40 protein-coding genes and 3 pseudogenes are annotated in these 47892 nt (G+C 72.1%); 15 read left to right on the top strand and 28 right to left on the bottom strand.

The annotated features are described in order from the left end of the window. Window positions 1-124: 124 nt before the first annotated feature. The 3 genes from ABTZ17_RS16855 to ABTZ17_RS16845 form a co-directional block, all read right to left on the bottom strand. Window positions 125-799: a DUF305 domain-containing protein gene (locus ABTZ17_RS16855; protein ID WP_352196384.1), complete on the bottom strand. Its 675-nt coding sequence runs from the start codon at window positions 797-799 to the stop codon at window positions 125-127. Continuing rightward, a complete protein-coding gene (locus tag ABTZ17_RS16850) occupies window positions 796-1452 on the bottom strand; it encodes a thioredoxin-like domain-containing protein (protein WP_352196383.1) in 657 nt (218 codons plus the stop codon). Before ABTZ17_RS16850 ends, ABTZ17_RS16855 begins: the two co-directional genes overlap by 4 nt. A gap of 109 nt (window positions 1453-1561) precedes the next feature. Next, window positions 1562-2014, bottom strand: coding sequence for a hypothetical protein (locus tag ABTZ17_RS16845; RefSeq protein WP_352196382.1), 453 nt, complete (start codon window positions 2012-2014; stop codon window positions 1562-1564). 163 nt (window positions 2015-2177) lie between these two features. Between ABTZ17_RS16845 and glnA2 the strand changes: the two genes are divergently transcribed. Beyond that, on the top strand, window positions 2178-3539 hold the full coding sequence (gene glnA2, locus ABTZ17_RS16840) for a gamma-glutamylpolyamine synthetase GlnA2 (RefSeq protein WP_352196381.1): 1362 nt from the start codon (window positions 2178-2180) through the stop codon (window positions 3537-3539). A gap of 75 nt (window positions 3540-3614) precedes the next feature. On the opposite strand, the gene ABTZ17_RS16835 is transcribed toward glnA2, so the two are convergent. The 14 genes and pseudogenes from ABTZ17_RS16835 to ABTZ17_RS16770 all read right to left on the bottom strand — a co-directional run bounded on the left by ABTZ17_RS16835 (window position 3615) and on the right by ABTZ17_RS16770 (window position 14122). After that, on the bottom strand, window positions 3615-4880 hold the full coding sequence (locus ABTZ17_RS16835) for a tyrosine-type recombinase/integrase (RefSeq protein WP_352196380.1): 1266 nt from the start codon (window positions 4878-4880) through the stop codon (window positions 3615-3617). A 69-nt stretch (window positions 4881-4949) separates the two neighbouring features. Further along, entirely contained in the window at window positions 4950-5186 is a 237-nt protein-coding gene (locus ABTZ17_RS16830; protein ID WP_352196379.1) for a helix-turn-helix domain-containing protein, read from the bottom strand. A 456-nt stretch (window positions 5187-5642) separates the two neighbouring features. Beyond that, window positions 5643-7118 (bottom strand): AICE element replication initiation protein, encoded by a 1476-nt coding sequence (locus ABTZ17_RS16825; protein ID WP_352196378.1) that lies wholly within the window; start codon window positions 7116-7118, stop codon window positions 5643-5645. A gap of 3 nt (window positions 7119-7121) precedes the next feature. After that, window positions 7122-8003, bottom strand: a complete 882-nt coding sequence (locus ABTZ17_RS16820) for a bifunctional DNA primase/polymerase (protein ID WP_352196377.1) — start codon at window positions 8001-8003, stop codon at window positions 7122-7124. A gap of 297 nt (window positions 8004-8300) precedes the next feature. Then, a complete protein-coding gene (locus ABTZ17_RS16815; protein ID WP_352196376.1) occupies window positions 8301-10445 on the bottom strand; it encodes an ATP-binding protein in 2145 nt (714 codons plus the stop codon). A gap of 390 nt (window positions 10446-10835) precedes the next feature. Further along, window positions 10836-11231: pseudogene (locus tag ABTZ17_RS16810) on the bottom strand (NUDIX domain-containing protein); the annotation flags it as partial. Window positions 11232-11272: 41 nt separating this feature from the next. Then, window positions 11273-11491 carry a DUF6257 family protein gene (locus ABTZ17_RS16805; RefSeq protein WP_352196375.1) on the bottom strand — a complete coding sequence of 73 codons (219 nt, stop codon included), beginning with the start codon at window positions 11489-11491 and terminating at the stop codon, window positions 11273-11275. A gap of 101 nt (window positions 11492-11592) precedes the next feature. Continuing rightward, a complete protein-coding gene (locus ABTZ17_RS16800) occupies window positions 11593-11790 on the bottom strand; it encodes a hypothetical protein (protein WP_352196374.1) in 198 nt (65 codons plus the stop codon). Between the two features lie 5 nt (window positions 11791-11795). Next, window positions 11796-12182: a DUF6251 family protein gene (locus ABTZ17_RS16795; protein WP_352196373.1), complete on the bottom strand. Its 387-nt coding sequence runs from the start codon at window positions 12180-12182 to the stop codon at window positions 11796-11798. After that, window positions 12179-12433: a hypothetical protein gene (locus ABTZ17_RS16790; RefSeq protein WP_352196372.1), complete on the bottom strand. Its 255-nt coding sequence runs from the start codon at window positions 12431-12433 to the stop codon at window positions 12179-12181. The genes ABTZ17_RS16795 and ABTZ17_RS16790 overlap by 4 nt, the downstream gene beginning before the upstream one ends. Before the next feature lie 63 nt (window positions 12434-12496). Then, window positions 12497-12826 carry an RRQRL motif-containing zinc-binding protein gene (locus ABTZ17_RS16785; RefSeq protein WP_352196371.1) on the bottom strand — a complete coding sequence of 110 codons (330 nt, stop codon included), beginning with the start codon at window positions 12824-12826 and terminating at the stop codon, window positions 12497-12499. Beyond that, complete coding sequence (locus ABTZ17_RS16780) at window positions 12823-13665, bottom strand: DUF2637 domain-containing protein (RefSeq protein WP_502994705.1); 843 nt, start codon at window positions 13663-13665, stop codon at window positions 12823-12825. Before ABTZ17_RS16780 ends, ABTZ17_RS16785 begins: the two co-directional genes overlap by 4 nt. Window positions 13666-13694: 29 nt before the next feature. Continuing rightward, window positions 13695-13871 carry a hypothetical protein gene (locus ABTZ17_RS16775; RefSeq protein ID WP_352196370.1) on the bottom strand — a complete coding sequence of 59 codons (177 nt, stop codon included), beginning with the start codon at window positions 13869-13871 and terminating at the stop codon, window positions 13695-13697. Beyond that, window positions 13868-14122, bottom strand: a complete 255-nt coding sequence (locus ABTZ17_RS16770) for a DUF6284 family protein (RefSeq protein ID WP_352196369.1) — start codon at window positions 14120-14122, stop codon at window positions 13868-13870. The genes ABTZ17_RS16775 and ABTZ17_RS16770 overlap by 4 nt, the downstream gene beginning before the upstream one ends. Window positions 14123-14545: 423 nt before the next feature. On the opposite strand from ABTZ17_RS16770, the gene ABTZ17_RS16765 reads away from it, so the two are divergent. Together ABTZ17_RS16765 and ABTZ17_RS16760 are read left to right on the top strand one after the other, a co-directional pair. Beyond that, on the top strand, window positions 14546-15388 hold the full coding sequence (locus ABTZ17_RS16765; RefSeq protein ID WP_352196368.1) for a helix-turn-helix domain-containing protein: 843 nt from the start codon (window positions 14546-14548) through the stop codon (window positions 15386-15388). A gap of 1 nt (window position 15389) precedes the next feature. Continuing rightward, window positions 15390-16208, top strand: a complete 819-nt coding sequence (locus ABTZ17_RS16760) for a hypothetical protein (RefSeq protein WP_352196367.1) — start codon at window positions 15390-15392, stop codon at window positions 16206-16208. Here ABTZ17_RS16760 and ABTZ17_RS16755 read toward each other — a convergent pair. Then, window positions 16205-16864, bottom strand: coding sequence for a hypothetical protein (locus ABTZ17_RS16755; RefSeq protein WP_352196366.1), 660 nt, complete (start codon window positions 16862-16864; stop codon window positions 16205-16207). The genes ABTZ17_RS16760 and ABTZ17_RS16755 overlap by 4 nt on opposite strands. A gap of 360 nt (window positions 16865-17224) precedes the next feature. Between ABTZ17_RS16755 and ABTZ17_RS16750 the strand changes: the two genes are divergently transcribed. The 3 genes and pseudogenes from ABTZ17_RS16750 to ABTZ17_RS16745 all read left to right on the top strand — a co-directional run bounded on the left by ABTZ17_RS16750 (window position 17225) and on the right by ABTZ17_RS16745 (window position 21220). Further along, window positions 17225-17869 carry a hypothetical protein gene (locus ABTZ17_RS16750; RefSeq protein WP_352196365.1) on the top strand — a complete coding sequence of 215 codons (645 nt, stop codon included), beginning with the start codon at window positions 17225-17227 and terminating at the stop codon, window positions 17867-17869. Between the two features lie 146 nt (window positions 17870-18015). Then, window positions 18016-18102 (top strand): annotated as a pseudogene (locus ABTZ17_RS36915) (glutamine synthetase); the annotation flags it as partial. Between the two features lie 127 nt (window positions 18103-18229). Then, entirely contained in the window at window positions 18230-21220 is a 2991-nt protein-coding gene (locus tag ABTZ17_RS16745) for a bifunctional [glutamine synthetase] adenylyltransferase/[glutamine synthetase]-adenylyl-L-tyrosine phosphorylase (RefSeq protein ID WP_352196364.1), read from the top strand. A 48-nt stretch (window positions 21221-21268) separates the two neighbouring features. Here ABTZ17_RS16745 and ABTZ17_RS16740 read toward each other — a convergent pair whose 3' ends face one another. The 3 genes and pseudogenes from ABTZ17_RS16740 to ABTZ17_RS36910 all read right to left on the bottom strand — a co-directional run. After that, window positions 21269-22159 carry a phosphatase PAP2 family protein gene (locus tag ABTZ17_RS16740; protein WP_352196363.1) on the bottom strand — a complete coding sequence of 297 codons (891 nt, stop codon included), beginning with the start codon at window positions 22157-22159 and terminating at the stop codon, window positions 21269-21271. 103 nt (window positions 22160-22262) lie between these two features. Beyond that, window positions 22263-23285, bottom strand: a complete 1023-nt coding sequence (locus ABTZ17_RS16735; RefSeq protein WP_352196362.1) for a LacI family DNA-binding transcriptional regulator — start codon at window positions 23283-23285, stop codon at window positions 22263-22265. 25 nt (window positions 23286-23310) lie between these two features. Then, window positions 23311-23970, bottom strand: a pseudogene (locus ABTZ17_RS36910) (alpha-amylase family glycosyl hydrolase); the annotation flags it as partial. Window positions 23971-24564: 594 nt separating this feature from the next. On the opposite strand from ABTZ17_RS36910, the gene ABTZ17_RS16725 reads away from it, so the two are divergent. The 7 genes from ABTZ17_RS16725 to pulA all read left to right on the top strand — a co-directional run bounded on the left by ABTZ17_RS16725 (window position 24565) and on the right by pulA (window position 38094). Next, the gene (locus tag ABTZ17_RS16725; protein WP_352196360.1) at window positions 24565-25845 is read left to right on the top strand and encodes an extracellular solute-binding protein; all 1281 of its coding nucleotides are present in this window, start codon (window positions 24565-24567) and stop codon (window positions 25843-25845) included. A 7-nt stretch (window positions 25846-25852) separates the two neighbouring features. Then, window positions 25853-26881, top strand: a complete 1029-nt coding sequence (locus ABTZ17_RS16720; protein WP_352196359.1) for a carbohydrate ABC transporter permease — start codon at window positions 25853-25855, stop codon at window positions 26879-26881. A 2-nt stretch (window positions 26882-26883) separates the two neighbouring features. Further along, the gene (locus ABTZ17_RS16715) at window positions 26884-27729 is read left to right on the top strand and encodes a sugar ABC transporter permease (protein ID WP_352196386.1); all 846 of its coding nucleotides are present in this window, start codon (window positions 26884-26886) and stop codon (window positions 27727-27729) included. A gap of 52 nt (window positions 27730-27781) precedes the next feature. Next, entirely contained in the window at window positions 27782-29440 is a 1659-nt protein-coding gene (locus tag ABTZ17_RS16710) for a glycoside hydrolase family 13 protein (protein ID WP_352196358.1), read from the top strand. Next, window positions 29437-30489: a LacI family DNA-binding transcriptional regulator gene (locus tag ABTZ17_RS16705; protein WP_352196357.1), complete on the top strand. Its 1053-nt coding sequence runs from the start codon at window positions 29437-29439 to the stop codon at window positions 30487-30489. Before ABTZ17_RS16710 ends, ABTZ17_RS16705 begins: the two co-directional genes overlap by 4 nt. 385 nt (window positions 30490-30874) lie before the next feature. Beyond that, window positions 30875-32584, top strand: coding sequence for a carbohydrate-binding module family 20 domain-containing protein (locus ABTZ17_RS16700; protein ID WP_352196356.1), 1710 nt, complete (start codon window positions 30875-30877; stop codon window positions 32582-32584). A gap of 146 nt (window positions 32585-32730) precedes the next feature. Then, entirely contained in the window at window positions 32731-38094 is a 5364-nt protein-coding gene (pulA, locus tag ABTZ17_RS16695) for a pullulanase-type alpha-1,6-glucosidase (protein WP_502994704.1), read from the top strand. Window positions 38095-38225: 131 nt separating this feature from the next. Here the strand turns inward: pulA and ABTZ17_RS16690 are convergent, their stop codons facing one another. The 7 genes from ABTZ17_RS16690 to ABTZ17_RS16660 form a co-directional block, all read right to left on the bottom strand. Further along, the gene (locus ABTZ17_RS16690) at window positions 38226-38783 is read right to left on the bottom strand and encodes a GNAT family N-acetyltransferase (RefSeq protein ID WP_352196355.1); all 558 of its coding nucleotides are present in this window, start codon (window positions 38781-38783) and stop codon (window positions 38226-38228) included. Continuing rightward, window positions 38780-39487, bottom strand: a complete 708-nt coding sequence (locus ABTZ17_RS16685) for a TetR/AcrR family transcriptional regulator (protein ID WP_352196354.1) — start codon at window positions 39485-39487, stop codon at window positions 38780-38782. Before ABTZ17_RS16685 ends, ABTZ17_RS16690 begins: the two co-directional genes overlap by 4 nt. A gap of 54 nt (window positions 39488-39541) precedes the next feature. Further along, entirely contained in the window at window positions 39542-40579 is a 1038-nt protein-coding gene (locus tag ABTZ17_RS16680; protein WP_352196353.1) for a PDR/VanB family oxidoreductase, read from the bottom strand. A gap of 1 nt (window position 40580) precedes the next feature. Beyond that, on the bottom strand, window positions 40581-41465 hold the full coding sequence (locus ABTZ17_RS16675) for a metal-dependent hydrolase (RefSeq protein WP_352196352.1): 885 nt from the start codon (window positions 41463-41465) through the stop codon (window positions 40581-40583). Between the two features lie 143 nt (window positions 41466-41608). After that, window positions 41609-43597: a hypothetical protein gene (locus tag ABTZ17_RS16670; protein ID WP_352196351.1), complete on the bottom strand. Its 1989-nt coding sequence runs from the start codon at window positions 43595-43597 to the stop codon at window positions 41609-41611. A 130-nt stretch (window positions 43598-43727) separates the two neighbouring features. Continuing rightward, the gene (locus tag ABTZ17_RS16665; protein ID WP_352196350.1) at window positions 43728-44522 is read right to left on the bottom strand and encodes a tyrosine-protein phosphatase; all 795 of its coding nucleotides are present in this window, start codon (window positions 44520-44522) and stop codon (window positions 43728-43730) included. Window positions 44523-44561: 39 nt separating this feature from the next. Further along, window positions 44562-45149, bottom strand: a complete 588-nt coding sequence (locus tag ABTZ17_RS16660; RefSeq protein ID WP_352196349.1) for a rhomboid-like protein — start codon at window positions 45147-45149, stop codon at window positions 44562-44564. Between the two features lie 88 nt (window positions 45150-45237). On the opposite strand from ABTZ17_RS16660, the gene ABTZ17_RS16655 reads away from it, so the two are divergent. Together ABTZ17_RS16655 and ABTZ17_RS16650 are read left to right on the top strand one after the other, a co-directional pair. After that, window positions 45238-46080 (top strand): hypothetical protein, encoded by an 843-nt coding sequence (locus tag ABTZ17_RS16655; protein WP_352196348.1) that lies wholly within the window; start codon window positions 45238-45240, stop codon window positions 46078-46080. A 62-nt stretch (window positions 46081-46142) separates the two neighbouring features. Next, window positions 46143-47687: a PepSY-associated TM helix domain-containing protein gene (locus ABTZ17_RS16650; RefSeq protein WP_352196347.1), complete on the top strand. Its 1545-nt coding sequence runs from the start codon at window positions 46143-46145 to the stop codon at window positions 47685-47687. The last annotated feature ends 205 nt before the right edge of the window (window positions 47688-47892 follow it).

Here is a 47892-nt window from a genome sequence, read left to right as displayed (position 1 = left end):
GGATGCTGGTCAACACGCTCCCCCTCCGCGGCGACCTGCGCGACGACCCCTCGTTCGGAGAACTCCTCCAGCGGATCCGGGCCGCCGCCCTCCCTCCCCCCACCGCTCCGGCCGCGCCCGCGGCCTACGGCGTGGGGGACGCCCCGCGCTCCTTGAGCATCCCGGCCATCAGGTCCAGCTCGGACTGCTGTCCCGCCACCATGCCGCGGGCGAGCTCCCGCTCCACCGGGGTGGTGCACAGGGTCGCGCAGCCCCAGGCCATCTGGACCCCGCCCTTGTGGTGGTCGGTCATCAGCTGCAGGTAGCGGACCTCGGCGGCCCGGCCGGAGAGCCGTCCCAACTCGGCCAGGTCGGCCTTGGTGGCCATCCCGGGCATCAGGGCGCCCGGCTTGGCCTTCGGCCCGCCCGCCCCGTGTCCGGAGTGCCCGCCGCCGTGCCCCGCACCGTCGCCCTCGCCGTCGGCCATCCAGGCCATCGGCTCCCGGCCGGCGTCCACCTTCGGCAGCTTCCACAGGTCCAGCCAGCCCAGCAGCATGCCGCGCTGGTTGGCCTGCGTGTTGGCGATGTCGTAGGCGAGTCGGCGCACCGCCTGGTCCCGGGTGCGGTCCCGGACGATGAAGGACATCTCCACCGCCTGCTGGTGGTGCACCGCCATGTCCCGGGCGAAACCGGCGTCAGCGGAGCCCGCCCCCGGCAGCGCCGGGGTCTCGGGCCCGTTCGCGGTGACCGCGGCCGCCCCGCCCGCGAAGAGCAGGGCGAGGACCACGGCCGTCACGGCGGCCCAGTGCGTGCGGGTCACTGCTCGGCCAGCCCGCCCGTGCACGCGGCGCCCGGCTCGGGGGTCTGCGGGCCCTGCACGTACTTGGTGAAGAACTGGTTCACCCGCGGGTCGGAGGCACCGTCCACGGTGACCTGCTTGCCCCAGGCGCTCAGCATGATCGCCCCGGCCTGGTCGTTCACCGGGCTCATCAGCGTGTACGGGGTCTTGCCGACCTTCTCGGCCAGCTTCTCGACCTGCGCCTTGTCGGCCTTGTCGGTGTACGTCACCCAGACCGCGCCGTGCTCCAGGGAGTGCACGGCGTTCTCGTTGGCGATCGGCTTCTTGTAGACGTCGCCGTCGCAGTTCATCCACACCGGGTTGTGGTCGCCGCCGACCGGGGGCTTCATCTCGTACGCCACCGCCTTGGTGACGTGGTTGCGGCCCAGCTTCTTCGCGTCCCAGGTCTGCTCGCCGGTGACGGGCTTCTTGGCGGCCGCGGTCTCCTGCTCCTTCTCGTCGGACTCCTTCTTCAGCACGTACCCGCCGAAGCCGACGAGCCCGGCGACGATGACGGCCGAGACGCCGATCGCGAGGAACTTGTTGCGCCGGTCGCGAGCCTGCTCGGCCCGGCGCATCTCGGCTATCCGGGCCTGGCGGGAGTTGTCGGAGCCCTTGTTGGTCTTGGTGCCCATGGCAGCTGTCGTCCTTGTCCTTCTCGGATGGGGGGGTGGGTCCTGCGGTGGTGCGAGGTCATCGTTCGAGGTCATCGTGCGGTGCCTCGAGGCGGGGCGGAAGCCCCCGCTACGTGCGCAGCACCTGAAGGACGTGCAGGTCGGGAGCGCGGGCCGGGGGCTGCACGGGGAGCGCGCGCCCCTCCGGTCGGGACCGGGGCACCAGGACGGGCAGCTCCGGGCCCGGACTGCCGGGCGGCGGCACCGTCAGGATCCCCGGCGTGCGGTGCCCCAGCCGCGAGCAGCCGGGCATCCCGTCGGGACAGCTGTACGCGGCGTGGCCGGCGGCCGGGGCGCGGTGCGCGACGGGGGCCCGGTGCGCGGGCGGGGCCGCGGCGTCCGGTCCGGTGGCGGTCCGCGCGGCGGACGCCCGTACGGCGGACGCGGCCGGCACCGTCCCGGCGGGGTGCCCGCCGGCCGGTCGGACGCACAGCATCAGGGCGGCCACCAGGGTGCCCAGCGCGCACACCAGGGCGACGGGCCGCGCGACGCGCCCGTGTCCGAAGTGATGCCTGCCCCCCATGGGCGCAGATGGTAGTGGGCGGACCGGCCGGAGGGTCAGTGCGGGGGTGTCACGACCCGTGGGGGGCCCGTAATGTGGCCGAAACCGCCGATCGCGATACTGGGTGCGCTCCCTGATGCCCCGCTGGTGGTGCACAGCCCGTCTGAACTGCGAGGATGAAGGCATGGACAAGCAGCAGGAATTCGTCCTCCGGACGCTCGAGGAGCGCGACATCCGCTTCGTGCGCCTGTGGTTCACCGATGTGCTCGGCTTCCTGAAGTCGGTCGCCGTCGCTCCCGCGGAGCTGGAGCAGGCCTTCGACGAGGGGATCGGCTTCGACGGTTCCGCGATCGAGGGCTTCGCGCGGGTGTACGAGTCCGACATGATCGCCAAGCCGGACCCGGGGACGTTCCAGATACTGCCGTGGCGCGCCGAGGCCCCGGGCACCGCCCGCATGTTCTGCGACATCCTGATGCCCGACGGCTCCCCGTCCTTCGCGGACCCGCGGTACGTCCTCAAGCGGATCCTCGCCAAGACCTCCGACCTGGGCTTCACCTTCTACACCCACCCGGAGATCGAGTTCTTCCTGCTGAAGGACAAGCCCCTCGACGGCTCCCGACCGGTGCCCGCCGACAACTCCGGCTACTTCGACCACACCCCGCAGAACGTGGGCATGGACTTCCGCCGCCAGGCCATCACCATGCTCGAATCCATGGGCATCTCGGTCGAGTTCAGCCACCACGAGGGCGCCCCCGGCCAGCAGGAGATCGACCTCCGCTACGCCGACGCCCTGTCGACCGCCGACAACATCATGACCTTCCGCTTGGTCATGAAGCAGGTGGCGCTGGAGCAGGGCGTGCAGGCCACGTTCATGCCGAAGCCGTTCTCCGAGTACCCCGGCTCCGGCATGCACACCCACCTCTCCCTCTTCGAGGGCGACCGCAACGCCTTCTACGAGTCCGGCGCCGAGTACCAGCTCTCCAAGGTCGGCCGCTCCTTCATCGCGGGCCTGCTGCGGCACGCGGCGGAGACCTCGGCCGTCACCAACCAGTGGGTCAACTCCTACAAGCGCATCTGGGGCGGCTCGGCCCGCACCGCCGGCTCCGGCGGCGAGGCCCCCTCCTACATCTGCTGGGGCCACAACAACCGCTCCGCGCTGATCCGGGTCCCGATGTACAAGCCCGGCAAGATGGGCTCCTCCCGCATCGAGGTCCGCTCCATCGACTCCGGCGCCAACCCGTACCTCACCTACGCCGTCCTCCTGGCCGCCGGCCTGAAGGGCATCGAGGAGGGCTACGAACTCCCCGCCGGCGCCGACGACGACGTCTGGGCCCTCTCCGACTCCGAACGCCGCGCCATGGGCATCGAACCCCTCCCGCAGAACCTCGGCGAGGCCATCGCCCTCATGGAACGCAGCGAACTGGTCGCGGAAACCCTCGGCGAACACGTCTTCGACTTCTTCCTCCGCAACAAGAAGCAGGAGTGGGAGGAATACCGCAGCGAGGTCACCGCCTTCGAACTCCGCAAGAACCTCCCGGTGCTGTAACCGCAGGTCAACGCCGGTTCCGGGCGCGCACGGCTCTGTGGGCCGGTGGTCATCGACCACCGGCCCACAGCCGTCTCACCCCTCCTGGGCCGTCTGTGGGCCGTCAGCCATCGGCCCGGCGGCCCCGTACAGGTCGGCCATCGCCTTGAGGGCCCGCTCGTGACTGCTGGGCATCAGGTGCGTGTAGACCCGGAGCGTGAAGCCCGGATCGCCGTGCCCGAGGTAGGTACTCAGGGCCTTGATGTTCTCTCCGGCGTCCAGGAGCACGGACGCGTAGAAGTGCCGGAGCGCGTGCATGCCGTGCTCCCGCGCCGCCTGATGGCGTTCCCCGGCCCGCGGCTCAGGGATGACACCCGCCTGCACGAGGGCGACCTTCCACACGCGCGTGTTGAAGTCGGTCCGCCGCACCGCTCCGCCGCCCGGTAGGGAGAACAGCAGCCGCTTGGTGACCAGGGGGCCATCCGGCCTGAGCCAGGGAAGCGTCACGGCCACGGGCGGGAATGCCGCTCGGTGCTCCCGCAGCACCTGCGCGACGTGCCGGGGGAGCGGCACGTCGCGCTCCTTCCCTCGCTTGGGGGGCCCGAAGACGAGCCGACCGTTCGCCACCTTGACCTGATTGACCACCCGCAGCCACTGCCCGCGGAAGTCATCAGGGTCATCGGGCAGGCCGAAGATCTCACCCTGGCGCAGCCCCAGGCCCCCGCCCGCATCGGCCACCGCCTGGTACCGGTCGGGCAGCGCCGCGCGGACCGCGAACAGCCGCTCGCGGGTCCAGGGCCGCACCCTGGGGGCCACCGAGGCGGGGGCCCTCACCGTTCGGGCCTTGCACGGGTTCCTCGCCAACAGCTCGTCATCGACTGCGGCCGCGAGCACGGCGGACACACTCGCGAAGATCACGCGTCGGTACGAGGACACTGGCAGGACCCGCTCAAGCTCGCTGAGCCAGTTCCGGATGTGCTCCGGCCGGAAGGAGTCCATCGGCCGCGTTCCGAGGTACGGAAAGGCGTGCTTGCGGATCTGCACTTCGACCGAAGACCGCGTGGTCGCGTCGGTGGTCTGAGAGGCGAGCCACTTCTCACCGTACTCACGAAACGTGATCCGACCGGCGGCCGGGTCGATGTACTGCCCCCGGGACATGTCCGCCTCGATGCCTGCCAACCATTGGTCAGCGAGCCGCTTCTGTTTGTCCGGGAAGCTCTTGCTCTTTTCGGTGCCATCGGGGCCGATGTAGCGGGCCCTGTAGCGCAGTCCGGTGCCGTACCGGTCGCTCTTGACGCGGCGGGGCTTGCCGTCGGGCCCGGGTTCGGTCTTGTACCAGCGGTCTTGGACGTGGCTCGCCACGGGTTCCTCTCGGGGATATGCGGAGGGCGGGCCCGGGTGGGCCCGCCCTCGGTGGTGTGGTGGTGCCGGTCAGGCGGCGTTGCTGATGTCGTTGCGCTTCTGTTCGGTGATCCAGTGGTGGAGGTCGGCGGGGTCGTAGCGGGTGTGCCTGCCTACGCGGAAGCCGGGCGGGCCGGTGCGCTTCTTGCGCCACTGGTAGAGGGTTTCGACGGGGACGCCGAGGAGTTCGGACACGTCCTCGGGGGTGAGGTACCGGTCGGGGAGACCACCGCGCAGGATGGCGCGAGGGTCGCTCGGGGCGGGCATGTGCTCCTCCTGCGGGCGGGAATGTGTCCGAGGTAGGGATTTCTGCGTCACCCGGGTCATCCGCGTCATCACGGGGTCTGACCTGGGGTTTTCGGTGTCGTCCGTGTTTTGGGCTGCGTCACCGTGCTGCGTCACCGTCACCGTGGTGACGCAGCACGGTGACGCGGGTGACGTGGGGGTGACGCAGGGAATGGCCGTCTGCGTCACCCGTGTTCATGCAGGCCGGGGCCGGTTTCGGGGCAGCCGGTGACGCAGGTGACGCAGAGTCTCCCTACTTAGGAAAAAGCCCGGGCGCTTGTAGTGGGGTGGGGTTGCCGTTCGGACGTGAAAGGGGGGCCGCTTCGCGGCACGTCCTTTGGGCGGCGGCGTGGCCGCCGAACGGCAAGAGGAGCACCCCCGGCCCACGGGCAGGCGTGCTCCTCTTGCTCGTGCCGGGACCGCCACGGCGGCGCGGTCTCAGAACAGCGGGGTGCGCGGCTGCGGGGGCGGGGCGGCAGGACGTGCCATTTCGACGTAGCGGGCGGTCGCGGTCCGGCCCCAGTCCACGAGAACGCCGCGGGCGGCCAGGGTGGGCTGGAGCCGCTTGAGGCGGTCGGAGAGCACCTTCCCGGTCGTCGGCCACCCCTTGGGGAGGGGGCGGAAGTCCTCGCCGTTGTAGAGCTGGGTGAGGGCGTGCAGCCACTCCGCCGAGGACATGCGGACCTCCTCCCCGGGGGCCAGGGCGGCGGCGTGCTTGAGGACCGTCTGCGCGAGCAGGTCCCCTTCGATCACGTCGTCGTTCAGGTCGTCCAGGCTGGCCCGGTAGGCGGCCAACGATCCGAACCCGGTGGCCGCGTCGAGCTGGGCGCACAGGTGGGCGAAGTCGGCCATGCGCAGGTCCGTGGGGATCGGTGCTTCGGATGCCCGGACCTTCACCGCCAGGTCGAGCAGAGAGCCGAGAACGACCGGCAGCACTTCCGCGTACTCCGTCCACAGTTCGGCTTCGGTCCGGCGGACCTTCGGCCGTTCCAGGCGGAGGGGGAGGAGGCGTTCTGCGAGGTCGGGGCGGATGACGCCCACGTCGATTCCGGTGAGGAGGAGGGGGCGGCGGTAGCCGACGCGGAAGACATCCCCGTCCGTGAAGAGGGCCCGCTTCACGTTCTCCGCCCCGGTGACGATGCAGCACATGGCGTCGGAGAGGTCGGGGGTCATGTGGGAGAGGTTGTCCAGGGCGGTGACCCACCCGGCCGCGACGGCGGCGATCAGGTTCTCTTCGTCCTTCGGCGCCCGTCGCAGGTCCCCGGTCATGCCTTCGATGATCCGGACCAGCATCCGGCCCCCGGTCGACTTCCCCGCCCCCTGCGGCCCGGTCAGGAACGGAGCGGGGACGGGCACGGACGGCTCCAGGCAGCCCAGGAGCCAGGCCAGGGCCAGGCACTCCGTCTCGGCGGTCGCGAAGTTGCACAGGCCCAAGAGTTGGTCGATGCCCTTGCCGTTGGTGTCGCGGGCCGGGATCGGCAACTCTCCCGTGAGCTGGGTGCGCTTCCAGGAGACCTCCTGCGGGTCCGGGATGGCGAGGGTCCAGCCGTTGGGGTGGATGCGGACGGATTGCCCGTCGGCGCGGCCCAGGTCCAGCCACGTCGCCCCGTCGGCCCCGGGCGCCACCCGGATGTGCACCGGCTGCACCGGCTCGTCCAGGGCGAGCGCTTCGATCAGGTCCAGCGCCTCCTTCAACGCGGACCCGTTGAACACGCCGCGGCCTGCCTTGAAGAGGCCGACCATGAGTTCCTGTCGGTGGCTGCCCGTGGTCCCCTGGGACCGCATCGGCCGTGCCACGGGGTGCCCGATTTTCTGGGCGTAGACGGCGCCGTCGGGGGTGCGGAAGTACCGGAAGTGCGCCTGCGCGTACTCCGTGATGATCTCCCGGGCCGGGTTCTTCTCCTCATCGGCCACCGGTCACAGCCCCAGGGCGGTGACGGCGTTGGCCCACGCGTCCGTGCAGTGCCGCGGGGACTCGCCCCGGGCCTGCGCGGCGGCGAACAGCCGGGCCACGTGGCCGTCGGTGAGGCAGCCGCACCGGCCGTGGGCGGAGAGCACGGCGAGGAACATGCGGAACACCGTCGCGTGCACCCCGGACGGGGCACCGGTGATGCTCTGCACCGCCATGGCGATACCCCTCTCCAGGAACGCGGGGGTCCGGTGCGGGCACGGCCCGGCCGCGCCGGACGCCGGCACCCGGGGGACGACCGCCGGGTTCCGGACGGGGACCGGGACGGGCTCCTTCACCACGAGCGCCCGCACCACGTCGGGGAGGGGCTGCATGGTGCCGGTGCCGGGGTCGATCCAGCGGACGTACTGCATGACGGATTTGATGTCGACGCCCGGCCGGACCGCGTTGGCGGACTGCATCGCGCCCCGGTAGATCCAGTGCTCACCCCGGGTCGTCACCACCATCTTCGTGACCGGCAGGCTCTGCCTGGCCCAGGCGATCGCGACCGCGTCGTCCAGGTCCACCACGGTCAGTCCGGCGCCGCCCGGGTGGTAGGCCACGGCCGCGGCCTGGGCCCACGGGCGGGCCCAGGCGGGGGAGGTGAGGACGGTCGGGTCGGTGGTGGCGGCGGCCCAGCCGTGGCACGGCCGCGCACACACGCAGGGCCCGGCCGACTTCATGGTGGGCCGGTCCCCGCACGCGGAGCGGGTGCAGTCGGGGCAGTTGCCCACGGGCCGCTTGCCCTCCCGCAAGGGGAGGACGGGCAGGCCGACTTCGGCGAGCCAGAGGGCGGTTCGTAGGGGGCCGTCGGGTCGGGGGTGTCGCGGGTTCGGGGCGTGGTGGTGCATTCTGGGGTCTCCAGTCGTTGTGAGCGTGCTGGATGAGAGCGGCCCCGGTCATTGGCGTGAAGGGGGCCGCTTTCGGCTTTCCGAGCGGGGTGAAGCGGAACCGGTCCCCCTCGGTGGTGAGGGAGGTCCGGGCACCCCCTGCGGGAGGGGGTGGGGTGGGGGTTTCGGGGGTCTGACCTGGGATGCCTCCCTGTCTCCCTGTCGGTCGATCCGCGCAGGTCAGGTGCAGGGAGGCCGGGCAGGGAGGGGTTGAGGGAGTTCTCCCTGTCTCCCTGCCCCTGCGGGGTGTCGGTCCCGCTAGTCGGCGGCGGAAGCGGAATCGGTGTCGGGTCGGTTGGCGAGGACTCGGGCGAGGCGTTCGCGGTGGATGGTCATGCGGCCGTCGGACTTGTACGGTTCGGCGCCGGTCCCTTCCAGGACTTCCTTCAGGTCCGCGAAGGACCAGTCCCCATATGCCTGCTCGTTGAGTGCGGCGAGGCGCTTGAGCACGTCGTGGGTGAGGACGCGGGGGCTGTCTCCGAGGACGGCGAGGATGTCGGCCAGGGGATCCGTGGTCGGGCCGGTGTCGGTGTGGGTGCGGGTGGTGACCCCGGCCCGGCGGGTCTTCGCCCGGTCCGCGACCGCGGCGGCCTGGTCGGTGTCGATGTAGTGGGTGCGGACGGTGATGGACGCCTGCCCGGCGGGAATCTTGATGCCGTCGGAGGCGACCACGACGGTGCCCTTGTCCAGGCCCTGCCGCAGCAGGTGCGGGGCGGCGCCGCCGTCGACCGCCTTGTCCCCCAACGCCATGCGGGCCTGTGACTCCGTGCCCAGCACCAGGGACACCCGGGTGTGGGCACCCTCCCGGACCAGCTTCGGCAGGTTCTGATCGGTCGGGTCCTGGGTGCCCTCCCACAACAGCACGTCGACCGCGCGGCCCTGGTTGTGAATCTTGCGGACGGCCATGAAGTAGCGGCTGGTGGCCTTCGACCCGCCAAATGGCCGCTTGTCCTCTCCGACGGCCGGGCACATGAACGCGACCTGGGCTTCGTCCACGATCCCGACCAGCGGCGTGAACACGGTCCCCGCGGGTGCCTGGATCCGGCGTTCCATCTCCGCCACGAGCCCTTCGACCATCAGCGTGGCTTCGATGACGTGCTCATCGGTCGGGCCCTGGATCAGGGTGGTGGCCAGGCCGTCGAACATGCCCCAGTCCCCGACACCCTTCAGGTCCGCGATCCGGAACTCCACCGTCGGGTCCAGGGCCAGGTAGAGGGCGAGGGCGCGCAGGGCGGCGGTCTTGCCCTGGTTGGACAGGCCGGTGATCAGGAGCATCCGCTGGTACAGGCTCATGACGGCTGCGTCGCCGCGCAGGTCCTGGCCCCAGGGGGCGCGGCCGGTCTTGTAGTTGGCCGTGGCCGTCTCGTCCGTGACCAGGGGGGACGGGCCGATCGGCTCGTCCAACGCGCCGGAGTCGGCGATCCACAGCCGGACGGTGCGGGCGGCGGGGGCGAGGGTGGGGAACAGCTCGTGTTCGTGGCGGCCCAGGTTCTCCGCGAGCTTGCGGCGCCGCCCCGTCACCTCCGCCGTCGACACCCCCGACGGCAAGGTCACGTCGACTTCGACGCCGCATCCGGCGATGCGGATCGGGCCCAGCATCCCGGCCCCCGCATCGCCCATCTCCTTGATGGCGTTGCGCAGCGGCGCGATGCCGAGGTCCCGCAGCGCGGTGACCACGATCGACGGGGTGATGGGGGCCCCGGCGTCGTCGCGGTGCTGGGCGGGCAGCGCCCACGCGGGTGCGGCCTGGCGTTGGCGGCCCAGGCCCCACAGCGCGGCCAGCACCGCCCACGGCCCGACCGTGACCAACGGCCCCCACACCACCGTCGCGGCCACGGTGACCCATCGGATCAGTTCCACGGCCGCGGTGAGGGGGCCGAGGATGTCGGCGGGGTCCTCGTTGGCTATGGCCAGGATGATGCCCAGCCCCAGCAGCCCGCCGATCGAGACGCCGAGGGCGTAGAGGGCGTTGCGGGCCACGTCCTGGGGGGCCTTGATGAGGTCCATGCGGCGGCGGTGCCGGTCGGCGCGGAAGCGGTGAAGGCGGTCCTCCCACTCCTTGGCCTCCTCCCAGTTCCCGGACGCTTCCGCCGCCCGGATCATCCGCTGATACCGCGACCCCGAACGCCCGTCCCACGCCCGACGAAACGCGATCCGGGCGCCGCCGAACACGTAGAGGCCGTTGCAGGCGAGCATCCGCGCCACGGACTTCGTCCGGTCTGCCGTCACGGCGGCGGCCATGGCCCGGCACGTGGACTTCAGCACCCGGATCGACCGGGCGGTCAGGGTCGGGCCGGGGGTGGGCGGGGCGAGGGTGAGCGGCGGCCCGGCGGGGTCCGGGGCCGGGATGGTGCCAGGGTCAGGGACGGGGGTCTTGAAGAGGGGGACGACGTTTTCCGTCATGCTGGGGTCTCCTGCGTGCTCGATGAGGGTGTGCAGGGCGTTGGGACCCGGGGCGGCCGCGCTTCTTTGGCGAGACGGGGCGGCCGCCCCGGGGCACAGCTAGGTGCGGTTGATGGGGCGGCGCCAGGCGTAGGGCGGCAGGGCGGCGGCAGCGGTGGTCGTGCGGGTGGTGGCGCCGTCGGAGGCGCCGGGCAGGGCGTGGATGTGGGCGTCGGTCAGGCTGGCGAGCATCCGTGCGGCGTGGTGTTCGCAGCCGTCGGCTCGGGTTCCGTGCTGGTCCACGACGGTCACGGCGGCCGGGCCGGTGCAGGGGCTGGGGTCGCTGGGGTGCGCGGCCGGGCAACGGCCGTTGTCGGTCGCCGCCGTGACCGGGCAGGCGTGGTGCTGGCGGGCGGCGTGGACGATCGCGTCGTGGTCGAACGCGAGCGGTCCGGGGGCGTTCAGCGGCAGCCAGCGCACGGCCACCGCGTCGTCCCCGGCGCGGGCGGTGGTGTGGTCGGGGACGGTGACCAGGTAGGCGGCGCTCACGTACCGGCCGCGGGGGTCGCGGTCGGGGCGGTCGAACACGCCGATCAGGGTCAACTCGTCCTCGCTCACGCGGACGCCGGTCTCTTCCAGCAGTTCGCGTACGGCCGCGGTGCGGGACGTCTCCCCGGGGTCGACGTGACCGCCCGGCAGGGCGAACATGCCCTGGTGCGGGGCCCAGCCACGCTCGATCGACAGGACGTCGCCGCCCCGCAGGCACACGACGTCGGCGGTGTAGCGGATCGTCTCGATCTCGGTCATCGGGTTCCTTCGCAGAAGTACGGGCGGGAGGCGGCGGGGAGTTACCTGCGGCGCTTGTCGGCGTCCTGGGAGGCGCGCTTCTCGCGCTCGCGGGCGCCGTCGACGATCCGGTCGAAGCGGCGCTCCAGGTCGCTCTGGTAGATGTCCGGACCTGCCAGGTGACGCTTCGCCATTCGCGCCGTCAGCCACGTGAGCCGGGCGACTTCCTTCGCGGTGAACTGCGGGTCCCGGTCCTTGCTCTTGCTGTCGTGCCTGTCCATGAGGGGGCTCCTTCCGGGGCCGGGCTGTCCGGCTCCCCTCACCACCCCGACCCCCGCACCGCCATGGCGGCGGGGCGGGCCCGGGGTGGATCGGGGAGCCGTCAGGCGGCGGCGGTCTTGCGGAGTTCGTGGCCGTGGCAGAGAACCGGCCCTATGAGCCAGCCGACCTGATCGACGGTCCACCGGCGGTCGGTGAGCGGGCCCGGAGGGGCCGCGTCCACGATGCGGCCGGTCCGCCCGACGGCCCGCGGGTCATCCGCACAGGCCACGATCAGCACCGTGTCACCAGCGGAGAACATGCCGCTCACCTGCGCTTCCGGGCTTTGGCGATGTTCTTCGCGGCGGTGGCGCCGTCGGGTCCGCCGACGGCCTTGACGACCGTGTGGACACCCCAGCCCAGGCCGACCGCGAGGAACGCGAGCATCGCCAGGTTCGCGGCGATCGCGGTGAGCGCGGCGACCAGGAGGGGGCCGAAGTAGACCCCGGCCGCCACCGCCCCCGCCCCGACACCGGAGCCGAGTGCGATCCGCTGAACGGTCCGGTCCGGCGGTGCCTGGTGGATGTGCTGATGCACCACCTGCGGACCACCGAACCCGGCGGGCAAGTGATCGCCGTAGACGTGAGTACCGTCGGGCAGTTGCACTACCCCGGCGGCGGTCGGGGGCCGGACGGGTTCGGGCAGGTGGCTCATGCCTCCACCACCGCCGTGGGGCGGGGCAGGGCCCGGCACCGCTCCGCGTGCCGCTGGGCCCAGTCCAGCAGGACCCCCGTCACGCCGTACTCGCCGGTGTGGGAGCTGTGGCAGCCCTGGCAGACCGCCTCCGCCCGCCGCTCATCCGCCGGAGGCTCCACCACATCCACCGTGGCGCCGCCGACGTTCAGGAACCGGTACTTCACATCGCGCGGCCACACGGCCGCCGCGCTGCTGGTGATGCTGTTCATGGAAGGACTCCGATCAGTGGGTTGTCAGGTGGCCGCGAACAGGGCGGCCAGGGTTGGGGCGGTTCAGATGCCGGCAGGGTCGGCGCAGGGCACGCACGTCCCGAGCGAGGTGGGGATGACGTATCCGGCGTCGCGGCGGCAGGTGGGGCAGGTGCGGCGGGCCAGCATCGCCAGCGCGAGGGCTCCCCACCGACGGGAGGTCATCGGCCGGACCGGGACCGCGAGGTCGATCCGGTAGAGGTAGGCGACCAGGGGACCCCGCCCGCGGCGGGGGCGTTCGAGCTGGGCCACCACGTCCTGCCCGCCCGGCCGTAACCCGACGGCACGAAGCTGACGACGCGTGGCCAGACCATCCGGCGCCAGACGCCACCGGTAGACGGGCAGGGTGCTCACGACGCACTCACCGCCGCCCGCTCCGCCCGCAGCGTCTCCCGCAGCAGTCGGGCCTTCGCGGGCGACGTGCGAACCGCCCGCCGGATCCCCTCCGCCGTCAACTCCTCGACCGACCAACCGGCCGTGGCCGACCGAGCCTCATCCAGAAGCTGTTCCGGGGTGCGGACCGGTCGGGGCGATCGAGCCGCTTCGGGCACCCGACCGGTCGCCCGACGCGGCGCCGACTGCTCCGCCGCCACCACAGCCACCACCCGAGCAGGCACCGACGCGACCACCGGCTCCACCGGGGCCGACGGCAGCTCCGCGGGTGCCTCTTCCACGATCGGTTCGACCACAGCAGGCGGGGCGACCGAGGCAGGTGCGGGGGCGGGTTCCTCCAGCTCAGAGGTAGACCGATTCAAGATGGTCTCAGAGGATTCATCCTGATTCGTGTCCGGGATGGGTCGGTGGTGCAGGACCATGGCCACGAGGTCGGAGCCGAAGTAGATCGAGCCGACCGGCAACGACGTGGCCAGCAGCACGAGAGCCCAGTTCGCCGGATCCCACGAGGACAGTCGACCCCAGTCGACCGCCGCCCCGTGCAGCTCCGGCACCAGACCGTGCACGTAGTTCAGCACCAGCGAAGCGACCGTGTACGTCCCCAGCACGCGGAGGGCGAACCGGCGATCGTCACCGGTCAGCGTCAGGGCCGCGACCAGGGCGAGGGCCATGAGGCCGTCGACCACGATCGGGTACAACACCGCCGCCACCGGATCCGCCCCCGTCGCCGCAGCCACGTCCCGCAACGCGTTCCACGACACCCGGAACGCCATCAGCACGACCGCGACCAAGGCAGCCACCAGGAGCACCTTCGCGGAACCCTGGGCCTTCACCGTCGACCACCCGCCCAGGCCAGCCAGCCGACCACCTGGACCGCCATGCCGACCGCTCCGAGCACCCGCCGCCGGTCCCAGCCGAACCCGTACACCGCGACCACCGCGACGACCATCAGGAGCAGTCCGAACAGGACCAGCACGGGAACGCCGCACTCACCGCGGCCGTTCACGCGGCGCCGCCCGAGGCCCGGTTCCCCGCCGCCGCACGCGCCGCGAGCAGCTTCCGGTACGCCCGCCGGACCCGCCGCCCGTCGAACTCCGACGGGTCCCGGTCCAACAGCACGATCAACGCGTCCAGTAACTCCACGTCCGCCGCGATCACCGGCATCTCCGCCTCGATCACGGCCAACTCCGCATCGGTCGGCTCCAGATCGACCGGCAGACGGGTAACACCACTCTGAAGTGCAACGATGAAAACCATCGGGTCTTGCTCCTCTCACACAGGAACGGGACCGAACAGCAGCCCCGGCGTCCTACCGCCGGGGCTGCGCTCGTTACGACTGACCTCTCGATACGCACGAGCGGCCACGGCACCCCGACACCACACGGGTGTCGGAGACCGTGAGCACTGGTGCTCACCGCGAGGCAACGGCCCCGCGGAAGTTCTGTCGTTCAGGACCCATCGACCACCCGTGTGCAGGTGGCTGGGCCAGCACTCTCTTCAGTTCTCAAGGAGCACGTGCAGGGTCGATCTGTGCAGGTCAGAGCACGCTTAGCCCTCCCAAGCGGCTATTGCTTAGGGGGTCTATGCGCCGACCTGATAGCCAAGGTAGGCAGTCCCGCCATGGCCGTCAAGCCCCTCTAGCGATATGGTTGCTAGACCCCCTAGGCGCGGAGGATGGAAGTGCACGAGGAGATGCAGCGGGTGGCCCAGGTTGCGGCCCCCGTCGAGCGTGCGAAGGCTGCGAGCGTCCTGATGACGGACTACTCGGGACGGGTGACCGAGCTAGCGCGCATCCGCCGTGAGGCGATCGAGGAAGCCGCTGCTGGTGGTATGTCGCAGTCGGAGATCGCGGCCCATCTGGGAGTCAGCCGCGGACGCGTCGGACAGCTGGCGAGCCAGGGGCCGCCGCCTGAGCGAGCCTTCTTCGGTACGGACATGGTGACCGTGTCACTCGGCGGCAAGTACGAGGCCGGTAAGGCCTCGGAGGACATGCGGGAGGTCGTCGCGCGTGAAGACCTCGACAACTTCGACCACCTCAGGAAGTTGCTGGCCACCTTGAAGCTGGATTCGAAGTACGAGGTGATCCCGCCCACGGGGATCGTGAACCTCAACAGGGACAACCACGTTGTGGTGTGCGGACCTCGGCTATCGCCGATCATCGCTCAGGTCCTTGAAGGTGACGACCACCTCCGTTTCCAGAAGGACCGCGCTTGGCACCTGATGGATCTGAAGACGCAGGAGGTGTACCGATCCCCGATGGATGAAGACGGCTCGGCCGCCGATTACGGCTACCTCGCGAGGCTGCCGCGGCTGGATGGCAAGGGCACCTTCATCTACATCGCGGGCATCCATGCGATTGGTGCCAATGGGGTCGTCCATTACCTCGAAAATAACCTGGCAGATCTCTATCGCGATGTTCGAACCCGCCGGTTCTCGACTCTGATCTCATGCCGCTATGACCCCAAGACGCTTGAGGTTATCGAGAGCGAGCGAGTTTCCCCGATCTACCGACACGAGGCATGACATGTACGTCAGCGTTGCAACCGAGCCGGGCGGGGTCGCCCCCAATGAGGACTGGGTGGCTGGAACCTCGAACCTTGCTATCGTGCTCGACGGGCTGAGTACCGCTGGTCTTGACACCGGCTGCCGTCACGGAGTCCCCTGGTACGTTGCCAAACTCGGCGGCCACCTGATTGCGGCATTGGCGGAACCTAGTCGGCCTCTTGTCGATGGGCTGGCCGATGCTCTTGAAAGAGTTGCGCAGTCGCATCGGGAATGCGACCTAAAAAATCCAGGCACGCCGTCGGCCACCGTGGCCATCCTCCGTGAGGGGATGAAGGAATTCGAGCACCTAGTTCTTGCCGACTCGCCAATTGTTTTGGAGACTCGAACGGGAATCACTGTCCTGACGGATCTGCGCGTGGATGGCGTATGTCAAGAACTGCGTGCCGATACAGAGAAATTCGAAACGGGTACCCCGGAGCATCAAGCGAGTGTAGCCAAGTTGGTGGCCGCTCAACGCGAAATCCGCAACACGGATGAGGGGTACTGGGTCGCTGGCTCCATGTCGGAGGCGGCCTATCACGCCTTTGCGGGCTCAGTGGATACCTCTGCCGTCCTGTCGGCGGCCGTCCTTTCGGATGGTGCCGCGCGCCTCGTCACGGAATATCAGACAGAAACGTGGGAAGCGCTAATTGGCCGACTGCGCGCAGCGGGTCCGTCTGCTCTCATCCGTGCAGTTAGAGCGGTTGAGGCTACGGACCCGCACGGCAGGCGATGGCCACGCTACAAGTCGGGGGATGATGCGGCTGTCGCCTTTTGCCAACCCGCATCAGTCGGCTAGGTGTCGCCAGTCTCTTCGGCGCTTGATGGAGGGCCGAAGCGCTTATCCCATTCTGAGCCTGCTGCGTCACCCGCCACGCGAGCAGCGTCCAATGCGCCAGCTCCGAGAATCGCAAGAACTTCCATTCCTGCGGGGATCACGATTATCGCGTGGCAGGCCAGGGAGAAGACTAGAAGTCGAATGAACCAGACGAACAAGGCACGCTGCATGTGGGGTGGGAGGTCAACTATGGCCCCACTGATGTCTGAAAAAGCTGCTTCGATCTCCTCTACAAGTTCATCGGGGATTTCTTCGATCGTGCCTGAATTGTTCAGGCAATCTTCGGCCTCGTCAAGGTTTTCGGCTGCTTCCAGCGCCTCGGTCGCCAAGTCAATAATTTCGGAAGGGAACCGACTTTCGAGAAGTGGGCGCAGAATTGAAGCCCGCTCGACCGTGGATCGTTGAGATGCTGCAAGGGCGGCGGCATAGGTAATGTGAACGTTGGTTGGAATCGGAGTGCGGGAGGCGTGACGTGCAGCGCTTGCAGCAGTTTGGAGCATGCTGATTCCGAAGACTCTTTGTTGCTGCTGAAATTCGGCTAGACTGGCTATGGCGGAGGCGTTTTGAGTGTTCTGTGCCATCGCCAGCCGGGACAGTTTCTCAACGGCCTGGGCCATGGGGCCAACTGCGGCCGACCGCCGTGCCAGTTCGGCGCCCGCCAACCTGTGCGCAGTGAGCGCGTGACTCGCCAGGGCTGCACGAAAAGCGGATTGCCAACTAAGAGGCGCCGAGGCCAGTGCATCCATGTAGGCAGAGGGTGGCTGCCTATCCGTGGGCTCGGCTGGTTCGGGCTCAGGAGCGTCTTCGGGCATGCCGTGAGATTAGAGCCTGGAGGAGTCCCACGTCGACGGATCCAGCTGTTCCCCTGAGCGGTTGGTGGGGGCGGAGAGATCTCCATTCCCTGCAATTCGGGACCAATGGGTCCAGTTGAGTCGTTCACGCTTCGGCCCATCGCCGGGTCGAACATCATGGAGCCCATGTCCTACTTCCACTTGGCAATGGGCGCTACGGCGACGGTCGTTGTTGCGGCTGCGGCGGCAGTCGGGGGTGCTGTAGTGGGCGCCGCCGGAACCATGCTGGCGGCCAGGTTCGCGAAGCAGGGCGCGATCGGTGCTGCCGCGCAATCTGGTGCTGACGCGTACGGGAAGGCGGTGCGCGAGACCAGGCTGGATGCCTGCAATGGCTTCGCCACGTCGGTTCGTGCCGTGATCAGTGGGTGTCAGGACATGGCCAACGTAGTCAAGGCGTACAACCTCGCGTTTGGTACGAGCGCTCGCGATCCACTGCCTACGGAGGCGGACATCCTGGCCCTTGTTGAGACGATGGGAGACGCGGCTGTTCGAGTGCGCATCGCAGGGCCCAAGCTCGTGGCGGAGGCTGCGGACGGAGTCTTGGCCAAGTGCCGAGACATGGTGACGGCGCTCGGCGAGTACTTGAACATGACGGCGAACAGTCCCATGCCAATCGACAACCCAGAGTTTCCAATCGTGATCATGAGTGATAGGCCGATCGTCCGGCACGCCGAGGTTCAGACGGCTTTGGCCTTTGCTGCTGACTCCCTGGCCCGGTTCCTCGACACTGCGCGCGATCACTTGGACGATTGGAACGGCAGGGCCGCCTAGCGTGGTGGCAGCGCCCGGTGCCGGGCCGTCTGTGGGCCGTCAGACGGCGGCCGACGGAAGCCAAGGACGACCAAAGTCGGCGGGTTCCGGGCCCGTCCTGCCTGGGATTTCGGCGCCACGCTTGTGACTGTGCTGGTCAGCCCAAGTTCCTCCGCAACAAGAAGCAGGAGTGGGAGGAGTACCGCTCGGAGGTCACGGCCTTCGAACTCCGCAAGAACCTCCCGGTGCTGTAGTCGCAGGCCGGACCACGCCCCGCCGCGCGTCGGCGGGCGGCGGGGGTGTCGGGGCACGGGATAGGCTCGGGGGCCGGAGCGGGCGTGGCCGGGCGGGCCGGCGGCGCGTGGAACGGGAGGCGGCGGGATGACGGTCCCCGGACGCAGGAGCAGCACCTCGATCAGGCTGCTGCGGCACGGGTTCACCGACCCCACCGCGGCGGCCCGGCTCCTGGAGGTACCCGAGCTGGCCCCGGTGCGCAGCGACCCCGTGCTCCTCGACGCCCTCGGCGCGACCGCCGACCCCGACCTCGCCCTCCGCGGGCTGGTCCGGCTCGCCGAGGCCCAGGCCCCGGACGGCGACGGCACCCTGCTGACCACCCTGGTCACCGCCAAACCCCTGCGCGATCGGCTCCTCGGCGTGCTCGGCGCCTCCGAGGCCCTCGCCGACCACCTCGCCCGCCACCCCGACGACTGGCAGGCCCTCGTCACCTACGAGGCCGCCGACCTGCACCCCGGGGTCGAGGAGTTCGAACGCGGACTGGCCGGGGCCGACGACCCCGTCTCCCTCCGCGTGGCCTACCGCCGCTGCCTGCTCTCCATCGCCGCCCGCGACGTCTGCGGCACCACCGACGTGGCCCAGGCCGCCGCCGAGCTCGCCGACCTCGCCACCGCCACCCTCCGCGCCGCCCTGCGCATCGCCTGCGCCGCCGCCCCCGACGACGCGGCGAAGGCCCGCCTCGCCGTGATCGCCATGGGCAAGTGCGGCGGCCACGAGCTGAACTACGTCTCCGACGTGGACGTCATCTTCGTCGCGGAGGCCGCCGCCGGCGCCGAGGAGGCCCCCGCCCTCCAGGCCGCCACCCGGCTGGCCTCCCACCTCATGCGGATCTGCTCCGACACCACCGTCGAGGGCACCATCTGGCCGGTGGACGCCAACCTGCGGCCCGAGGGCCGCAACGGCCCCCTGGTCCGCACCCTCTCCTCCCACCTCGCCTACTACCAGCGCTGGGCCAAGACCTGGGAATTCCAGGCCCTCCTGAAGGCCCGCGCGGTCGCCGGCGACACCGAGCTGGGCGCCGCCTACACCGCCGCCATAGCGCCCCTGGTCTGGCAGGCCGCCGAACGCGAGAACTTCGTCGCCGACGTCCAGAAGATGCGCCGCCGCGTCGTCGACAACATCCCCGCCGCGGAGGTCGATCGCGAGCTGAAGCTCGGCCCCGGCGGACTCCGCGACGTCGAGTTCGCCGTCCAGCTCCTCCAGCTCGTGCACGGCCGCAGCGACGCCGGCCTGCACTCCGGAACCACCCTCGACGCCCTGCACGCCCTCGCCGCCGGCGGCTACGTGGGCCGTACCGACGCCGCCCAGCTCGGCGACGCCTACCGCTTCCTGCGCGCCATGGAGCACCGCATCCAGCTGTACCGGCTGCGCCGCACCCACCTGGTGCCCGAGGACGAGGCCGACCTGCGGCGCCTGGGCCGCTCCCTCGGCCTGCGCACCGAGCCGGTCGTCGAACTGCAGAAGGCGTGGCGCCGGCACGCCTCCGTGGTCCGCCGCCTCCACGAGAAGCTGTTCTACCGGCCCCTCCTCGACGCCGTGGCCCAGCTCGCCCCCGGCGAGATCCGCCTCTCCCCGCGCGCCGCCGGGCAGCGCCTGGAGGCCCTCGGGTACGCCGATCCCGCCTCGGCCCTGCGCCACCTGGAGGCCCTGGCCTCCGGAGTCACCCGCAAGGCCGCGATCCAGCGGACCCTGCTGCCCGTCCTCCTCGGCTGGTTCGCGGACTCCGCCGACCCCGACGCCGGACTCCTCAACTTCCGCAAGGTCTCCGACGCCCTCGGAAAGACCCCCTGGTACCTGCGGCTGCTCCGCGACGAGGGCGCCGCCGCCGAGAACCTGGCCCGGGTGCTGTCCGCCGGCCGGCTCGCCCCCGACCTGCTGATGCGCGCCCCCGAGGCCGTGGCCCTGCTCGGCGACCCCGGCGGCCTGGAACCCCGCGGCCACGAGGCCCTCGAACAGGAGGTCCTCGCCGCCGTCGGCCGCGCCGACACCGCCGAAGCGGGCGTGGCCGCCGCCCGCGGGGTCCGCCGCCGCGAGCTCTTCCGGACCTGCGCCGCCGACATCATCGCCACCTACGGCACCGAGGACAGCCCCGCCGAGGAGGACCCGGCCGCCCTCGTGGACCGGGTCGGCACCGCCGTCTCCGAGCTGACCGCCGCCACCCTCGCCGGAGCCCTGCGGGCCGCCGTCCGCAGCCAGTGGGGCGACACCCTGCCCACCCGGTTCGCCGTCATCGGCATGGGCCGCTTCGGCGGACACGAGCTGTCCTACGGCTCCGACGCCGACGTCCTCTTCGTCCACGAACCCCGTGAGGGCGTGGACGAGCAGGAGGCCGCCAAGGCCGCCCAGGCCGTCATCGCCGAGATGCGCCGGCTCCTCCAGCTGCCCACCGCCGACCCGCCCCTCCTCATCGACGCCGACCTGCGCCCCGAAGGCCGCAGCGGCCCCCTGGTGCGCACCCTCGCCTCCTACGCCGCCTACTACAAGCGGTGGTCGCTGGTGTGGGAGAGCCAGGCCCTGCTGCGGGCCGAGCCCGTGGCCGGGGACGAGGACCTCGCACGCCGCTTCATCGAGCTGGTCGACCCGCTGCGCTACCCGGTGGAGGGCCTCGGCGAGGACGCCGTCCGCGAGATCCGCCGGCTCAAGGCCCGCATGGAGACCGAACGACTGCCCCGCGGCGCCGACCCGACCCTCCACACGAAACTGGGCCGCGGCGGCCTCAGCGACGTGGAGTGGACGGTGCAGCTGCTCCAGCTCCGCCACGGCTGGGTCGAACCGGGCCTGCGCACCACCCGCACCCGGCCCGCCCTGGCCGCGGCCACCGCGGCGGGTCTGCTGCCCGTGGAGGAGGCCCGGATCCTGGACGAGGCGTGGGTCCTGGCCACCCGGGTCCGCAACGCCGTGATGCTGGTGCGCGGCCGGGCCGGGGACACCTTTCCCACCGAGGCCCGCGAGCTGGCGGCCGTGGGGCGTTACCTGGGCTACGGGCCGGGCCGGGCCGGCGAGATGCTGGACGACTACCGCAGGGTCACCCGCCGGGCCCGCGCCGTCGTCGACGAGCTCTTCTACGCGGACCGCTAGGACGCACCCGGCGGGGCGGGGCGGGGAGGAGCGGGGAACGGCGCGGGGTCAGCCCCGCGCCCCCCGCAGCCGGGACAGCAGCACGGCCGTGGCCGAGGGCCCGGCCGGGCCCTCCGGCAGCTTCGGCAGGTGCTGCGGAAGCGCCCCGTACCAGAGGCGCGACACGGTGTAGCCGAAGGCCAGGCACATCATGCCGCCGACGGCGTCCAGCCAGAAGTGGTTGGCCGTGGCCACGATGACCACCAGCGTGGCCGCCGGGTACAGCAGGCCCAGCACCCGTGCCCACGGCACCGAGGCCAGGGCGAAGATGGTCAGCCCGCACCACAGGGACCAGCCGATGTGCATGGAAGGCATGGCGGCGTACTGGTTCGACATGTTCTTCAGGTCCCCGGAGGCCATCGAGCCCCAGGTCTGGTGGACCAGCACGGTGTCGATGAAGTTCTCGCCGGTCATCAGGCGGGGCGGGGCCAGCGGGTAGCAGTAGTAGCCGACGAGGGCCACGCCGGTGGTCGCGAACAGCACCAGCCGTGTCGCCGCGTAACGGCCCGGCTGCGTACGGTAGACCCAGACGAGCACGCCGATGGTCACGATGAAGTGCAGCGTGGCGTAGTAGTAGTTCATACCCACGATCAGCCAGGTCACGGAGTCCACGGCGTGGTTGACCGTCTTCTCGACCGCGATGCCCAGCTGGTGTTCGGTGCGCCAGATCCAGTCGGCGTTCCGCAGGGCCTGTTCCTTCTGCTCGGGAACGGCGTTGCGGATGAGCGAGTACGTCCAGTAGCTGACGGCGATCAGCAGGATCTCGAACCAGAGCCGGGGGCGCCGCGGGGCCCGCAGTCGCTGCAGGCGGGTACGCGCGGGGCCCGGCCGGGCTTCGCTCACCGTGGGTGACAAAGTATCCGTCCGGGTTTCCGGTGCCTTCACGCTCGCTTCACCCATAGGGAGAGAGTCTGCCAGATGCCTTTCCTGCCCCGATCATCCCTCGGGACGGTCTTGGCCGCAGCCCGTCCGCCCTGCGGAGGACCCCCACCGGGGGACCGGCTCAGGGTCGACCCGGACCGGAGGCGGTGGAGCCGCGCACCACCAGCTCGGGGTGGAAGACGAACTCGCTGTGCGGGGCCGGCGTACCCCCGATCTCCTCCAGCAACGTGCGCACCGCGGCCTGGCCCATGGCCTGGACGGGCTGCCGGATGGTGGTCAGCGGCGGGTCGGTGAACGCTATCAACGGGGAGTCGTCGAAGCCGACCACGGAGACGTCCTGGGGGACCCGCAGGCCCTGCCGCCGGGCGGCCCGGATCGCGCCGAGCGCCATCATGTCGCTGGCGCACACCACGGCCGTGCAGCCGCGGGAGATGAGGGCGTCGGCCGCGGCCTGTCCGCCCTCCAGCGTGTACAGAGAGTGCTGGACCAGTTCCTCGGCCTGCTCGGCGTCGAGTCCGAGGTGGTCCCGGACGGCGGTCCGGAAGCCCTCGATCTTGCGGAGCACCGGCACGAACCGCTTGGGGCCGACGGCCAGCCCGATGCGGGTGTGGCCGAGGGCGGTGAGGTGGGTGACGGCCAACTGCATCGCGGCCCGGTCGTCGGGGGAGACGAAGGGGGCCTGCACCTTGGGGGAGAAGCCGTTGATGAGGACGAAGGGGACGCCCTGGCCGCGGAGTTGGTCGTAGCGGGTCATGTCGGCGGTGATGTCCGCGTGCAGCCCGGAGACGAAGATGATCCCGGAGACCCCGCGGTCCACGAGCATCTCGGTCAGTTCGTCCTCGGTGGAGCCGCCGGGGGTCTGGGTGGCGAGGACGGGGGTGTACCCCTGCCGGGTGAGGGCCTGTCCGATGACCTGGGCCAGCGCCGGGAAGATGGGGTTGTCCAGCTCGGGGGTTATCAGTCCGACCAGTCCGGCGCTGCGCCGGCGGAGCCGTACGGGGCGCTCGTACCCCAGCACGTCGAGTGCTGCGAGCACGGATTCACGGGTGGCCGCGGCCACACCGGGCTTGCCGTTGAGCACGCGGCTGACTGTGGCTTCGCTGACCCCCGCCTGTGCTGCGATGTCGGCCAGCCTCGCGGTCATGGGATTGGACTGTACCGGTCTCATGTCAGATTGCCCACCAGGTGCAGGAACCGCCGGGAATGAGGACAGACCGCCCGGCAGGGTCCACGGGCGCGCTCGACAGGACGGGCCGGCCCGGCACCGGCATCTCCACGGGGGCGTCCCGGGTGCTCGCGGTGCAGACGAACCCGGGTCGGGCGAAGGCGAGCACCCCCTCGGGGGCGGGCAGCCACTCCGGTCCGTCCCCGGCGCCGAGTCCGGGCAGGGCCCGGCGCAGTTCCAGGGCGGCGCGGTAGAGCTCCAGGGTGGAGTGCGGGTCGCCGGTCTGCGCCGCGACCGTGAGCCCGTCCCGGTCCCCGTCCCCGCCCCGGCCCCGGTCCGCGGCCCGGGGCGTCGGCCCGGGCCCGCCCGCGTTCCCGGGGTGCCGTCCGGACCAGGGCATCGGGGACCGGCAGGGGTCGCGCGGCGCGCCCGGCGGGCCGGCGGTCTCCGGCAGGCCCAGCTCCTCCCCTTGGTAGAGGTGCGCGGATCCCGGCAGGCCGAGGAGGAGCAGGGCTGCGGCCCGGGCCCGCCGCAGGCTGCCGGCCCGGGTGCGGTGGCGGGGCGCGTCGTGGTGCGAGAGGACCCAGGTGGCGCTCGTACCGGCCTCGGCGGCCGCGGTCAGGGACTTCTCCACCGTCCCGCGCAGGGCCTCCGCCTCCCACGGGCAGTCCAGGGGGCCCGCGTCGAAGTCCGGGTCGCCGCCGGGTCCGGCGAGGACGAGGATCCCGAGCCGGTGCGCGGCCCGGACCAGCTCCCCGGTGTCGGCCGGATGCGCGGCGGAGGGGGTCGGTCCCGGGCGTCCGGCCCCGGCGGAGGTGTGGCAGGAGGTGAGTCGGAGGGCGTCCACGCCGAGCCGGGCCAGGTGCGGCAGCCGGGCGCGGAGCCCGCGCAGGTCGCCGGTGCCGTCCCCGTCGCCGTCCGCGAAGGAGGGGACGCAGACCTGGTAGACCACGGCGTCCGACCGCCGGCCCGGGGCGCCCTCCGGCCGACGGCCCGTCACGTTGCTGGAAGGTCTTGCAAGGTGGTCGGCGGCCGGCTCGTGGGTCATATGGGGTCAACGCGGCGGTACCGCCCCGGGTTGCGGGCCCGGCGGCTCGAACAAACAGCAAGCTGCGGCAACCGTATGGACACACGGATGTAACGATCGACCTTCCTTGCAGAAATTTGCCGCAAGGTCTTTCCGACCGGTTGCGGCCTTGTTAGGTTCCTGGCAACTCGGGACCGCGACGGGGCGGACGGGATCACTCAAGGAGTTCACATGCGGCGTGGCATAGCGTCCACCGCGCTGGTCGCGGCCCTTGCGCTCGCGGTTTCGGCGTGCGGCGGCGGCGACGGCAACGACGGCGGCAGCGGTGACAAGAAGGCGGGCGGCGAGCTCTCCGGCACCGTGACCTGGTGGGACACGTCCAACGACGCCGAGAAGGCCACCTTCCAGAAGATCGCCGAGGCGTTCACCGCGAAGCACCCGAAGGTCACCGTCAAGTACGTCAACGTCCCGTACGGCGACGCCCAGAACAAGGTGAAGAACGCCTTCAGCAGCGGCGCCGACGCCCCCGACGTCATCCGCGCCGACGTCGGCTGGGTGGCCGACTTCGCCTCCCTCGGCTACCTGGACAAGGTCCCCGCCGAGACCGCCAAGAAGGTCGACTCCGAGTTCCTGGCCCAGGCCGCCGCCTCCGGCAAGTTCGAGGGCGCGACCTACGCCGTCCCGCAGGTCATCGACACCATGGGCCTCTTCTACAACAAGAAGATCCTCAAGGACGCCGGGGTCGAGGCCCCGACCTCCCTGGAGGAGCTCAAGACCGCCGCCGCCGCCATCAAGAAGAAGACCGGCAAGTCCGGCCTCTACCTGCGCGGCGACGACTCCTACTGGTTCCTCCCCCTCATCTACGGCGAGGGCGGCGACCTCGTCGACGCGAAGAACAAGACCGTCACCGTCGACGCCCCCGCCGGCGTCAAGGCCTTCAAGGCCGCCCGCGACCTGGTCACCTCCGGCGCCGCGATCACCAACGCCACCGACGGCTGGAACAACATGCAGACCGCCTTCAAGTCGGGCAAGGTCGCCATGATGATCAACGGCCCCTGGGCCGTGGCCGACGCCTACGCCGGCGACCAGTTCAAGGACAAGACCAACCTCGGCATCGCCGCCGTCCCCGCCGGCTCCGCCGGCCAGGGCGCCCCGCAGGGCGGCCACGACCTCGCCGTCTACGCCGGCTCCAAGAACCGCGACGCCGCCCACGCCTTCGTGGAGTACATGACCTCCCAGGACGTGCAGGTGCAGTCCGCCAAGGAGCTCAGCCTGCTGCCCACCCGCACCGCTGCCTACGAGGTCCCGGAGGTGAAGGGCAACGAGATGGTCCAGTTCTTCAAGCCCGCCGTGGACAAGGCCGTCGAGCGCGCCTGGATCCCGGAGAACGGCAGCCTCTTCGCCCCCCTCCAGGTCCAGTACACCAAGGCCGTGACCGGCTCCTCCTCCCCGGAGGACGCGGCCGAGGCGGCGGGCGCCGAGTTCCGCAAGATCCTCAAGGGCTGGAAGTAACACGACCATGGCTGCTCACACCAGCCAGTCGGTGGCGAAGGCCGCGGGCGAGGAGGACCTCGCCCGCGGCCGTAGCCGCAGGACCGGCAGCAAGGCCCCGGGCACCTCCAGGCCCGGCCTCGGCCAGACCCTCGCCAAGCACTGGTACGCCTGGGCCATGGTGGCCCCCGTCGTCCTCGTCCTCGGCGTCATCATCGGCTGGCCCCTGGTCCGCGGCGTCTACCTGTCACTGACCGACGCCAACGAACGCAACGTCGCCCGCACCATCGGCGTCAACGAGATCGAGGCCACCTACTCCTTCGTCGGCCTCGACAACTACACGGCCGTCATCAGTGACCCGATCTTCCTCCAGCGGCTGGTGTGGACCGTCATCTGGACCGTGGCCTGCGTGAGCATCACCTTCACGCTCGGCCTCGCCCTCGCCACCATGCTCAACCGGAACTTCCGCGGACGCTCCGCCTACCGGATGGCCCTCATCCTGCCGTGGGCCGTCCCCGGCTTCGTCTCCGTCTTCGCCTGGCGGTTCCTCTTCAACCGCGACAACGGCATCCTCAACAAGCTCCTCGAAGGCGGCGGCATCGCCGCCGTGCCCTGGCTGGACGACCCCACCTGGGCCAAGCTCTCCGTCATCGCCGTCAACGTCTGGCTCGGCGTCCCCTTCATGATGGTCGCCCTCCTCGGCGGCCTCCAGTCCATCCCCGGCGAGCTCTACGAAGCCGCCGAAATGGACGGCGCGAGCCCCTGGCAGCGCTTCCGGCACATCACCCTGCCCGGACTGCGCACCGTCAGCATGACCGTGATCCTGCTCTCCACCATCTGGACCTTCAACATGTTCCCGGTGATCTTCCTGCTCACCCGGGGCGGCCCCGGCGACGCCACCGAGATCCTGGTGACCCAGGCCTTCCGCGAAGCCTTCGTGGAATCCCCCCGCGACTTCGCGGGCTCCGCCACCTGGGGCGTGCTCATCCTCGCCCTGCTCATGATCTTCGCGCTGGTCTACCGGCGCGCACTGCGCAAGCAAGGAGAGGTGTGGTGACCATGGCCACCGCCGTACGCAAGCGCGGAGAACGCGGCCCGCTCGCCTCCTTCGGCCTGCACGCCACCCTCGTCGTCGCCTCCGTCATCGCCGTCTTCCCGGTCCTGTGGGTGCTCCTCACCTCCCTCAAGCCCGCCAAGGACGCCATCACCACGGACTTCGTCAAGGACCCCACCCTCGACAACTACCGCTACCTCGTGGAGTCCACCTCCTTCTTCACCTGGTTCGGCAACTCCGTCCTCGTCGCCGCCGTCACCACCGTCCTCGGCGTGTTCATCGCCGCCACCACCGGCTACGCCGTCAGCCGCTTCAAGTTCCCCGGCATGAAGCCCCTGATGTGGACCCTGCTGGTGACGCAGATGTTCCCGATGGCCATCCTCATCGTCCCGCTCTACAACCTCATGGGACAGCTCGGCCTGCTCAACCAGCCCGTCGGCCTGATCATCACCTACCTCACCATCGCGGTCCCCTTCTGCGCCTGGATGATGAAGGGCTTCTTCGACACCATCCCCGTCGAGATCGACGAATCCGGCCGCGTCGACGGACTCAACCCCTTCGGCACCTTCTGGCGACTGATCCTCCCCCTCGCCAAGCCCGGACTCGCCGTTACCGGCTTCTACTCCTTCATCACCGCCTGGGGCGAAGTCGCCTACGCCTCCGCCTTCATGGTCGGCGAGGACAACCTCACCCTCGCCGGCGGACTCCAGACCTTCGTCACCCAGTACACGGCCAACTGGGGCCCGATGACGGCCGCCTCCGTCCTCATCGCCATCCCCGCCGCCGCCTTCTTCCTCTTCGCCCAGCGGCACCTCGTCGCGGGCATGACCGCGGGCGCCACCAAGGGCTGACCACCCGGCGCCACGCGCAGCCCACCCGACCACCACTCCCTCCAAGGACGACATGACCCAGCACCTCGCTGCTCCGGCCGCCCCGGCCACCGGCACCACCGGCCCGCACCCGGGCTGGTGGAGAGACGCGGTGATCTACCAGGTCTACCCGCGCAGCTTCGCCGACAGCAACGGTGACGGCATGGGGGACCTCGAAGGCGTCCGCACCCGCCTGCCCTACCTCAAGGACCTCGGCGTCGACGCCGTCTGGCTCAGCCCCTTCTACGCCTCCCCGCAGGCCGACGCGGGCTACGACGTCGCCGACTACCGGGCCATCGACCCGATGTTCGGCACCCTCCACGACGCCGACGCCGTCATCCGCGAAGCCCACGCCCTCGGCCTGCGCATCATCGTCGACCTCGTCCCCAACCACTGCTCCGACCAGCACGAATGGTTCAAGCAGGCCCTCCGCGAAGGCCCCGGCACCCCGCTCCGCGAACGCTTCCACTTCCGCCCCGGCCAAGGCGACCTCGGCGAACTCCCGCCCAACGACTGGGAGTCCATCTTCGGCGGCCCCGCCTGGACCCGCACCGAGAACCCCGACGGCACCCCCGGCGAGTGGTACCTCCACCTCTTCGCCCCGGAACAGCCCGACTTCAACTGGGAACACCCCGCCGTCCAGGACGAGTTCCGCTCCATCCTGCGCTTCTGGCTCGACATGGGCACCGACGGCTTCCGCATCGACGTCGCCCACGGCCTCGTCAAGGCCCCCGGCCTGCCCGACCTCGGCCGCGACGAACAGCTCAAGCTCCTCGGCAACCAGGTCCTCCCCTTCTTCGACCAGGACGGCGTCCACGAGATCTACCGCTCCTGGCGCAAGGTCCTCGACGAATACGCCGGCGACCGCATCGGCGTCGCCGAAGCCTGGACCCCCAGCGCCGACCGCACCGCCCTCTACCTCCGCCACGACGAACTCCACCAGGCGTTCAACTTCCACTACCTCACCACCGGCTGGGACGCCGCGGCCCTGCGCACCGCCATCGACGACTCCCTCGACGCCATGCGCCCCGTCGGCGCCCCCACCACCTGGGTGCTCTCCAACCACGACGTGGTCCGCCACGTCACCCGCTACGGAGGCGGCGACCAGGGGCAGGCCCGCGCCCGAGCCGCCGCCCTCCTGATGCTCGCCCTGCCCGGCTCCGCCTACGTCTACCAGGGCGAGGAACTCGGCCTCCCCGAGGTCCTCGACCTCCCCGACGCCGTCCGCCAGGACCCCTCCTTCTTCAAGGAGAACGGCCAGGACGGCCTCCGCGACGGCTGCCGCGTCCCCCTCCCGTGGTCCGGCACCGAGGCCCCCTACGGCTTCGGCCCCGAGACCGGCGGCCCCAGCTGGCTCCCGCAGCCCGACTCCTGGGCCGCGCTCAGCGTCGAGGCCCAGACCGGCGACCCCGCCTCCATGCTGGAGCTCTACCGCGGCGCCCTCACCGTCCGCCGCACCCACCCCGCCCTCGGCGCCGGGGACGCCGTGGAATGGCTGCCCGCCCCCGAAGGCGTCCTGGCCTTCCGCCGCACCGGCACCGACGGCAGCGCCCTGGTCTGCACCGTCAACACCACCGGCACCCCGGTGGCCGTACCCGCCCCCGGCCGGGTCCTGCTGGCCTCCGCGACCCCGGAGACCACCGGCGCCGACACCGCGCTGCCCGCCGACAGCACCGTCTGGTGGGCGGTGTGACCCTCCCCCCGCCGCGGGCCGCCGATCCGGCGGCCCCGCGGCTCGCCGACATCGCCGGACAGGCGCAGGTCAGCGAGGCCACCGTCAGCCGGGTCCTGAACGGCAAGGCCGGGGTCTCCGCGACCACCCGGCACAAGGTGCTGGCCGCACTGGACGTCCTCGGCTACGAGCGTCCGGTGCGGCTGCGCCGCAAGAGCAACGGCCTCGTCGGCCTGCTCATCCCCGAACTCACCAACCCGATCTTCCCGGCCTTCGCCCAGGTCATCGAACAGGCCCTGGCCGGACACGGCTACACCCCCGTGCTCTGCACCCAGACCCCCGGCGGGGCCACCGAGGACGAACTGGTCGAACAACTGGAGGAGCGCGGGGTCACCGGCATCGTCTTCCTCTCCGGACTGCACGCCGACGACACCGCCGACCCGGCCCGCTACCTGCGCCTCGCCGCCCGCGGGGTGCCGTTCGTGCTCATCAATGGCTACAACGAACGCGTCAACGCCCCCTTCGTCTCCCCGGACGACCGGGCCGCGGCGACCATGGCCGTCCGTCACCTGGCCGAACTCGGCCACACCCGCATCGGGTTGGCCGTCGGCCCCACCCGGTACGTGCCCTCCCGCCGCAAGGAGGAGGGCTTCCGCGCCGCCCTGGCGGAGCTGCTCGGCACCCCCGCCGAGGAGGCGGACGCGCTCGTCCAGCGCACCCTGTTCACGGTGGAGGGCGGACACGCGGCGGGCGGGGCGCTGCTGGACCGCGGCTGCACCGGCATCGTCTGCGGCAGCGACCCGATGGCCCTCGGGGTGATCCGGGCGGCCCGGGAACGGGGCCTGCGGGTCCCCACCGACGTGTCCGTGGTCGGCTTCGACGACTCCCCGCTGATCCCGTTCACCGACCCGCCGTTGACCACCGTCCGCCAGCCCGTGCGGGCCATGGCCACGGCGGCCGTGGGGGCGCTGCTGGAGGCGGTGGGCGGACACCCGGTGGAGCGAACGGAGTTCGTCTTCCAGCCGGAGCTGGTGGTGCGGGGGTCCACCGCGCAGGTGCCCCGACGCTGACCGGCCGCCCGGCTCCGGACGCGCGTCCGGAGCCGGTGCGCGGGCGTCCCGGGTTGGGCACACCGGCCCTCCGCGGGCACGAGCGCCCGGCCCGGCCGTCCGGGCGCGTGGGGCCCCGGGGTCCGCGGACCGGCGGGGACCCCCGTCCGGCCGGACCGGGAGCGGGACGAAGCTAACACTGTTGCAATCTCTTGCGTAAGTTGTTGCGGCCGAAAATCTCCTGGATTTCCAGCACATTTCCAGAGCGTGTCCAAAGGGTTGACGGGTGGACTCCGGATCCGTACGGTCGCGACCGCAAGAAGTTTCAGTCAGCTTTCAATGCATCTCGGCCTTGCGGGCACGGCGCGTTGCCGCTCAGGGCCGCCTCTTCGCCAGGAGGACATCCATGCCCGCACGTACCCGCGGACCGGCCCTCGGGGCCGCCCTCGCCCTCGCGGCCGGCGCCCTCGCCGTCCAGGCCCCCCAGGCCGCGGCCGCGCCCCCCGGCGCCAAGGACGTCACCGCCGTCCTCTTCGAGTGGAAGTTCGACTCGGTGGCCCGCGCCTGCACCGACACCCTCGGCCCCGCCGGATACGGCTTCGTCCAGGTCTCCCCGCCCCAGGAGCACGTCCAGGGCGGCCAGTGGTGGACCTCGTACCAGCCGGTCAGCTACAAGATCGCCGGCAGGCTGGGCGACCGCACCGCCTTCAAGAACATGATCGACACCTGCCACGCGGCCGGGGTCAAGGTGGTCGCCGACTCCGTCATCAACCACATGGCCGGCCAGGACGGCTCCGGGGTCGGCACCGGCGGCTCGTCGTACTCCAAGTACAACTACCCCGGGATCTACTCGGGTCCGGACATGGACGACTGCCGGGCCGTCATCGGCAACTACCAGGACCGCGCCAACGTCCAGAACTGCGAACTGGTCCAGCTCGCCGACCTCGACACCGGAGAGGAGTACGTCCGCGGCCGGATCGCCGGCTACCTCAACGACCTGCTCTCCCTCGGTGTGGACGGATTCCGCATCGACGCCGCCAAGCACATGCCGGCCGCCGACCTCGCGAACATCAAGTCCCGGCTGAGGAACCCGAACGCCTACTGGAAGCTGGAGGCCATCCACGGGGCGGGGGAGGCCGTCTCCCCTGCCGAGTACCTCGGCAGCGGGGACGTCCAGGAGTTCCGGTACGCCCGCGACCTCAAGCGGGTCTTCCAGAACGAGAACCTCGCCCACCTCAAGAACTTCGGCGAGTCCTGGGGCTACATGGCCGGCGGGCAGTCCGGGGTCTTCGTGGACAACCACGACACCGAGCGCGTCGGTGACACCCTCAGCTACAAGAACGGCTCCGCCTACACCCTGGCGAGCGTGTTCATGCTGGCCTGGCCGTACGGCTCCCCGGACGTCCACTCCGGGTACGAGTGGACCGACAAGGACGCCGGCCCGCCCAACGGCGGCACCGTGAACGCCTGTTACACCGACGGCTGGAAGTGCCAGCACGCCTGGCGCGAGATCTCCTCCATGGTCGGCTTCCGGAACGTGACCCGCGGTCAGGGCGTCACGCACTGGTGGGACGACGGCGGGGACCGGATCGCCTTCGGCCGCGGGGACAAGGGGTACGTGGCCGTCAACCACGAGGGCTCCGCCCTGACCCGCACCTTCCAGACCGGCCTGCCCGCCGGGGACTACTGCGACGTGCAGTCCGGCCGCACCGTGACCGTCGCCTCCTCCGGACAGTTCACCGCCACCCTGGGCGCGGGCACCGCCCTCGCCCTGCACGCCGGGGCGCGGAGTTGCTCCGGCGGGACCACCCCGCCGCCCGCCACCGGCGGGGTCACCTTCGGGGTCACGGCCACCACCAGCTGGGGCCAGAACATCCACGTCACCGGCAGCCACCCGGCCCTGGGCGGCTGGAACACCGCCACCGCCCCCAAGCTCGACCCGGCCGCCTACCCGCTGTGGAGCCTCCCCCTCGACCTCCCGGCGGGCACCACCTTCACCTACAAGTACGTCCGCAAGGACGCCGCCGGGAACGTCACCTGGGAGAGCGGGGCCGACCGCACCGCGACCGTCCCCGCGAGCGGACGCCTCGTGCTCTCCGACACCTGGCGCGGCTGAACATCCCCCGAGACCAGGGCCGCCCGGTGGCACTCACATCCCGCCACCGCCACCGGGCGGCCCTCATCACCACCGGCCGGTCCCCGCGACCCCCACGCGCATCCCGCACCCGCCGGACACACCAGCCCCCGCAAGGAGCACCTGCCGTGATACGCCCAGCCCTGCGCAGCGCCGCGGGACTCGTCGCCGCCGCGCTGGCCGCGACGCTCGCGCCCGCCCTCCCGGCGGCCGCGGCCGCGCCGCCGGCCCCGCCCTCGGACGCCCGCCTCGCCGCCCAACCCGCCCGGCACGACCTGACCCGGGAGCAGTTCTACTTCGTCCTGCCCGACCGCTTCGCCAACGGCGACCGATCCAACGACCGCGGCGGACTCACCGGCACCCGCCTGGAGACCGGCCTCGACCCCACCGACAAGGGCTTCTACCAGGGCGGCGACCTCAAGGGCCTCAAGGACCGGCTCGACTACGTCAAGGGCCTGGGCACCACCGCCATCTGGCTGGCCCCGATCTTCAAGAACCAGCCCGTCCAGGGCACCGGCAAGGACGCCTCCGCCGGCTACCACGGCTACTGGATCACCGACTTCACGCAGGTCGACCCGCACTTCGGCACCAACGACGACCTCCGCACCCTGATCGACGCGGCCCACCGCAAGGGCATGAAGGTCTTCTTCGACGTCATCACCAACCACACCGCCGACGTGGTCGATTACGAGGAGAAGTCCTACCAGTACCTCTCCAAGGGAGCCTTCCCCTACCTGACCGCCGACGGCGTCCCCTTCGACGACGCCGACTACGCCGACGGCAAGAAGCCCTTCCCCGCCGTCGACCGCGGCTCATTCCCCCGCACCCCGGTGGTCCCCGAGGCCAAGAAGAACCTCAAGGTCCCCGCCTGGCTCAACGACCCCACGATGTACCACAACCGCGGCGACTCCACCTTCGCCGGGGAATCCTCCGACCAGGGCGACTTCGTCGGCCTCGACGACCTGTGGACCGAACGCCCCGAGGTCGTCGACGGCATGGCCGAGATCTACAAGAAGTGGGTCCGGGACTTCAAGATCGACGGCTTCCGCATCGACACCGTGAAGCACGTCGACACCGAGTTCTGGACCCAGTGGGCCACCGCCCTGGACCGCTACGCCGCGCAGCGGGGACGCCCCGACTTCTTCATGTTCGGCGAGGTCTACTCCGCCGACCCGGCGGTCACCGCCCCGTACGTGACCCGCGGCCGCCTCGACTCCACCCTGGACTTCCCGCTCCAGGAAGCCGTCCGCGGCTACGCCTCCCAGGGCGGACCCGCCTCCCGCCTCTCGGCCGTCTTCGCCGAGGACCACCGGTACACCACCGACAAGGCCAACGCCTACGAACAGGTGACCTTCCTCGGCAACCACGACATGGGCCGGTTCGGCACCTTCCTCCGCCAGGACCGCCCGCAGGCCGGGGAGGCGGAACTGCTCTCCCGCTACCGCCTCGCCAACGAGCTGATGTTCCTCTCCCGCGGCAACCCGGTCGTCTACTACGGGGACGAGCAGGGCTTCACCGGCGCGGGCGGCGACAAGGACGCCCGCCAGAGCCTCTTCGCCTCGCGCACCGCCGACTACCTCGACGACGACCAGCTCGGCACCGACCGCACCCACGCGAGCGACGCCTACGACCCCGCACACCCCCTCTACCGGCAGATCGCCGCCCTGTCCCGCCTCACCAAGGCGCACCCCGCGCTCCGCGACGGCGTCCAGACCGAACGCGCCGCCACCGGCGGCGGCGACTCCGTCTACGCCTTCACCCGCACCGACGCCTACTCCCGCGCCGAATACCTCGTCGCCGTCAACAACGCCGACGCCCCCCGCACCGTCGAGATCCCCGTGGACAGCGCCGCGGGCAGCGACTTCCGGACCCTCTACGGCGGCTCCGGCACCGTCCGCTCCGCCGCCGACGGCAAGCTGACCGTCACGGTGCCCGCCCTGGGCTCCCTCGTCCTCCGTGCCGAGGGCCCCCTCGCCGCCCCCACCGCCGCTCCGGAGCCGACGCTCAAGGCCCCGGCCCCCGGCGCCACCGGCACCGTCGAGGTCTCCGCCACGGTCACCGGCGGCGGCCTCAACCGCGTGGTGTTCGCCGCCCAGGTCGGTGACGGCCCCTGGCAGGTCCTCGGCTCCGCCGACCACGCGCCGTACAAGGTGACACAGCACATTGCCACGTCACCCGGCACACCCCTGCGCTACAAGGCCGTCGCCGTCGACTCCTCCGGCCGCACCGGAAGCGCCCTCGCCGCCTCCACCGCGGGCGCCGTCCCGCCGAAGGAGGTCCCCACCGCCACCCAGCGCGACTACGCCGTGGTCCACTACAACCGCCCCGACGGCGACTACTCCGACTGGCGCCTGTACGCCTGGGGCGACGTCGCCGACGGCGAGATCGGCCCCTGGCCCGAGGGCCGCCCCTTCACCGGCCGCGACGCCTACGGCGCCTTCGCCCACGTCCGCCTCAAGCCCGGCGCCACCTCCGTCGGCTACCTCGTCGTCGACAAGGACGGCACCAAGGACGTCCCCGCCGACCGCACCATCGACCTCACCCGCACCGGCGAGATCTGGCTCGAACAGGGCAAGGAGACCGTCCGCACCGAACGCCCCGCACAGCCCCCGCAGGACACCACCAAGGCCGTCCTCCACTACCAGCGCTCCGACGGCGCCTACGAGGGCTGGGGCCTGCACGTCTGGACCGGGGCCGCGAACCCCACCGACTGGTCCCGGCCCCTCCTGCCCGTCCGCACCGACAGCTACGGCGCCGTCTACGAGGTCCCCCTCGCCCCCGGCGCGAGCTCCCTCTCCTACATCCTCCACAAGGGCGACGAGAAGGACCTGCCCGCCGACCAGTCCCTGGACCTGAAGGCCACCGGCCACGAGGTCTGGATGCTCGCCGGCAAGGAGAAGTACCTCCTCCCGCAACCCGCCGGCTCCGCCGCCGCCCTCGACCTGACCAGGTCCCGCGCCGTCTGGATCGACCGCTCCACCCTCGTCTGGGACGCCCCCGGGACCGCCGCCTCCGCACAGCTCCTCGCCTCCGCCGACGGCTCCCTCAAGACCGGGAACGGCACCGTCACCGGCAACGCCCACCTCCTGCGCCTCAACGGCACCACGCTGACCGAGGCCCAGAAGGCGAAGTTCCCGCACCTGGCCGCCGGCCGGGCCTTCACCGTCGACCCCCGCGACCGCGACCGGGTCCGCACCGCCCTGCGCGGCCAACTCGCCGCCACCGCCCGCGCCGCCAACGGCGCCCTCCTCGCCGCCACCGGCGTCCAGCTCGCCGGTGTCCTCGACGACCTGTACGCCACCACCGCCCCGCTCGGACCGGTCTTCGGCCCCACCGGGGTGACGCTCTCCGTCTGGGCCCCGACCGCCCGAGCGGTCGCCCTCGAACTGGACGGCCGCACCCTGCCGATGCGCCGCGACGAGGCCACCGGCACCTGGACCGCCACCGGCCCGCGCGCCTGGCGCGGCAAGCCCTACCGCTACGCCGTCACCGTCTGGGCCCCCGCCGCCGGCCGCACCGTCACCAACCTGGTCACCGACCCCTACTCCACCGCCCTGACCACCGACTCCGCCCGCAGCCTCGCCGTGGACCTCACCGACCCGACCCTCCGGCCCCCCGGCTGGTCCACCCTGAAGAAGCCCGCGGCCCCCGGCATCTCCCAGGCCCGGATCCAGGAACTCCACGTCCGCGACTTCTCCGTCGCCGACCGGACCGCCGGCCACCGCGGCGGCTACCTGGCCTTCACCGAGACCGGCTCCGCCGGCATGCGCCACCTCCGCGACCTCACCCGCTCCGGCACCAACTACCTCCACCTGCTGCCCGTCTTCGACATCGGCACCATCCCGGAGAAGCCCGCCGACCGCACCGAACCGGCCTGCGACCTCACCGTGTACGCCCCCGACTCCGAGGAACAGCAGGCCTGCGTCGCCGCGGCCGCCGCCAAGGACTCCTACAACTGGGGCTACGACCCCCTGCACTACACCGTCCCCGAGGGCTCCTACGCCACCGACCCCGAGGGCACCGCCCGCACCGTCGAGTTCCGGCGCATGGTCCAGGGCATCAACGGCGCCGGTCTGCGCACCGTGATGGACGTGGTCTACAACCACACCGTGGCCGCCGGGCAGGACGAGAAGTCCGTACTGGACCGGATCGTGCCCGGCTACTACCAGCGGCTCCTCGCCGACGGCAGCACCGCCACCTCCACCTGCTGCGCCAACACCGCCCCCGAGAACGCGATGATGGGCCGCCTGGTCGTGGACTCCGTGGTCACCTGGGCCCGCGAGTACAAGATCGACGGTTTCCGCTTCGACCTCATGGGCCACCACCCCAAGGCCAACATCCTGGCCGTCCGCAAGGCCCTCGACGCCCTCACCCCGGCCCGCGACGGCGTGGACGGCAAGAAGATCGTCCTCTACGGGGAGGGCTGGAACTTCGGGGAGATCGCCGACGACGCCCGCTTCGTACAGGCCACCCAGAAGAACATGGCCGGCACCGGCGTGGCCACCTTCTCCGACCGGGCCCGCGACGCCCTGCGCGGCGGCGGCCCCTTCGACGAGGACCCGCGCGTCCAGGGCTTCGCCAGCGGCCTGTTCACCGACCCCAACGGCGCCCCCGCCAACGGCACCCCCGCGGAGCAGAAGGCCCGCCTCCTGCACGCCCAGGACCTGGTGAAGGTCGGCCTCTCCGGCAACCTCGCCGAGTACGCCTTCACCGACACCTCGGGCCGCCGGGTCACCGGCGCCGAGGTCGACTACAACGGCTCGCCGGCCGGCTACGCCGCCGCCCCCGGCGACGCCCTCGCCTACGCCGACGCCCACGACAACGAGACCCTCTACGACGCCCTGAGCTTCAAACTGCCGGCCGACACCACGGCCGCGGACAAGGCCCGCATGCAGGTCCTGGCCCAGGCCACCGCCGCGCTCTCGCAGGGCCCGGTGCTCTCCCAGGCGGGCACCGACCTGCTGCGCTCCAAGTCCCTGGACCGCAACTCCTACGACAGCGGCGACTGGTTCAACGCGATCCACTGGGACTGCCGCGACGGCAACGGCTTCGGCCGCGGCCTGCCCCCGGCCGCCGACAACAAGGCCAAGTGGCCCTACGCCAAACCGCTGCTGACCGCGCCGGCCCCCGGCTGCGCCGAGATCACCGCGGCCTCCGCCGCCTACCGCACCCTGCTGAAGATCCGCGCCACCGAGCCGGACTTCGCGCTCACCACCGCCGCGCAGGTCCAGGAGCGGCTGTCCTTCCCGCTCTCCGGTCCCGAGGAGACCCCGGGCACGGTCACCATGGCCCTCGGTGACCTCCTCGTGGTCCTGAACGCCGGCCCCGAGGAGCGCACCCAGAGCGTGCCCGCGCTCTCCGGCAAGCCCTACCGCCTGCACCCGCTCCAGGCCGCGGGCACCGATCCGGTGGTGAAGGGCTCCCGGTACGACCGGGCCACGGGCACCTTCACCGTGCCGGCCCGCACCGTGGCGGTGTTCACCCGCCGCTGACCCGGGACCGGTCCCGCCCGACCCACCACGGTGCAGTACGTCACACGGCAATGCCGTACGTGACACTGCACCGTGGTGGGTCACACCGCGCTGTGGTGGTTCACATCGCACCGTCCCGCACCGGCCGGCCGTCAGACCTCCGTGGAGCCGCCGTCCAGGCGCCGCAGCACGTCGAGCCGCTTCTCCAGCAGGATCACCCCGTACACGCGCCCGTCCTGGCCCACCTTGTGCGGGAACTCGCCGACCACCCGGTAGCCGGCGCCCCGGTAGTACTCCAGCAGGTGAGGGTTGGTGGACTGGCAGTCCAGCCGGGCCCGTTCCCGCCGGGTCCGGGCGATCCGCCGCTCCGCGTGGTCCAACAGCCGTCGTCCGGTCCCCGCCGGCGCCACCGAGCGGTCCACCATCAGCCGGTGCACGTACCCCGCCACCGGCGGCTGCACCCCCCAGGCCTCCTCGTCGGACCACCACAGCTCGTAGGCCCCGCAGATCCGCCCGTCGGAGTCCCCGGCCAGCCACACCTCGCCGTCCCGCATCCGCGCCAGGAAATGGGCGGCGTCCTTCTCCCCGGCCTTCCACTGGTCGATCCCGCGCGTCCGCATCCACCGAGCGGCCCCGTCGTAGAGGGCCACGAGCGTCCCGGTGTCCTTCTCCGCGGCCCGCCGGAACAACAACCCGTCGTCAATGATCACGCGGGGATTATCCCGTGGCCGGCCAGTGCCCCCAGCCGCGACGCCAGTTCGGTGAAGGGTCCGTCCGCCGGCTCGCCCGCCAGCATGGCCACCACGATGGCCGCCATCTCCGGGTCGTAGGCCGCGCTCACCGCCATCAGCGCCGCGAAGTCGTGCACGAGCTGGAGTTCCAGCTCCGCGCGGGGTATCTCCCGTCCGTCCAGCCAGAGCAGGGCCGTGGACTCCGCGAGCGACACCCAGGACCGCACCACCAGCGTGAGCCGGGCCGGCGGGTCCGTGATCCCCAGGTGGTCGAGGATCTGCTCGTAGGCGGCCTGCCGCACCTCGTCGATCATGGCGTTGGTCCGGCTGCTGCCGGCCGCCGGACCGCCCCGCATCAGGGCCGAGAACCCCGGCCCGTGCTCCTCCACGAAGGCGAAGTACCGCTCCATCACCCGCTGGAGGCGCTCCCCGAGCGGCCCCTCGTGCGGCTCCTGGAAGCGGGCCGCCAACTCGTCGGCGGCCCGCCGCAACGCCGCCTCGTACAGGCTCTGCTTGCCGGGGAAGTAGTGGTAGACCAGCGGCCGGGAGATCCCGGCGGCGGCCGCGATCTCGTCGATGGACACCTCGTCGGGCGACCGGTGACTGAACAACTCCAGCGCGACCCCGATCAGCTGTTGCCGCCGCTCCTCGACACCCATCCTGCGTCGCACATTGGTTGTCATGTGAACCACCCTACCGAGCCCCCGCCCCCCGGCCACAGGCCCCGTGACCGGCGGCTACAGGTCGAGGACCAGCCGTTCCCCGCGCGCGCGGGAGACGCACAGCAACAGGGAGTCGGCGCGTTCGGCGTCGGTCAGCAACTCGTCGCGGTGCTCCACCGCGCCGGAGAGCACCCGGTGCCGGCAGGTCCCGCAGAAGCCCTGCTCGCAGGAGTACGGCGTGGCCGGCAGCACCCGGCGCACGGCGGTCAGGGTCGACTCGTCCGCGGCCACCGCCACCACCCGGCCGGAACGGGCGAGTTCCACGGTGAAGGGGGCCGCGGCCGCCGGCGGGGCGGGGGTGAACCGCTCCAGGAGCAGCGGCACCTCCGCCGGCAGCGCGGCGCGCACGGCCGCCGTCAGCGGCTCGGGCCCGCAGGCGTGCACGGCCGTACCGGGCTCCACGGCGGCCAGGAAGGACAGGTCGGGCAGCCCCGCCTCGTCCTCCGGGCACACCTTCACCCGGTCCCCGTACCGGGCCAGTTCGGACAGGAAGGGCATGGTGGCGCGGGACCGGCCCCCGTACAGCAGGGTCCAGTCCGCCTCCGGGCCCAGGGCGCGCAGCATGGGCAGCACGGGGGTGATGCCGATGCCGCCCGCGACGAACACGTGCCGGGGCGCGTCGGCGAGTTCGAAGCGGTTGCGGGGCGGTCGCAGGGTCACCTGGTCGCCCTCGGCGAGGGCGTGCACCTCGCGGGAGCCGCCCCGGCCGTCCTCGATGAGCCGGACGGCGATCTCGTAGCCGCCGGTGTCGGCCGGGTCCCCGCACAGCGAGTACTGCCGGACCAGCCCGGAGGGCAGCAGCAGGTCCACGTGGGCGCCCGGGGTCCAGGCGGGCAGGTCGGGGGCGGTGAGCCGGAGCCGGACCACGCCCGCGGCGGGCTCGGTGCGGGCGGCCACCCGGGCCCGCAGGGTGCGGCGGGCGGAGTGCCCGGAGATCGGCTGCTCCAGGGCGGGCAGCGGCCACAGCGGGGACCGGCGGACCCGCTCGCGCAGGGCCCGGCGGGCCAGCCAGGCGCCGCCGGTGACCACGGCGAGGGTGAGCGCGCGGGGCATGTCAGTGGCCCCCGTTCGCGCCGGGGGAGGAGGCCAGGTAGGCGGCGGCCTGCGCGGTGGACCCCTCCTGGGAGGGGTGGTACGCCCGGGACAGGTAGCGGGGTATGGAGCGCAGCATCGCCGGGGTGGAGGGCAGCACGCCCTGTTGGCCGTCCCGGACGAACTGGGCCACGGACGCCTTGGCCCCGGTGAGGGTGGGGTCGTTCTCCATGAAGAAGCGGGCGCCGCGCTGCCAGAGGAAGACGAGCGCGCCGAAGCCGGCGGCCCAGGTGCGGGCCCGGCGCCGGTAGCTGCCGTCCACGTGCATGAAGAGCTCGAAGGCGACGGAGCGGTGCTCGACCTCCTCGGCGCCGTGCCAGCGCAGCAGGTCGAGCATGACCGGGTCGGCGCCGCGGCGGTCCAGTTCCTCGGCGTTGAGCACCCAGTTGCCGAGGAAGGCGGTGTAGTGCTCGATGGCGGCGATCATCGCGACCCGCTCCATCAGCCACCACTCGCGGGCCTTGCCGGGCGGCAGCGTGCGGTCCCCGAGCAGCTTCTCGAACATCCAGTCCACCTGGGCGGTGTACGGGGTGGGGTCGAGGCCGAGCCGCTTGAGGTGGGGGAGGACCTCGTCGTGGGCGGCGGCGTGCATGGCCTCCTGCCCGATGAAGCCGATGACGTCCTCGCGCAGCCGGTCGTCGGTGATGTACGGCAGGACCTGCTTGTAGACGTGTACGAACCAGCGCTCACCGGCGGGCAGGAGCAGGTGCAGCACATTCATGGTGTGCGTGGCGAAGGGGTGGCCGGGGAGCCAGTGCAGCGGGGTGTCGTCCCACGCGAAGGACACCTTGCGGGCCTTGAGCCCGATGTGCTCGGACGCCACCGGAGCGGGCTGCGTATTAGACATGGCGTCAATGTACTGACGGGTACCCCGAAAGCAACAGTCCCGTGACACCGCTGTCCCGTACCGCCCGGTAGCTCCGCGCCGACCCCGGCCCCACCGCGCCCACCCGGCGCGCCCCGTCCCGGACCTGCGCACCGACCCCGAGGCTAACGGAGCACGCCCACCGCCCGACCATCCTTCAACCGCCCCGACAGCTCCGCACGCGCCCCCGGCGCCGCCGGTACCGACAGCAGCCGGTCCTCCGCGGAACCGGTCACGCCCCCGCTCGCCGTCACCGACTCCACCGGACCGCCGCCCGCCGCCAACAGGAACCACTTGCCCGCCCGCGACTTCCACATCACCCCGGCCAGCACCTGCGGCTCCCGGGGCCCGCAGGCCGCCGAGTCCTCCGCGCGGGCCGCCAGCGCCCCGGTCTGCGCCCCCGGCGCGTGGAACTGGGCCATCACCCGGTCCGCGGCGCCCCGCCAGGTCTCGGCCCGGGTGCACACCCACTCCGCGGTCCCGTTCTGCTCCGGCAGCGGCTGCCGGGCGTAGCCCCAGGAGTTCACCGAGCGCACCCCGTGCGAACGGGCCGCGGGCAGCAGGCAGGCGGTACCGGCCCAGCGCGCCAGGTCCGCCTCCGCCGTCACCCCGTGCGGGGCGCCCGGCAGGCCGGAGGTGAGCCGGGCCGGGGTCAGCTCCCCGAGGTCGGTGACCAGCACCTCCGGGGTGCCCACGGTCCGCACGGCGTCGGTGCTCACCGCCGGGTCCATGGTCAGGGCCATGGCGCTCCACGTGGTGCAGGCCCCCGTCAGCGCGGGCGCCCGGACCGGAGCGGTCACCCCGTCCGCCGCGAGGGCCAGCGGCTCCGGGCCCGCCTCCGGGTCGATCAGGTCCCGCACCGCCGCGGCCCGTACCCAGGGCGCCGCCAGGTAGCGGACGTTGCCGTCCACCCGGCTCACCACCAGGGCCGCCGCGGTCTCGGCCACGGCCGCGTCGGTCCGGGCGAAGTCCAGGGCCGCGCCCGCCGTGGAGACGGCCGGCTCGGCGTACCGGACCACCCGCAGTCCGTCGTACATCAGCACCACCACGGCCTGGTCCAGCTCACCCGCGTACAGCAGCTGCGGCGGGCCCATCGGCGGCCCCGACGGAGTGCCCGGGGTGGCCGAGACCTGCACCGTGGACCCCGGCCGCGCCCACACCGCCAAGGCCCTCCGCAGCAGCGCCCGGTCCCCGACCCGCCCGCCGCGGGCGGGCCAGGCCGCGAACCCGGCCCGGGAGGCGGTCCGCCAGGCGGCCGGGGCGGCCCGGGTCAGCAGGGCCGGGTCCAGGGCGCGTTCGGCCGCGGTGTTCCGGGCGTACGGCGGCGCCGCCGCCCCGTCCGTGCCCCAGCCGTCACCCGGCAGGCCCAGCAGCGCCCCGCATGCGACGGCGGCGGCCAGGGCCGCGGCGCCCGCCTTCAGCCAGGACCGGCGGCGCATCAGGTCGGTGGGGCGCGCCTGGAGCACGCAGGGATCGAACTCGGGGGAGTCCAGGAGCCCTTCGGGGACCGGGCCGGCGGCCTCGGCCGCGTCCGCCTCCGCGCGGGCCGCCTCGGGATCGGCCACACCGGCCTCGGCGAGGGTCCGCAGCACCTCCGGCCCGTCCAGCCGCTCCAGCCGGCGCAGCACCAGGGCGGCCCGACCGGGCCCGCTGAGCGCGGACAGCCGCTGGTCCAGGGCCAGTTCCTCGGCCCCGCCGGAGCGCGGGAACAGCCGCAGCCCCCACACCTGGGGCAGCACGGTCGGCAGCTGGGCCCGGCGGGGGAGCGCCCGGAAGGTCAGCGGGACCCCGGCCTGCAGGGCCGTCTTGAGCACCCGCAGCCGGACGTACGCGTACCCCGGTCCCGCCGCGACCGGCCCGCCGCCCGCCGCGTCGCCCTGCCGCGGGGCCGGGAGCGGGGCGGTGCCGCCGCGGCCCGGAGGGAGGGCGCGCTGCGCGAGCGCGTGGGCGGTGAGGACCCGCCGGTTGCGGCCCAGCGCGGGCGGGAGCACCAGGTAGCCGAGGCGCACCAGCCGCGGGTAGTGCTCGACGATGGCGGCCTCGGCGCGCTCGACGTCGACGAGGCCGGGTTCGGCGGCGGGCGCGGGGCGGGTGGCGGCTTCCGGGACGGTCACGTCCAGCAGAACGAGCGCCCCCGCCGATGGTCACCGCGCCCCGCCCCCGGCCCGCGAAACGGTTCGCCGGGCGGCCGGGCGGCGGAACGGCACGACGGCGGAACGGTCCGGCCCCTCACGGGGCGGGCGGTCAGGCGGTCAGGCGGGCGCGGAGGGCGGCCACGGCCTCGTCGGGGACGCCCAGGCCCTCGCGCACGTACTTCTCCAGGGAGCCGTACCGGGTCGCGGCCTCGTCGAGGGCGGCCTCCAGGTAGGAGGGGTACACCCCGATGAGCGCCAGCGCGATCTCCGGGTCGCCACCGGCGGCCGTGAAGCCCTCGATCATCGGCGCGAACGCCTGCTTCACCGCCGGGTTCACCGAGAGGTACTCGGCCATGAGGGTCTCCTCGTCGGCGCCGAGCAGGGCGAGGATCACGGTCGCGCCCCAGCCGGTGCGGTCCTTGCCCGCGGTGCAGTGGAAGAGCAGCGGGCCCGCCTCCGGGTCGGCCAGCTCCAGCAGCAGGGTCCGGTACGCGGCCCGACCGGAGGCCGAGGAGACGAAGAATCGATACGTCTTCTCGAAGAGCGCCGTCGCCTTGCCGCCGCCCAGCTCGCGCTCGGCCACGACCGGGTCCCCCAGCAGGTGCTTCAGCTGCGCCGCGGCCGGCATCTCCCCGGAGGCGATCCGGTCCGCCAGCACGTTGGCCACCAGCAGCCGCGCGCCCTCGGGCACCCGGTCCGGGTAGTCCCCGCGCTCGGCGTCGGTGCGGAAGTCGACCACCGTGCGCAGGCCCAGCCCGGCCACCGCCGGGTCCTTGGCCGGATCCATCCGGTCGAGCTGCCCGGAGCGCAGCACCAGCCCGGAGCGGACGGTACGGCCGCCGGAGAGCGGGGTCCCGCCCAGGTCGCGGAGGTTGGCGACGGTGGTGGAGGGAGTGGCGGTCATCGGAGCGTCTCCAGCGTTGTGTGAGGGTCTGAGGGGATTTCAGCCGTCGAATATGTGCCTGCGGCAACGGTAATCGACCGCCAGCGACACCCCGATCCCGAGGACCAGCGCCGCCAGGTGGCCCGCGTCGGTGAAGCTCCGGGTGCGCGCCGCCACCGGCCGGGCCGACAGGGCCAGCAGCCCCGCCCGCACCGTCCACCGCGCCGACCCGAACGGAAGGGCCGAGGTCAGCGCCCCGAGCACGGCCAGGAGCCCGTAGCTCGTGCCCACGTCCACGGCCCGGCGGGTGGCCGCCCCCGGCCGCGCCGCCCGCAGCCCCCCGTACACCAACAGGGTGGCCCCGGCGTGCCCGAGCAGGAAGACCCCGGCCGTCCACCAGGCCCCGTACGCGTACTCCGCGTACCCGAGCACCGCGAGCAGCAGCAGCGCGTACGCCAACGGCATCGGCTCCTCGACCACGAAGGCGCTGCTCACCAGGGTGTCCCAGCGGCCCGCCGCCAGATTGTCGACATTGGTCGAGCAGCCGCGCAGTATCCGGGTCCGCTCCGCCGGCTCCAGCCGCTCCAGCGCCCAGGCGCCGAGCTGCACCCCGCCCGCGTACACCGGGCCCATCAGTAAGGGAGTCACCCGATCATGATCGGCCATGATCGCGGGGACGGCACAGCGGGTACCCGGCTACGGGGTCACCGCCCCGGGATGGGAGCATGTGCGGACCATGACAGACCCCCGGCCGCCGTTGCGCACCGTACGGGCCGCGATGTTCGCGGCGGTGTGCACCACCTTGGCCGCTGTGGGGCATTCGCACATGTCCGGGCACGATCTTCCGATCGGGGTGCTTCTGGGCGCCTTCGCGGTGACGACGGCCGTCGCCGGAGCGGCCGCCGGCCGCCGCCGCGGACCCCTGTCGATCGGCGCCGCGCTGCTGGCCGCCCAGGGCGTGCTCCACCTGCTCTTCGCCCGTGTGGAACGGGCCCCCGGCGGCGGAACCGGAACGGCCGCGGCCGGGGGAGGCCCCGCGCACGCCGGGCACGCCGGCCACGGGGGTACGGCGCCCGCACCGCCCCACTCGGACCTGGCCGCCGGTACGGGGCACGGCGGTATGTCACATGCGGCACCGCACTCCGACATGTCACATGCGGCACCGCACCTCGACCTGTCACACGGCACCGCCGCGCTGCCCGACACCGCCGGGATGACCGACATGGCGGGGATGGCGGGCATGGCCGGGCACGGCGGCACCTTCGGGATGATCGCCGTGCACGTGCTCGCCGCCCTGTTCTGCGCCCTCTGGCTCGCCCGGGGCGAGGCCGCGGTCTTCCGGCTGGCCCGCGCCCTGCGTTCGCTCGGCGTCCTCGCCGGCCGCCCGCTGCTGCGGGCCCTGGCCCTGGTGGGCGCCGCCGTACCGGCCCCGCCCCGCCGCGCCCCCCGCCCCCGTACCCGCCGCCGCAGGCCGCACCGGCTGCGCGGCGCGGTACCCGCCCACGCCCTGGTCCGGCGCGGGCCCCCCACGCTCCTGGTTCCGAGCACCACGGCCCCCGGCCGTCCTGCCTGCGCCTGATCCGGCGAACCGGCGTGACCTGGGGCCGGTTTCCCATGTCCTCGCCAACACCCAGGACCATCATGGCCATCGAAGAGATCCGGCACGTCCCCGAAGCGGACCCCGCCGACACCCCCACCGGAACCCCTGCCGGCACCGGCACCGGCACCGAAGCCGCGTCCACCGGCGCGGCCGACGGCACCGACACCTACGCTGACACCACCGACTCCGCCCCCGCCGCCCCGTCCTCGGGCGGTACCTGGGCCGGGGTCCGCCCCCTCCTCCTCCGCCTGCACTTCTACGCGGGCCTCCTGATCGCCCCCCTGCTGTTCCTCGCCGCGACCACCGGCCTCCTCTACGCCCTCTCCTACCAGGCCGAGAACCTCGTCTACGCCCACGAGCTGACCGTGGACGAGGTCCCCGCGGGGGCCGCCACCCGCCCGCTGTCCGAGCAGGTCGCCGCAGCGACCGCCGCCGCCCCGAGCGGTGAGGTGCTCTCCGTCTGGCCCGCCCCGGAGCGGGAGGCCACCACCCGCGTGGTCATGGAGAGCCCCGAGGCGGCCGAGGACCGCACCCTGACCGTCTTCGTGGACCCGTACACCGCCGAGGTGCGCGGGCAGCTGGAGACCTCCGGGGACGCTCTGCCGCTGCGCGCCTGGCTCTCCGGGCTGCACGCCAACCTCCAGCTCGGCGAGACCGGCCGGATCTACAGCGAACTGGCCGCCAGCTGGATGTGGGTGGTGGCCCTGGGCGGCGCCGCCCTGTGGATCGGCCGTCGCCGCAAGCGGCGCGCCGAGCTGCTGCTGCCCGACCGCTCCGCCACCGGCCGTCGCCGCACCCTGTCCTGGCACGCCACCGTCGGGCTGTGGGCCACCGCCGGTCTGGTCGTGCTCTCGGCGACCGGCCTGACCTGGTCCACGTACGCGGGCGAGAACATAGGCCGGGTCCAGGACGGTCTCGGCGGGGCCACCCCCACGGTCAGCGCCGCACTCGACGGAGCGGCCGCGGCCGGTGACGAGCACGCCGGGCACCATGGGGGCGGCGCCCCCGCCCCCACCCCGAAGGGTCCGGACGTGGGCCTGGACCGGGTCCTGGAGTCGGCGCGCGCCGCCGGGGTGGACGCGTACGTCCAGATCACCCTGCCCTCCGAGGGCAACGGGTACGTGGTGAAGGAGAAGGACAAGGAGTTCCCGGTCCAGTTCGACGCGGTGGCCGTGGACCCCGCCGACGGCAAGGTGATCGACACCCTCCGCTTCGCCGACCACCCGCTCCTCGCGAAGCTGACCCGGTTCGGCATCGACCTGCACATGGGCCTGACCTTCGGTCTGGTCAACCAGCTGGCCCTGGCGGCGCTCGCGCTCGCGGTGATGTTCCTGGTCTTCTGGGGCTACCGGATGTGGTGGCTGCGCCGCCCGACCAAGGCCCGCACCCTGTCCTTCGGGCGCCCGCAGCCCCGGGGCGCCTGGCGCAAGCTGCCGGTGACGGCGCTCCTGCCGCTCGCCGCCGTCACCGCGCTGGTCGGGTGGTTCGTCCCGCTGCTCGGGATCAGCCTGGTGGTGTTCCTCGTCGTCGACCTGGCGCTGGGCTTCCTCGCCCGCCGCAAGGAGGCCGCGACCCCGGCCGCCTGATCCGTCGTCCGGCGCGAACGGATCCGACGACCCGACCGGGTGCCGAACGGCCCCGACGACCCGACCCGGTCCCGACCGCTTCCGACCGCTCGGATCGCTTCCGACCGCTCCGAACGGTCCCGAACGGCCGGTGGGCCCGCACTCCGTGACGGAGTACCTGATCGTGGAAGCGGATGCTCGTCAGCATCTGGTCCAGGCGACTCAT

It is taken from the genome of Streptomyces sp. NPDC097619, from assembly GCF_040302735.1.
GTDB lineage: Bacteria > Actinomycetota > Actinomycetes > Streptomycetales > Streptomycetaceae > Streptomyces.
This window is presented reverse-complemented; position numbering and strand designations above follow the sequence as displayed.

Bases quoted from the DNA above. Each gene is read 5' to 3' on its own strand.
- ABTZ17_RS16850 (WP_352196383.1), bottom strand. From the start codon at position 1,452: ATGGGCACCAAGACCAACAAGGGCTCCGACAACTCCCGCCAGGCCCGG.
- ABTZ17_RS16845 (WP_352196382.1), bottom strand. From the start codon at position 2,014: ATGGGGGGCAGGCATCACTTCGGACACGGGCGCGTCGCGCGGCCCGTC.
- glnA2 (WP_352196381.1), top strand. From the start codon at position 2,178: ATGGACAAGCAGCAGGAATTCGTCCTCCGGACGCTCGAGGAGCGCGAC.
- ABTZ17_RS16830 (WP_352196379.1), bottom strand. From the start codon at position 5,186: ATGCCCGCCCCGAGCGACCCTCGCGCCATCCTGCGCGGTGGTCTCCCC.
- ABTZ17_RS16820 (WP_352196377.1), bottom strand. From the start codon at position 8,003: ATGCACCACCACGCCCCGAACCCGCGACACCCCCGACCCGACGGCCCC.
- ABTZ17_RS16815 (WP_352196376.1), bottom strand. From the start codon at position 10,445: ATGACGGAAAACGTCGTCCCCCTCTTCAAGACCCCCGTCCCTGACCCT.
- ABTZ17_RS16805 (WP_352196375.1), bottom strand. From the start codon at position 11,491: ATGGACAGGCACGACAGCAAGAGCAAGGACCGGGACCCGCAGTTCACC.
- ABTZ17_RS16800 (WP_352196374.1), bottom strand. From the start codon at position 11,790: ATGTTCTCCGCTGGTGACACGGTGCTGATCGTGGCCTGTGCGGATGAC.
- ABTZ17_RS16795 (WP_352196373.1), bottom strand. From the start codon at position 12,182: ATGAGCCACCTGCCCGAACCCGTCCGGCCCCCGACCGCCGCCGGGGTA.
- ABTZ17_RS16790 (WP_352196372.1), bottom strand. From the start codon at position 12,433: ATGAACAGCATCACCAGCAGCGCGGCGGCCGTGTGGCCGCGCGATGTG.
- ABTZ17_RS16770 (WP_352196369.1), bottom strand. From the start codon at position 14,122: ATGGTTTTCATCGTTGCACTTCAGAGTGGTGTTACCCGTCTGCCGGTC.
- ABTZ17_RS16760 (WP_352196367.1), top strand. From the start codon at position 15,390: ATGTACGTCAGCGTTGCAACCGAGCCGGGCGGGGTCGCCCCCAATGAG.
- ABTZ17_RS16755 (WP_352196366.1), bottom strand. From the start codon at position 16,864: ATGGCCCAGGCCGTTGAGAAACTGTCCCGGCTGGCGATGGCACAGAAC.
- ABTZ17_RS16750 (WP_352196365.1), top strand. From the start codon at position 17,225: ATGTCCTACTTCCACTTGGCAATGGGCGCTACGGCGACGGTCGTTGTT.
- ABTZ17_RS16745 (WP_352196364.1), top strand. From the start codon at position 18,230: ATGACGGTCCCCGGACGCAGGAGCAGCACCTCGATCAGGCTGCTGCGG.
- ABTZ17_RS16740 (WP_352196363.1), bottom strand. From the start codon at position 22,159: ATGGGTGAAGCGAGCGTGAAGGCACCGGAAACCCGGACGGATACTTTG.
- ABTZ17_RS16735 (WP_352196362.1), bottom strand. From the start codon at position 23,285: ATGACCGCGAGGCTGGCCGACATCGCAGCACAGGCGGGGGTCAGCGAA.
- ABTZ17_RS16725 (WP_352196360.1), top strand. From the start codon at position 24,565: ATGCGGCGTGGCATAGCGTCCACCGCGCTGGTCGCGGCCCTTGCGCTC.
- ABTZ17_RS16720 (WP_352196359.1), top strand. From the start codon at position 25,853: ATGGCTGCTCACACCAGCCAGTCGGTGGCGAAGGCCGCGGGCGAGGAG.
- ABTZ17_RS16715 (WP_352196386.1), top strand. From the start codon at position 26,884: ATGGCCACCGCCGTACGCAAGCGCGGAGAACGCGGCCCGCTCGCCTCC.
- ABTZ17_RS16710 (WP_352196358.1), top strand. From the start codon at position 27,782: ATGACCCAGCACCTCGCTGCTCCGGCCGCCCCGGCCACCGGCACCACC.
- ABTZ17_RS16700 (WP_352196356.1), top strand. From the start codon at position 30,875: ATGCCCGCACGTACCCGCGGACCGGCCCTCGGGGCCGCCCTCGCCCTC.
- ABTZ17_RS16685 (WP_352196354.1), bottom strand. From the start codon at position 39,487: ATGACAACCAATGTGCGACGCAGGATGGGTGTCGAGGAGCGGCGGCAA.
- ABTZ17_RS16680 (WP_352196353.1), bottom strand. From the start codon at position 40,579: ATGCCCCGCGCGCTCACCCTCGCCGTGGTCACCGGCGGCGCCTGGCTG.
- ABTZ17_RS16675 (WP_352196352.1), bottom strand. From the start codon at position 41,465: ATGTCTAATACGCAGCCCGCTCCGGTGGCGTCCGAGCACATCGGGCTC.
- ABTZ17_RS16665 (WP_352196350.1), bottom strand. From the start codon at position 44,522: ATGACCGCCACTCCCTCCACCACCGTCGCCAACCTCCGCGACCTGGGC.
- ABTZ17_RS16655 (WP_352196348.1), top strand. From the start codon at position 45,238: ATGACAGACCCCCGGCCGCCGTTGCGCACCGTACGGGCCGCGATGTTC.
- ABTZ17_RS16650 (WP_352196347.1), top strand. From the start codon at position 46,143: ATGGCCATCGAAGAGATCCGGCACGTCCCCGAAGCGGACCCCGCCGAC.